This is a genomic window from Bacteroides luti, from assembly GCF_900128905.1.
In the GTDB taxonomy this organism is placed as follows: Bacteria; Bacteroidota; Bacteroidia; order Bacteroidales; family Bacteroidaceae; genus Bacteroides; species Bacteroides luti.
Window position 1 is genome coordinate 115,343 of the sequence record NZ_FQTV01000009.1, and the last position, 57,671, is coordinate 173,013.

Consider the following 57,671-nt stretch of genomic DNA (forward strand, 5'->3'; position numbering starts at 1 on the left):
AACACCTTTGGATCTCCTCCGTTATGGAAGTACCATACCCGGGCATGTTCAAGGAAACTATCCACGATTCGGGTTATGCGAATGTTTTTGCTGTATGGTTGACCGGGAATGAGACAGCAAATTCCGCGTATTATGAGTTCTATTTCCACACCATGTTCCGATGCACGGTAAAGTTCATCAATCATAATCTGATCTTGTAAGGCATTCATCTTAAGAATTATTTTGCCTCCTCTGCCTTGCTCAGCCAATTCTATTTCATGGTTTATTAGTTTAGTGAGCTCCGGAATAAGGTTAAACCGCGCAACCAAAAGCTGCTTAAATTGTGGATGTTCCACCTTTTTTTCCAGAATAAGAAATAAAGTATGCAAGTCTTCCACAATCTCACTATTAGATGTAAAAATGCCGATATCAGAATAAACTTTTGCTGTTTTTTCATTAAAGTTACCGGTACTTACATAAGCATAACTAGGTACATTCTCTTGTTTATCACTATGCCTCAGTACAAGTGCCACCTTGGCGTGTACCTTTAATCCCGGAATGCTGTAAATAATATTAATACCTGCATTTTGCATCATTTCAGCTGTTTCCAGATTATTCTCTTCATCAAAACGAGCTTTCAGTTCCACAAATACAGTTACCTTCTTTCCGTTCTGGGCAGCACTGATCAATGTGTTTATCACTGCAGAGTTCTCGGCTACTCTATATTGAGTAACCATTATTTCTTTAGTCAGCGGATCATGTGTAGCCTCATAAAGAAAATGGATAAAATGCTCAAAAGAGTGATATGGAAAATTAACCAGCAGATCTTTCTTCTTCACGTATTGAAAGATGGAAGAATGCCTGTTCAGACAATTAAGTCTCATTGGCTGAGGCTTCTCATTTATTTGCAAGAGTTTGTTGGGATTGGGTAGCTTAATTAAATCCTCAAGATTTAAATGGCTATCTCCTAAAACCAATTCGTTTCTGTTTATATGGAAGGCATCTATCAGAAATTCAAGAAAGTCATCAGGCATAGAGCGATCGTAAACAAAACGGCATACTGCTCCAATTTTACGCTTCTTCACCTTCTTTTTTACTTGCTCCACAATGCTTCCGCTTATAGTATCGTCAATAAGAATATCAGCGTCTCGTGATATCTTGATGCAGTAACAGTTGTCTACTTCATATCCTGGGAAAATACTTCCTATATTGGCTTTGATAATATCTTCAATATACATTAAGTAATAGTTTCCATCATGCTGAGGCAGTTCAATAAAGCGGGAAACCTTACTATAAGGCATTTTAAGAACAAAGTATTGCTCGCGTGAAGGATTATCAATTGAGCTGTTTTTCTTATATAAACGAACGGCAAGGTATAATCTATTGTCTCTCAGAAAAGATATTATTTCGCCTTTTGATATTAAAACCGGTTGTAAGAATGGGAACACTTCTTCGTTAAAGAAATTACGAACAAACTCCTGGTGGAAAGGTTCCACATCTTTACTTTGATAGAAGATAACATTGTTTCTTCGAAGCTCAGGAAGTATTTTTTGTTCATAAATACGTACTCTTTCTTCCAGCTGCTTATTTACCTCTATGTTTATATCTTCTAATATTTGCTGAGAAACCTGTATAGATTCTTCATCTGTCCTGGCTCCTGAAACATTCGCTTTATGGTCTGCCACACGTATTTTATAGAATTCTTCCAGGTTAGAAGAATAAATAGCAATGAAATTAATACGTTCATAGAGTGGAAGCTTGTCGTCATTAGCCTCCAGCAGCACACGATAATTAAACGATAGCCAACTAATATCGCGTTTAAAGTATTGATATGAATGTTCCATAGCAGCTATTTTGCCGTAAATATAGTATATTTGCAGACATAAATAGCAAAAAAATGGTAAGAATTGGTTTATTGTCAGACACTCACGGTTACTGGGATGAAAAATACCTGAAATATTTTGAGAATTGTGATGAAATTTGGCATGTAGGAGATATAGGATCAATGGAAGTTGCAGAGAAACTGGCAGCTTTTCGCCCCTTAAGGGCTGTGTATGGGAACATTGACGGACAGGATATTCGCAAGACTTATCCTCAGATAAACCGATTTACCATTGAAGGCGCCGAAGTTTTAATGAAGCACATTGGTGGTTATCCCGGGAATTATGATCCTTCTATTCGTGGAAGTATTCTGGTTCGTCCTCCAAAATTATTTATCAGCGGGCATTCACATATATTGAAAGTAAAGTATGACAAAACTCTTGGTATGCTTCACATTAATCCGGGTGCAGCCGGTATCTATGGCTTTCACAAAGTGCGTACCATGGTTCGTTTTGTCATAGATAATGGGGAGTTTAAAGATCTGGAGGTTATTGAACTGGCTGGATAATTAATAGCAAAAACTGACTCCTAAACCAATCTCAAGATTACCGGAAAGACTTTTGGGAGCGAACTTTCTTTTCTCAATAACTTCTTGAGTGTAAGCGTCAGTAAGTACATAAGTGTAACTGGTTTTTTGTATGAATTGGGTGTAATCAATATCCACATTGAAAAGAAGATTATCATACTTATAACTCAGGCTAATGCCTGGATTTATGAAAGGAAGGTCATCGATTTCCAGATAACTGTCGCCTGCGGTATATCTTATATAATAAAGATTGTTACTTCCTTTTTCTTTTATATTGAAGCATGGATTCTTGACGAGTATTTCTCCTATACCTACCCCCAATCTGGTACGGATAGACCAATTTTTATTTTCAATGCGGTATGTCCCTCCAATGCTCCCATCATGGAGAGTTGTACTTTTATTTTCATTGAAATCATCTCCCAGATTATAATAAAGGTTTGGTATCATGTTTGAATAATCTTTTCCCGAATGGGTTGCCGATGCTAATTTTAAATCGACGAATGCTCCCCATTGAGAACTAAAGAAATAACTAAACCTACCTTTAATGAAAGGGGATATTGTTTTGGTACTTAACAGACAATCTGAAGCATTGCCAAACTTTGGATCAAACAAATTCACATTGATACCGGTTGTCATATCTATTATCATGCGTTTGGGACTTTCTGTTTGTGCTTGCAGTATAGCCGGCAAAAAGAAAAGAATCAATATAATTATTTTTCTCATGATGATTAAATTAGTGTAAAGCAATTGGAGTTGTTTCTTTTTCTATCTTTTTTCCGCTAGCCAAGGTCAGTGTAACCTTAAAGGAGTGTAAACCGGCTTGAGGAATGGTTCGTAAAGCCAGATAAATTTTAGAACCTGTCATTATATTGATAGTGTCTCCTTTTTGAGTATAATCCCAAATATCTTGTTCTATCGTTCTTGGGTAATTTGTAAAGCAAGGTCTTATATCTGCTCCGGCAGGATAATCTTGATTAAAAGTATTTATAGTGTTAATGTCTAGTTTGATAATTCCATCTTCTAACTTATAATAGTAATAATTATTAGCTCTGATTAAAGAGTCCGTAATTAAGTCTATTCGCAATATATATGCCTCTTTTTTTATTCCGGCTGAGGTGGCCTCAACTGGTTGTTTGCCCTCATTATTCATATGATGAAGCTCGAAATCGGTCAGCTTGCAACTTCTGTATTCGGGCTCTTCATCCCAATAACCTTCGCAATCACATCCCATGCCAAGGAAGATAGCTAAGACAATCATTGTACGTAATAAATATTTCATAGCTTAAGATTTTGTTATGTGCAAATGTATTATTTTATTTCTAAAAACGTTAGATTCTACTAGAAACTGCTTTATCTATCGTTAAATTATTTTGCAATATCAAATATCTTTCCGTAATTTGCGTTTAATAATAAACAAAGTAATCTATGAAAGGAATAATTCTTGCCGGAGGAAGTGCAACTCGTCTTTATCCGCTTTCCAAAGCCATATCAAAACAAATCATGCCGGTGTATGATAAGCCGATGATTTATTACCCGTTGTCTACATTGATGCTGGCTGGAATTCGTGAAGTTTTGGTTATTTCTACTCCTCGCGATCTTCCTATGTTTAGAGACTTGCTGGGAACAGGCGAAGAACTTGGTATGAAATTTGAATATAAAATTCAGGAAAAACCAAACGGATTGGCACAGGCTTTTGTTTTGGGTGCTGAATTCCTGAATGGCGAACCGGGATGTTTGATTCTGGGTGATAATATGTTCTACGGACAAGGTTTTTCATCTATGCTTCATCGTGCGGCAAGCATTAATAAAGGTGCATGTATCTTTGGTTATTATGTAAAAGATCCTCGTGCTTATGGGGTGGCAGAGTTTGATGAAACCGGAAAAGTTATCTCTCTGGAAGAGAAACCCGAAAACCCAAAGAGCAATTATGCGGTTCCCGGTCTTTATTTTTACGACTCAACCGTTACAGAGAAAGCTGCAGGTCTGCAACCTTCTGCCCGTGGTGAATATGAAATTACTGATCTGAATAAATTATATCTGGAAGAGGGAACTTTAAAAGTAGAACTTTTTGGCCGTGGATTTGCATGGCTAGATACAGGAAACTGTGACAGTTTGCTCGAAGCTTCAAACTTTGTGGCAACCATTCAGAACCGTCAGGGATTTTATGTGAGCTGCATTGAAGAAATTGCATGGCGTAATGGCTGGATTTCAACTGAGCAGTTGAATAAGCTTGGACAGCAATTATCAAAAACTGAGTATGGTAAATACCTCCTTGAATTAGCAAAAACAAAATAATTATATATGAAAACTTATTTGGTGACAGGGGCTGCCGGATTTATCGGTGCTAACTATCTGAAATATATTCTTGCCAAACATAATGATGTTAAAGTTGTAGTGCTCGACTTGCTTACTTATGCAGGTAACCTGGGTACTATTGCCGGAGATATAGATAACACTCGTTGCGAATTTGTAAAGGGTGATATCTGTGACCGCGAACTTGCTGATAAGCTATTTGCTCAATATCAGTTCGACTATGTGGTAAACTTTGCTGCAGAAAGTCACGTGGACAGAAGTATTGAAAACCCTCAGTTGTTCCTGATGACTAATATCCTTGGAACGCAGAATCTACTGGATGCTGCTCGCCGTTGTTGGGTGACTGGTAAAGACGAACAAGGTTATCCAACATGGAGAGAAGGTGTACGTTTTCATCAGGTTTCTACTGATGAAGTTTATGGTAGCCTTGGAGCTGAAGGATTTTTCCACGAAACTACTCCTCTTTGTCCTCATAGCCCTTACAGCGCTTCAAAGACTAGTGCCGATATGTTTGTAATGGCTTACTTTGATACTTATAAAATGCCGGTAAGTATTACCCGTTGTTCAAATAACTATGGTCCTTACCATTTCCCTGAAAAGCTAATTCCACTTATTATAAAGAATATTCTCGAAGGAAAGAATCTTCCTGTTTATGGAGATGGCAAGAATGTGCGCGACTGGTTGTATGTGGAAGACCATTGCAAAGCAATCGATTTAGTTGTTCGCAAAGGCAGAGTGGGAGAGGTTTATAATGTAGGCGGACACAATGAAAAACAAAATATTGAAATTGTGAAGCTGACTATTGCTACTATTCACCAGATGATGACTGAGAATGCGGCTTATCGCGATGTGCTTAAGAAAAAGGAATATAACGAAAAAGGTGAACTCTCTATTGATTGGATTAATGAATCACTGATTACATTTGTGAAAGACCGTCTTGGTCACGATCAGCGATATGCCATTGACCCTACTAAGATAACCAATGAACTTGGCTGGTATCCCGAGACTAAGTTCGAAGTTGGAATTGTTAAAACAATAAAGTGGTATCTGGAGAATCAAGGCTGGGTAGAAGAAGTTACCAGCGGAGATTATCAGAAGTACTACGAAAAAATGTACGGAAACAAATGATAGACCCCGACTCGCAAATCCCCATGGTAGACCTTAAAGGTCAGTATCTGAGAATTAAGCCGGAAATTGATAATGCTATACAGAGTGTGATTGATTCCAGCGCATTTATAAATGGTCTGCAGGTTGGGGAATTTGCAACTGATTTAGAAAGTTATACGGGAGTACGCCATGTTATTCCCGTGGCCAATGGTACCGATGCTCTTCAGATAGCATTAATGGCACTTGGGCTCCAACCCGGAGACGAAGTTATTGTTCCTGCCTTTACTTATATTGCATCAGCCGAGGTGGTTGCTTTGCTGGGACTGGTTCCGGTGATGGTGGATGTGGACTATGACTCGTTTAATGTAACGGCTGCTCATATTCAAAAGGCGATTACTCCAAAAACAAAAGCTATAATCCCGGTCCACTTGTTTGGACAAAGTTGTCCGATGGAAGAGATTCTTCTATTGGCTGAGGCTAATGATTTGTTTGTTATTGAAGACAATGCTCAGTCCCTTGGTTCTGTTTATTCTTTCTCCGAAGGAAAAGAACAGCAAGCCGGAACAATGGGCCACTTCGGATGCACATCTTTTTTCCCGACCAAGAATTTGGGTTGTATGGGAGACGGTGGTGCACTGATGACGAATGATGACGATTTGGCTTTCCGTGCTAAAATGATTGCCAGTCATGGTCAGTCCAAAAAATATGTTCACGATGTAATAGGTTGCAATTCCCGTCTTGATACCATTCAGGCTGCAATTCTGAGTGTGAAACTTCATCATCTGAACGACTATATAGAGGAAAGACAATTGGTAGCGAAACGCTATTATGAAGGACTTTCAGATCTGAATTCAATTCTCCTTCCTCGGAAGATGCCTTATACATCTCATACTTTTCATCAGTTTACCATTAAAGTTACCAATGGCAAACGAGATGAACTGAAGAAATTCCTTGCCGCCCATGGAATTCCAAGTATGGTGTATTATCCGCTTCCACTACAGGAGCAGGAAGCTTTCACTGATATTGTGCGAGAGGGTGAACAACTGCCAAACTCTGAGTTGCTTTGCCAGCAAGTACTTTCTCTACCCATTCATACGGAAATGACCGAAGAAGTGCAAAACTTTATTATAGAAAAGATACGCGAATATGCAGAGCAAGGAGAATAACTATTTTGTTCACGAAACTGCAGTGATAGACCCCGGTTGCCAGATAGGTGAGGGGACAAAGATCTGGCATTTCTCACATCTGATGACTGGGTGCGAGCTGGGCAATAACTGCAATATAGGGCAGAACGTAGTTATTTCACCGGAAGTTATTCTTGGAAACAATGTGAAGGTTCAGAATAATGTATCTGTTTATACCGGTGTAATTTGCGAGGACGATGTATTTCTTGGACCATCGTGTGTATTTACTAATGTAATTAATCCCCGTAGCTTTATTGAAAGGAAAGAGGAGTTCCGCACCACACTTGTAAAACACGGAGCAACTATTGGTGCCAATGCTACTATTGTCTGCGGAAATACAATCGGCGAATATGCCATGATTGGGGCCGGTGCAGTAGTAACCAAAGATGTTTTGCCTTATGCATTGGTAACAGGAAATCCGGCACATCAAACTGGTTGGGTGAGTGAATACGGACACAGGCTTTTGTTTGATGAAAACGGTGAAGCAACTTGTCCGGAAACAGGTCAGCATTACCAGTTAAAAGAGGGAAAATTATTTCCGGCTTTCATCTAAATACAGGTTTCATGATATTATAATGATGGGGTGCTTTAAGGTATCCCATTTCTTTTATAAAATAACCCGATGAGTCTTTATTAAAATTCAAAGTCATGTTTTTGTTTTGATGTATATCAAATCACCCTTTTGATGTATATCATCGCTATCGTTTGATGTACATCATAATATGTGTTAGATGTATATCAAACGCAAAAAAGTAAACGGCTAATTTATAATTATTCCTTTTGATTATTATTTTTATCCCAGTGATAATCCGATAAATAAAAGCATAGCAAGAATAAGCATATTCCTGGATGTTTCTCCCAAAATAACATTTAGCTCTTTCCCTTTGTGTATTTTTACCAATCGCTGCCAAGTCTTGAAGTGAGAAGCCAAGTAAAACTGAGGAAGTAAGGCTGCCCATAAGTGACCTTCAAATACAAAATAAAGGCAAAGCCAGCAGGCAATCATGCCTAAAAATAGATAAAGATAGCGTCCGAAAGGTTCTCCGAAACGAACCACGACTGTCTTTTTTCCGCTCAAGGCATCAGCTTCCCGGTCTCTATAGTTATTAACCACAAGCAAAGTGTCAATGGCTAGTCCGCTGATGAGTGAACCAACAATCACTGAGGGAGTAATGGTCAAAGCCTGTACATAATAAGTTCCGCATACAGGAACAAAACCAAAAAACAACAAGACCAAAATATCTCCCCATCCGTGATAAGAGAGAGGGTACGGCCCTGTGGTATATAGAAAAGCAAAGATAACGCAGACCATGCCTACCATGATCAGCCACCATCCGCCATAGAGTAGAAGTGTGCTGCCTAATGCACATGCCAGAGATACCACAATAATAATTCCTATCTTCATAGCAGAAGGAGAAATCCATCCCTGAGCGCAAGCCCGTTCAGGACCAAGGCGGTCTTCACGGTCGGTTCCTTTCAGGAAGTCGAACAAGTCATTGATTAGGTTGGATGCAATTTGCATAAGGAAAGCAAACAAGCAACATATCAGTGCCGGAAGCCAATTAAACTTCCCATCGGCAATGGCAAGTCCTGTTCCTATTAATATTGGCACCACTGCCCCGGTCAATGTTTTAGGGCGGGCAGCAAGCAGCCATGCTTTGGCAGAATTCTTTTTTACTGTATCTTTTATATCTTTCATCTTTCTCGTTTTTAACAGAACAAAGATACAATCATTCTGAAAAAAACGAGGGACGATACATTGAAAAATAAGATTTGTGATCTTTGTTTGGCGGAAAGTAAATATAAGATGTAATTTATTCGGATAAATAAGTATCTTTGCCAAGTCCTTAAATTAAGTATAATAACAGTTCTTTTTAATAAACTTATTCTGAAATTTAAATAACTACTATGAAACATTCGTCAATGAAAACAATTCTGTTTGCTGTTTTTGCATTTATCTCAGTTACTACAATGGCACAATCTGTAGATTCTTATTCACAGGTTATGAAGAAATATCTGATAGCTACTAATACTCTGAAAAATATGCAGACTATGGTTCCTCAAATGCTTAAGCCATTTCAAACCCAATCACCGAATATTCCTAAAGAATTCTGGGATTCTGTTAATGAGGAATTGCTAAATGACGTGGTAAACCAAATGACGGAAATGCTGACTCCTATCTATCAGAAGTATTTAACACAAAAGGAACTGGAGGATGTTTTGGCTTTTTATGAATCTCCTGCCGGGAAAAAGATTAGTGATGTAACTCCTAAAATAACTTCCGAGGCAATTCAAGTAGGACAGAATTGGGGTGCCTCTATCGTTACTAAGATTCAAGCAAGGATGAAAGAAAAGGGATACACAAAATAACGACCTGGAATTTTAAAAATCTTTATATCTTTAGAATCATCATTCTCTTTCTGCTTTACTATAAAAACCTTTAGAGATGAGACTCACATTATGTGAATAAGTATAACCTTTACCATAAAAAACATTCCGGGAACCGTTAAATGTTTCCGGAATATTTTTATTTCAGATTTTATTATGAAGAACACACTTTTGCAAGGCTGATAAAATTTGTCCATCAAAATCAATTATCAACCTTGACTTTTGCCTAAGGTGCCTTACTTAACCCAAACATTAATTATTTCACCGATATACATTTTATGCATTTGCTTGCCGGTCCAGTTTTCTTTTAAGCTTTTATCAGAAATAGATTCTGCTTGTAAAGACTGTGCAACCATTTTTCTACATTCAATGATAAGCCATGCCTGAGAGAAAGCTTTGCTACCACCAGGAGTAGTGATTGGAGTTAGTCCCGAACCTTTTACTTTGTCTGTGTCTTTACCAGACTTGCTACCGCAATATTTCAGTGCATCACGGTAAGCCTCCGTATAGAATGTCAGAGTATAAGTATCTTTATTTTCCATTAACTGATAAGTGTAGCGGGTTGGGTTGATAAAGCAGAAAGCTACAGGCTTTTCGTACAGAAAGCCTAATCCGCCCCAACTGGCAGTCATCATATTGAATTTATCTTTGTCGCCGGCTGTTATCAACATCCAGTCTTCAGAAAGCATCTTGACAATATTCCCCGGAATCTTATCCGGTGCTATCTTTTTATATCCGGCCATTTCATTGGTAGCAGAAGGTGTTTCGTTACTTGTAGAGATGGCAGGGATAGAACTTACATCGGGTTTCGCTGCAACAGAAGGAGCTGCTTCTGCTACTTGAGTTGCAATAGGTTTTGCTCCAATTGCTGTTTGTAAATGAGCAAATGTGTCATCGACAAAATCAACTGTCTTTATACGAAACTTGGCATAGCCTCGTAATATTTTAGTTTTGTCTTTATTCAATACTTCTTTATCGCTTATTTGAAGCTCAGCCGGTATCTTTTTATCATTTTCATAATCGTAGAATATCCTTTCAATGTTCATAATACATTTCCCCGGCATGCATGTAGCAGTCATCTGATATTTAATCACTGCGCGGTCTAATGATAGAGAACTTGATTTAAAAACCAGATATTCTTCGCCGGATCCTACTATTATACCTTTTTCTTTATCAGAATAAACCACTCTGCTTGTGTTGTTGTTCTTTTTTAGTCGTTTTTCCATCCAGCTCATTACCTTGTCGAAAGCCTGATCTTTAGTATAGCCAGGCAAGTTAAATTCTTTGGAAAACACTACTTTTCCGTCTATTTCCGGAACTGCGCCTACCAGATAATTCTTAGTATTCTCACTTTCGTCCTCCTGAGCCTGTATCATTACAGGTAAACAGAAAATAAACAAGACTAAAAGGAATGTTGATTTTTTCATAATGGTTTTATCTTTTAGAAAACAAAGTACTATAATTTACAATATTTTATATCCTGCAAACTTATAAATTTTTAATTGTTAGTTAATCAATTTGATAGAAAATATTTATCAATTGTTTTATGTAGATAAATGATTAACGATGGATTCTTTCCTCAAATAAACAAAGACTCTATCCTAAAAAAGTTTTTCAACCTGATGATTCTTGATTTATATGGTGTATTTTTGTAGCAGATCGTTTCTGTTATTGAATAAATGAACCATAAAATGAGAATTAAACACCTCTTATTTTGCCTTCTTGTTTGTGAGATATTCCTTGTATCTTGTTCCACCACTAAAAACCTTTCCAGACGGGGTGCGCAGCATGTGAATAAGTACGACTTTTATCACAAAGATATTCCAGAAGCATTTGATGGATTTCGGATTGCCTTCATTTCCGATTTGCATTACAAAAGCGCTCTTCAGGAAAAGGGATTAATACAATTGGTTCGACAACTGCAAACAATCAATCCCGACTTGATGCTTATGGGAGGGGATTATCAGGAAGGTTGCCAATATGTAACAGAACTCTTTGATCGGTTAGCGGAAGTTCAGCCAAAATATGGTATTGTCGGAGTAATGGGAAACAATGATTACGAGCGTTGTCATGAAGAAATTGTTGCAGAAATGCAGAAACACGGGATGCGTGTACTTGAACATACTTGTGATACAATATCAAAAGAGAATCAGCGGATTATTGTAGCAGGAGTGCGCAATCCTTTTGACTTGAAACACAATGGTATTTCGCCGACTCTTGCTCTGAAACCCGAAGACTTTGTTATTTTGTTAACCCATACTCCCGATTATGTGGAAGATGTGGACGTGTCGAATACCGATCTTGCCTTAGCCGGACATACGCATGGCGGACAAGTTACGCTTATGGGACTTTATGCACCGGTAGTTCCTTCTCATTATGGGCGGAGATTTTTGAAAGGGGAGAAGAAATCATCGGCCGGAATTCCGGTAATTATTACCAATGGGATAGGTACTTCATCAAAGAAACTACGAATGTTTGCACCGAGTGAGATTGTAGTGATTGAATTGCATTGCAAATGACGTGTAATGCAATTGTTAATCCATACTAGATTTATTCCTCTATAAATAAAATTCATACTCCAATAAATAAAAATTATTGGAGTATAGTCTAACAAGAAATGCCGAATAATTTTTGAAAAAACGTAACTATACGGATATTCTCAAATAAAATATTGGTTTCAGCATAATATTTTAGTGGTAGATAACTTAAACTTAGTGGCAGATGGAAAATCATCTTCCACTACCTGAAAGGCTTTATAGCAAGCACTTTTAGGGATTTAGTGGCAGATAGGGTAGATGATTTTGCATTTTTTTATTTCTGAAGTGCAAAAGGGAACAATTGCAATGATAAAAGAGGATAATTGGCGAAATAGAGTACTTACAAGAAATAACCTTCTTCCTTAATCTTATTATAAACAGCAGGATGCATAAAGTATCTAACATCCTTTCCTTTTTTTATTCCGTCTCTGATAAAAGTAGAACAAATATCAATTTCCGGCACATTAGTAAGCTTTACTGATGGAGGAAGAGTTGATTTATCTACAAAAGATCCCGGACGAGGGTATATCCAAATTTCATTCTCATCGATTATTCGTTGATAATCTTTCCATTTATCGAAAATAAGCCAGTTATCTGCGCCAATAATAAGTACAAATTCCCTGTCAGGATAAGCTTTCTTTAGTTCGTCGAGCGTATTGCATGTATAAGATGGCTTGGGCAAATGTAGTTCAAAGTCGGAAGCAACGAATTTGGAATAACCTTCTGTCGCAAGTTTTACAAGCTCTAACCGCTTGTTGTCATCAAGAAAATCAGCTCCCTTGCGCAAAGGGTTCTGTGGAGTGACCAAAAACCAAAGTTCATCAAGTTCCTCGAACTCGCAAATATAGTTTGCCAGTGCCAGGTGCCCAATATGAATTGGGTTAAAGGTTCCCCCGAAAATACCAGTTTTAATTTTCATTATAAAATATTCAGCTCAGAAGAAATAGAAGAATTATTTATCCAGAAACTCTTTAATTACTTTCAGAGCTTTGGCACGTGCCTCTTCAATTACATCGTTAATAATCACAACGTCGAACTTGTTTGCAAATCCCAATTCGAACTCAGCTTTTGCAAGTCGGCTTTCAATAACTGCAGGTTCGTCCGTGCCCCTTCCTTCCAGTCGCTTGCGAAGTTCTTCCATAGAAGGTGGCTGAATAAATACAGAGAGTGCTCGGTCGCCGTAGAATTTCTTAATATTGCATCCGCCTACAACATCAACATCGAAAATTACATTTTCACCTGCTGCCAGTTGTTTTTCAACTTGTGCTTTTAAAGTTCCGTAGAATCTGTCCGTATATACTTCTTCGTATTCCAGGAACTCATCATTTTCTATACGTTTACGAAACTCTTCCGGAGAAAGGAAAAAGTATTCTACTCCATGTTGTTCGGTCCCTCTTGGTGGACGGCTGGTAGCTGAAATAGAAAAAGCAAGGCGAAGGCCCTGCTTTAACAAATAATTTATCATTGTTGACTTACCAGAGCCTGATGGTGCTGAGAATATAATTAATTTTCCGCTCATAATTACATTACGTTTAAAACTTGCTCTTTTATTTGTTCCAATTCATCTTTCATCTGAACCACAATTTTTTGTAGTTCTGCATTATTCGATTTACTTCCCAATGTGTTGATTTCACGTCCCATTTCCTGAGCTATGAATCCAAGTTTCTTTCCCTGACCACTGCCATCTTGCATAGTGTTTATAAAATATGTAAGATGATTAGCCAAACGTTGTTTCTCTTCGTTTATGTCAAGTTTCTCAATATAATAAATGAGTTCCTGCTCTAAACGGTTTTTGTCATAATCAACACTGGCTGTTTTTTCTAGCGCATCAGTAATACGTGTTTTAATCTTTTCAATTCGTTCGGCTTCGTGAGGCGCTACAGAGTCAAGTAGAGCTCGGATATTTGCTATCTTTTCGCTGAATTTTTTCGCTAAAGCTTCCCCTTCCTGTTTACGAAAAGCAACAAGGTGTTCAATTGCTTCCTCGATAGCCTGATGTGCTTCTGCCCATTCTTCTTCAGAAAGTTCCTGAACATCATTCTTGGTCATTACATCCGGCATGCGAAGCAATACCTTAAACCAGTCGGAAGGCATAGGAATATCAAGCGAATCAGACAGTTGTTTGATTTGTTTGTAGTATCCTTCAACAACTGCTGCGTTTATTGGAGTTACAATATCTGCCTCTCCTTTATCTATCCAAAGGCTGAAATCGACTTTACCACGTTCAAGAACTTTTGCAAGTTCATTACGAATTTCCATTTCCTTCTCACGATAAGCAGGAGCAATGCGGGTAGATAAGTCTAAGGCTTTGCTATTTAGTGATTTTATTTCAACGTTAATCTTCTTGTCAGACAGGGTTAAAGTGGCTTTCCCATATCCGGTCATTGATTGTATCATATGAGTATGTTTTTTGCAAAAATAATGTTTTCTCTTTAAATATGTTTCAAAATTATTCATATTTGTTATCTTTGTCCCCGAATTGGTTTGCAATTGTTCAACTATGATTGCGATTAAAAGGGAATCAGGTGTAAATCCTGGACAGTCCCGCTGCTGTGAAACTCTGTTTTAAGAATCTTGAAAACACTTTTGCCACTGGCTTTTTGTCGGGAAGGCATTCAAGATGAGAGTGAGTCAGAAGACTTGCCATTCGTTAAAAGTTTATATCCTCGTGGGTTAGGAATAAAACAGACGTTATTAAATCTAATTTTTGAAAACTATACTGGAATTGTTCCATTCTTTTGGGTGGAGCAAATTGTTGTACCAAATATGGAAAATATGATTAAAAGAATCTTAGTTGCTAACCGTGGTGAAATTGCAGTAAGAGTAATGCGCTCTTGCAGAGAAATGGAAATTGAATCCATTGCTATATTTTCGGAAGCGGATAGAACGGCTAAACATGTCTTATATGCTGACGAAGCTTACTGTGTAGGTGGGGCTGCATCAAAAGACAGTTATCTTAATATCGAAAAAATAATCGAAGTGGCCAAGGCTCATCAAGTGGATGCTATCCATCCGGGTTATGGCTTTTTATCTGAAAATTCTTCGTTTGCCAGTCGATGTAAAGAAGAAGGCATCATCTTTATTGGTCCAAATGCTGAGACTATGGATTTGATGGGAGACAAAATCTCTGCACGTAAACAGATGATTAAGGCAAATGTTCCTGTAGTACCGGGAACAGAACAAAGTCTGAAAGATGTAAACGAAGCAATCGACGTTTGCAACAAAATTGGTTATCCTGTTATGTTGAAGGCTTCTATGGGAGGCGGTGGTAAAGGTATGCGTCTTATTCACAGTGAAAGTGAAGTGGAAGAAGCATATACAACTGCTAAATCGGAAGCTCTTTCTTCTTTTGGAGACGATACTGTTTATCTGGAAAAGTTTGTTGAAGAACCTCATCACATAGAATTCCAGATTCTAGGTGATAATTACGGTAACGTAATTCATTTATGTGAAAGAGAATGTTCTGTTCAACGACGCAATCAAAAGATTGTTGAAGAGAGTCCATCTCCTTTTGTTACTCCCGAATTGAGAGAAAAAATGGGAAATGCAGCTGTTGCTGCCGCTAAAGCTGTGAATTATATCGGAGCAGGAACTATTGAATTCCTGGTAGATAAGAATCGCAACTTCTATTTCCTTGAAATGAATACCCGCCTGCAGGTAGAACACCCTATTACTGAAGAGGTTCTGGGTGTAGATTTGGTAAAAGAGCAGATTCATGTTGCTAACGGTGTTCCGTTAAGACTTAAACAAGAAGATATACAGCAAAGAGGACATGCTATTGAATGTCGTATCTGTGCCGAGGATGCTGAATTTAACTTCATGCCTTGTCCGGGTGTGATTCGTCAGATTACAGAACCTAACGGAATAGGTGTTCGTATTGATAGCTATGTTTATGAGGGATATGAGATTCCTATCCATTATGACCCAATGATTGGTAAGCTGATTGTGTGGGCTGTTAATCGTACTTATGCAATAGAACGTATGCGTCGTGTGCTTCACGAATATAAAATAACCGGTGTTAAAACTAATATCAGTTATTTAAGAAGCATTATGGATACTCCCGATTTTGTAAACGGGAAGTATGATACTGGTTTTATCCAGAAGAATGCTGAAAGACTTCAGAAAGGTCTTTCTACTGATGACGGAACAGAAACAGAAAATGTGGCAATGATTGCTGCATATATCGATTATCTGATGAATCTTGAAGAAAATAGTTCAAGTCAAGGAACGGATAATCGTCCTATCAGCCGCTGGAGAGAATTTGGTTTGCATAAAGGAGTATTGAGAATTTAAAACAAGCACACATGGAAGTACGTATTGGAAACAGAATAGCAGAGATTGAACTTATTGAAAAAGATGGCAATATTGTTCGTCTGACAATTGACGGAATTGAATATGAAGTTGATGTTACCATGGCCGAGAACGGAGCTTGCTCTATTCTTCACGATGGCAAATCATATAATGCAGAATTAATCCGTTCTGATAACGGTAAGAATTACAAAGTAAATACTCTTTTTTCTTCATATAATGTGGATATAGTTGACACTAAGGCTAAATATCTTCGTTTGAGAAAGAAAGAAGATGAAAGACAAGAAGATAAAATTGTATCTCCAATGCCTGGTAAAATCGTGAAAATACCAGTAAAAGTAGGTGATTTCGTTGCTGCCGGAGATACTGTTGCTGTAATTGAAGCAATGAAAATGCAAAGTAATTACAAGGTAACATCTGATTGTTATATTAAAGATATTCTGGTAAATGAAGGTGACTCAGTGAATAGTGACCAACAACTTATCTTACTGGATTTAAACGTTGTAAATGCATAATTTATGGAAAAAGAAGATTTATATAGCCGCTTTGTTGAAAGAAACAAAAATGCCGAGTTAGGCGGCGGAGTAAGCAAGATAGAAAAACAGCACGAATCAGGTAAGATGACTGCACGCGAACGTATTGATACGCTTCTTGATAAAGGTACATTTGTAGAACTAGATAAATTAATGGTTCACCGTTGTTCAAACTTCGGAATGGACAAGAATAAAATTCCTGGTGATGGAGTTGTTTCCGGTTATGGAAAGATAGACGGACGTCTTGTATTTGTTTATGCTTATGATTTCACGGTTTATGGTGGAACTCTTAGTGCAACAAACTCAAAGAAGATTGTAAAGGTGCAGGAACTGGCACTTAAAAACGGTGCTCCGGTTATTGCTTTGAACGATTCGGGTGGTGCACGTATTCAGGAAGGTGTAGAAAGCCTTACAGGTTATGCTTCTATTTTCTACCAGAATACAATTGCTTCGGGTGTAATTCCTCAGATTTCGGCAATTCTTGGTCCATGTGCCGGAGGTGCTTGCTATTCTCCTGCTTTGACCGACTTTATCTTCATGGTAAAGGAAAAAAGTCACATGTTTGTAACCGGTCCTGATGTAGTAAAGACTGTTACTCACGAAGATGTGAGCAAAGAAGAACTGGGTGGAGCTTATACTCACAGTAGTAAGAGTGGTGTAACTCATTTCCTCAGCAATTCAGAAGAAGAAGTTTTGATGGGAATCCGTGAGCTATTGAGTTTCCTTCCTTCAAACAATATGGAAGATGCTCCTGCTACTATAAGTACAGATGATATTCATCGTGAAGAAGAATCATTAAATACTGTTGTTCCTGCAGATCCTAATATTCCTTATGATATCAAGGATATTATTGAACCGGTGGTAGATGATCACTACTTCTTTGAAGTAATGCCTCATTTTGCTAAGAATGCGGTTATTGGTTTTGCTCGTTTGGGTGGAAAGTCAGTGGGTATCGTTGCCAATCAACCAGCTTACCTTGCAGGTGTGCTTGATATTGATGCTTCCGATAAGATTTCACGCTTTATCCGTTTCTGCGACTGCTTCAATATTCCATTGATTACATTCGAAGATGTTCCGGGATTCCTTCCGGGATGCACACAAGAACACAATGGTATTATCCGTCACGGAGCAAAGATTGTTTATGCTTACGCTGAGGCTACAGTGCCAAAGATTACTTTGATTACTCGTAAGGCTTACGGTGGTGCATATATTGTTATGGCCAGCAAACAAACTGGCTCTGATGTGAATCTTGCTTATCCAAATGCAGAAATTGCAGTGATGGGAGCAGAAGGTGCTGTTAATATTCTGTATCGCAAGGCCGACGAAGAAACTAAGAAACAAGCAATTGAGGACTACAAAGAAAACTTTGCCAATCCTTATCAGGCAGCTGAATTGGGATATATTGACGAAATTATTCTTCCAAAGCAGACACGTTTCAAGTTAATTCAGGCATTGGATATGGCGCATAACAAAATGCAAACCAATCCGCCAAAGAAACACGGAAACATGCCGTTATAATTTATTTTCCATAAAATAGGGGTTTTTATATGTAAAAAGTGTATTTTTGCATCATTAAAGAAGAAAAATTATGCCTTGTATTTTACATATTGAAACCTCTACAACCGTTTGTTCGGTTGCTATCAGCGAGGACGGCCTGGCAATCTTCAATAAAGAAGATTTTAACGGCCCGTCTCATGCTGTATCTTTAGGCGTTTTTGTTGATGAAGCACTTTCATTTGCAGATAGTCGGGCACTTGTGCTTGATGCTGTGGCTGTAAGCTGCGGCCCCGGATCATATACCGGACTACGAATAGGTGTTTCAATGGCAAAAGGCGTTTGTTACGGACGAAATATTCCGCTAATAGGCATTCCAACCCTGGAAGTGCTTACTGTTCCAGTTCTGTTATATCATGATTTACCCGAAGACGCTTTACTGTGTCCGATGATTGATGCACGACGAATGGAAGTTTATGCAGCTGTTTACGATCGTGCATTGAATGTGAAGCGTGGGATTTCCGCTGATATTGTGGATGAAAATTCTTATCTTGACTTCCTTAATGAACACCCTGTTTATTTCTTTGGAAACGGAGCCGCTAAGTGCAGAGAAAAGATTACTCATCCTAATGCACACTTCATTGATGAAATCTCTCCGGTAGCCAAGCTGATGTTCCCATTGGCGGAGAAAGCTTTCGCTAAGGCTGATTTCAAAGATGTTGCCTACTTCGAACCTTTCTACCTGAAAGAATTTGTGGCTACCATGCCTAAGAATTTGCTCTAATAAACGATAAAAACAAATTTCAATAAATGGAATATAACACTCAACAACGAGTATTACCGCTTCCCGAATACGGACGAAGCATTCAGAACATGGTTGATCATTGCCTGACTATAGAGGACAGAGCTGAAAGACAACGTTGTGCAAATACTATTATCAATATAATGGGAAATATGTTCCCTCATTTGCGTGATGTGCCCGACTTTAAGCATAAGCTTTGGGATCACCTGGCAATTATGTCCGATTTTAAATTGGATATTGATTTTCCATATGAAATTATTAAGAAAGATAATCTGATTACTAAACCAGATGTGATTCCTTATCCAAGCTCAAAGATTCGTTATCGTCATTACGGCCGTACATTGGAAAAAATGATTAAGCTTGCTGCCGATTATCCTGAAGGAGAAGAAAAAAGACAATTGGTTACTTTAGTAGCTAACCATATGAAAAAGAGCTTTATGAACTGGAATAAGGACAATGTTGACGACCGTAAAATATTTGATGATTTAAGCGAATATACTAACGGTAAGATATCTCTGGATGCAGAATCAATTAAGCTTATGGAAACAAAAGCTATTCTTTTCCGTAAGACTAAGCCAACCAATAACACACGCCGCTACTCTAAATAATAATTAAAACACCAAACTATGGCTTCATTTGTAATAGAAGGAGGACACAAGCTTTGTGGAGAGATTATCCCACAAGGAGCAAAGAACGAAGTACTGCAGATTATTTGTGCAACATTACTAACTTCTGAAGAGGTTATTGTGAGTAACATTCCCGATATATTGGATGTGAATAATCTTATCCAGTTGATGAGAAACATGGGTGTAACAGTCGCCAAGACAGGAGTTGATACCTATTCGTTCAAAGCAGAGAATGTGGATCTTGCTTATCTGGAAAGTGATGAGTTCCTGAAAAAGTGTTCCAGCCTTCGTGGATCGGTAATGCTTATTGGCCCAATGATTGCCCGTTTTGGTAAGGCACTGATCTCAAAACCCGGAGGAGACAAGATTGGTCGCCGTCGTTTGGATACTCATTTCCTGGGTATACAGAAACTAGGTGCCGAATTTAATTATATTGATGATAGAGGTGTTTTCGAAATAAAAGCCGATCAACTGAAAGGAGCAAACCTGCTGCTTGATGAGGCTTCCGTAACCGGTACCGCAAATATTGTGATGGCTGCTGTATTGGCTAAAGGAACTACCACTATTTATAACGCTGCCTGCGAACCTTACTTGCAACAACTTTGTAAGATGTTGAACAGAATGGGGGCGAAGATTAGTGGAATTGCTTCAAACTTGCTCATTATTGAAGGTGTTGAAAGTCTTGGAGGAACGTCTCATACCGTTCTTCCGGATATGATTGAAGTAGGAAGCTTTATTGGTATGGCTGCAATGACACGCAGTGAACTAACCATAAAGAACGTATCTTACGATAATCTGGGTATTATTCCTGAAAGTTTCCGCCGCTTGGGCATTAAACTGGAACAACGCGGTGATGATATCTATATTCCTGCACAGGAAAGTTATCAGATAGACTCATTCATGGATGGCTCTATTATGACAATTGCCGATGCTCCATGGCCGGGACTTACTCCAGATCTTTTAAGTGTGATGCTTGTGGTGGCTACTCAGGCAAAGGGTAGTGTACTTATTCACCAGAAAATGTTTGAAAGTCGCCTGTTCTTCGTGGATAAACTGATAGACATGGGCGCACAGATTATTTTATGCGACCCTCACCGTGCAGTTGTCATCGGTCATGACCACCTGTTCACATTGCGTGGCGGAAATATGACTTCTCCTGATATCCGTGCCGGAATTGCTTTGCTTATTGCAGCTATGAGCGCATCGGGTATAAGCCGAATTAATAACATTGAACAGATTGACCGTGGTTACCAGGATATCGAAAGACGACTAAATGCTCTTGGTGCACGCATTACACGTATACAAGAATGATAAAACGGGAAGAAGTATATAAGATAGGTCTTTTTAATAAGCCTCACGGCATTCATGGTGAGTTGTCGTTCTCCTTTACAGACGATGTGTTTGATAGGGTAGACTGCGACTATTTCATCTGCTTGCTAGATGGTATCTTTGTTCCGTTTTTTATTGAAGAATACCGCTTTCGGTCGGATTCTACCGCTTTGGTTAAGCTCGAAGGGATAGATACTGCCGAAAAAGGACGCATGTTTACCAACGTTGAAGTCTATTTCCCTGTGAAGTTTGCCGAAGAATCTTCGGTAGATGAGCTTGTTTGGGATTACTTTGTAGGTTTCAGGGTTATAGATAAACGTCACGGCGATATAGGTACGGTGGTTGAAGTGGATGAATCAACCATAAATACGCTCTTCGTACTAGATAAAGACGGTGAAGAACTCCTTATCCCTGCTCAGGAAGAGTTTATTCTGGATATGGATCACAAGAAAAAACAAATGACTGTTGATCTTCCCGAAGGATTATTATCGCTGGAAGATGTGGAAACACTCGACTGACGAATCTTTCTCATAGAATCATGCCCGATGCAATTATACAAACCCACGATTTAACTATCGGATATGTAACCCGGAAGGCCACCTATCCGGTGCAGATACGTCTTTCTCTCGAGGTTTTTCAGGGAGAAATGGTTTGCCTGATTGGTCCAAACGGGTGTGGAAAATCAACTCTTTTGCGTACAATAGCCGGACTTCAGCCTCCATTGCGTGGAGAAGTCCGTATTGACAACCTTCCTTTAGGAAAACAATCTATTTCAGATAAAGCACGTTTACTTTCGCTTGTACTTACCGATAGGGTGGAAGTGAGCAACCTCACAGTTTTCAACCTGGTGGCAATGGGCAGGAATCCTTATACCGACTGGTTGGGAAAATTAACCGATCACGACAAGCAACTGATAAATACAGCTCTTTCTCAAGTACACCTCGAAGGATATGCCGATCACTTTATCAATGAACTCTCTGATGGAGAGCGTCAGCGAGCGATGATAGCTAAAGCCCTGGTACAGGATACTCCGGTGATTTTGCTGGATGAGCCCACCGCTCACCTGGATATTAACAACAGGGTAGAAGTGATGATGCTTCTTCATGAACTTGCACGGCAGACAAATAAGGCAATTGTGCTTTCTACTCACGAACTCGATCTTGCTTTGCAAACAGCGGACAAGCTTTGGCTTATGACTCCAAAACATGGCATTGCCGTAGGTACGCCCGAAGATTTGATTCTTACCAATCGTTTTCAGAAAGTATTTGCCAACAACTCTTATCGCTTCGACCCATCAACCGGTAACTTTATGGTGAAGCATGCAGAAACTCCTCGCGTGGTATCCCTGAAAGCAATAGGAACAGGCTATCGTGCATATTGGACAGAACGTGCGTTGGTGAGAAATGGTTATAAAATTTCTCCTGATGCAACAGATTTTGTAACGGTAGATGAAACTACCGATTCCTGGCTCTTTTCTAAAGATGGCAAAGAATATGTATGCTCTTCCCTTCAGGAACTTCTGGCTCAAATGGAATTAAATTAAGAGCGAAACGTCTATAATAGAAATATGAAATAAAAATGAATGTATTTGTGGTATATGCACACCCAAGCACGAAATCCTTTACACATCAGATTCTTGAGGGATTGTTAAGAGGCTTGCAAATAGGTGGGCACAATATTAAAGTTTCCGATCTATATAAGATGAACTTCCGTTCAGACATGACTGAACATGAATATGAACGTGAGGGCTTTGTACAAACAGATTTACCTTTACCGGAAGATGTTGTGACAGAACACCAAAAGATTGAGTGGGCAGATTGTGTTATATTTCTCTATCCGCTTTGGTGGAGTGATTGTCCTGCAAAGTTAAAAGGGTGGTTTGACAGGGTTTATTCCGTCGGGTATGCTTATGGGTATAATAAAGAAGGGCAAAAGATTAGGAAAATGAAAATGGTAAAATATGGAGTAGCCATATGTACCGCAGGACATCCAAATGATTTTCTCAAAGAAACAGGTATTGCGGAAAGCATGAGTAAAATAATGCTAGATGACCGTTTAGGTGTCAGGTTTGAAAACAAGAAAATGATGATATTAGGAGGAACGTTGGATATTGAAAAGGTGAAAAATCTACATCTAAATAATGTTATGGCATTAGGCCAACATATCGAGACTTTTTTTTTGAAAAAATAAATAAGTAAAAAATAATAATAAAACTATATTTTGTCTGCTATACATTCTATCTTAAGTTGTTTTTCTTCCATAGTTTAATTCATTATTCATCAATAATTTGAATAAAGACCTACTCTTTTATTAAAAATAGCCTAGACTTAAAATATAAAAGGTCTAGATCTTTTTATTTTTATATCTACTGCTATTTAAGAACTATTGGTGGGAAGTTTCCTAATCTTTGACCGGTAGATTCTTTTTATTTCTTGTTTTTTCGTTAAAATGAATAAAGAAAGCTATGTAACATTGGGTTAATTGCTTACATTTGTGTCTTTTAAAACAATAATGTGGCGTAGGAGAAATTGAGCATAGCCTTTTTGAAAAATAGTTAGTAAATTGTTGGTGGATTGTGCATGGTGAATGCCTTCTTAAGCAAACGAAACTAACATTCAGGAAACGGGCTGACAATACCTTCTTTTTTATCAGTAATATGCTGATAATGAATGTAAATAATCGCTGCCAACCTTTTATTCAGGTGAAAAACAGATTGTCTTTTAACAACAATAATGAAAAAACAAATAGCAATATTAGGATCAACAGGAAGTATAGGCACACAGGCTTTGCAGGTGATAGCCGAACATTCTGATTTATATGAAGTATATGCACTGACAGCCAATAATCAGGTGGAGCTGCTTATTGAACAGGCCCGGAAATTTATGCCCGAGGTTGTTGTCATAGCAAACGAAGCAAAATATATTCAATTAAAAGAAGCATTGAACGATTTACCGATTAAGGTTTATGCCGGTGATGATGCTTTAGCACAAGTGGTGGAAGCTGCTCCGATTGATATCGTTCTTACAGCAATGGTTGGTTTTGCCGGACTTAAGCCCACTATTAATGCAATTCGTGCAAAGAAGAAAATAGCTCTTGCAAATAAGGAAACACTTGTTGTGGCGGGTGAACTGATCAATGACCTTACCCAACAGTTTGGCTCAGCAATATTGCCGGTGGATTCAGAACATTCGGCTATTTTTCAGTGTCTGGTAGGAGAGGTAGGAAATAACGTAGAGAAAATTATACTTACCGCTTCCGGTGGACCATTCCGTACTTGCAACTTATCTCAGCTAAAGACTGTAACCAAAGTTCAGGCGCTGAAACATCCTAACTGGGATATGGGTGCCAAAATAACCATCGACTCTGCTTCCATGATGAACAAAGGTTTCGAGGTTATTGAAGCTAAATGGTTATTCGGATTGAAACCGGAACAAATTGATGTGGTGGTTCATCCACAGTCAATTATTCACTCAATGGTTCAGTTTGAAGACGGAGCTGTAAAAGCTCAACTGGGTGTACCGGATATGCGTGTGCCAATACAGTATGCTTTTTCATATCCCGATCGTCTTCATTCTTCGTTCGACCGCCTGGACTTCTCAACTTGTGGCAATCTTACTTTCGAGAAACCGGATACCACCCGTTTTCGGAATCTGGCTTTGGCTTACGAAGCATTGCACCAGGCAGGAAACATGCCTTGTATTGTGAACGCTGCCAATGAAGTTGCCGTAGCTGCTTTCCTACGTAACAGGGTTAGCTTCCTGGGAATGAGTGATGTTATAGAAAAAGTTATGCAGACAGTGAGCTATATAAAGACACCAACGTATGATGATTATGTGGCAACCGATGCGGAAGCACGCAGAGTTGCAAAAGAAATAATGAATTTTAATATTTAATAGATAATTATTGATGGAAACATTTTTGATCCGTGCCCTGCAATTAATAATGAGTTTATCATTATTAATACTGATACATGAAGGTGGGCATTTCCTTTTTGCTCGTCTTTTTAAGGTTAGGGTAGAGAAATTCTATATGTTTTTCGACTGGGGATTCTCACTTTTTAAATTTAAACCAAAGAATAGCGATACAGAATATGGTATAGGTTGGTTGCCTTTGGGCGGCTATTGCAAAATATCCGGAATGATTGACGAATCAATGGATAAAGAGCAAATGAAAGAACCTGCAAAACCTTGGGAGTTTCGCTCTAAACCAGCCGGACAACGATTTCTGATTATTGTTGCCGGAGTAATATTTAACTTCTTGCTTGCTCTGTTTATTTATTCCATGATTCTTTTCACCTGGGGCGAATCTTATATGCTTCCAAAAGATATGAAGATGGGTATGCAATTCAGCGAAGTAGCTCAGAAGGTTGGTTTCCAGAACGGAGATATTCTTCTTAAGGCTGATGGCGAAGAATTCGTTCGTTTCCCTAAAGCGCATCGCCAGATCTATAACGCTAAAGAAGTTACTGTACTACGTCATGGAAAAGAAGCAAAAGTGCAGATACCAAAAGATTTTATGAATCAACTGATGGCTGCCAATACATATCTGTCCGATTGCCGTTACCCGTATGTTATTGATAGCATAATTCCAAATTATGGATATGCAAAAGCGGGTATGCAAAGAGGAGATAGTATTATTGCTATTAACGGAATTTCTACTCCTGCATTTAACGACTATATGGAAGTGGTTGATAAGCTTAAAGCTGCTGCTCCAAAAGATAGTGTTAAGGGCGCATCAAGAAATGTAACCATTGCATACGTCAGAGCCGGTGTAACAGATACAGTGAAGGTGCAGTTGGATTCTCTTTATAAAGGAGGAGCTTTTGCCTATCGTCCGGATCACTTCTTTAAGGTTGTGAATAAGGAATATGGATTCTTCGAATCTTTCCCTGCAGGTATTACTCTTGGAGTAAATACACTTAAAGGATATATCAGCGATATGAAGTATGTATTCACCAAAGAGGGAGCAAACAGCTTAGGTGGATTTGGAACTATCGGTAGTATTTTCCCTGCTCAATGGGATTGGCAACGTTTCTGGGAAATGACAGCTTTCCTTTCTATCATTCTTGCCTTTATGAATATTCTGCCTATTCCGGCATTGGATGGCGGACATGCTATATTTATTGTTTATGAAATAATAGCGCGCCGCAAACCGAGCGAGAAATTCATGGAATACGCACAGATGGTCGGTATGTTCCTGTTGTTTGGCTTACTGATATGGGCAAACTTTAATGATATAATCAGGTATTTCTTTAAGTAGAACTACCTGCTGAACAATACAAAAAGAAGCCTCGCAAAGAAAATAGATTATTCTTTGCGAGGCTTTTTTTATTTTAATTGTGTAGATGGCTTTACCTTATACTGTTTGATATAGCATTCCCGGCATAAGAACCTTATGAACAGGCTTGCTTCTGTTCATCTTCTTCAGATGAATAATCCTCTGATTGGCACTTCCCCGGAATTCCAGGTAAGGAGAATATTCAGCCTGCACGAATCGTCCGTCAACCAACGTGTCAATATAAGGAAGAACGGCATTTAATTTAGGATCAGCCTGCAACTCTTCATAAGTATAGCCGGTGTAGCACCATACGTTTTGTTTTGTTTCCTCCTTTATTCTTTTTATAAATGGAAGGAAAGCTTCCGGATTATAAAAAGGATCACCACCCGAGAAAGTTACGCCATCCAATAATGGATTGGCATTAATCTCCCGAATTATATTGCTGATTACCTCCTCGGTTAGAAGCGTACCTTGCACCGGATTCCATGTGCTGGGATTCTGACATCCCGGACAATGATGTCGGCAGCCTGCCAGATAAATGGAATAACGTATACCATCACCGTCAACAATTGTTTCTGGATAGGTGAAAAGCATATAAAGAGGTTTCGCCATTTTTATTTCTTGTTTTCATAAATGGAGAGAAGCAAAAAGTCAGACCCCCTCCATTTATTTATATTTTATTGGAAACTTAAATTCAAAAATTGAATTTGCAAGAACAGATTATAAGCAGTTTTTTGCTGTTTGTTCTTTTTAATAAAAAAGAGATTAGTGATGTTTCACCCTGTCTTTCTCTTCTGCACGTTTAGATGAATTCCATGTGCTAAGATCTCCGGTAAGATATCCGGTGATTCTTCTCATTCTCATGATGTTCTCGCTTCCACATACCGGGCATTTATCATAAACAACTCCCTTGTATCCGCAAGAGTTGCAGGTATCTACCGGGTGATTGATAGAACCGTAACCTATACCTTCATCGTGCATTACTTTCACAATCTTGGTAATTGCCTTTACATTCTTTTGTGCTTCACCATCCAGCTCCACATAAGTAATGTGTCCGCCGCGGGTGATGGCATGGAAAGGAGCCTCGCACTTAATCTTATCAACAATGCTGATTTGTTCCTTCACATCTACATGGAAGGAGTTTACATAATAATCATTGTCGGTTACTCCGGCAATTTTACCATATTTCTTACGGTCCATCTTTGTAAATCGTCCCGATAACCCTTCGGCCGGAGTGGCAAGGATAGAGTAATTCAGGTTATACTTGGCTTTATATTCTTCCACCACCTTATTCATTTCTTCAATGGTTTCATATAATGTATTCCAGGCTTTCTCGCTGTGACCGTGTCCCTCTCCGTAAAGAGCCATCATTGCATTATGACCGCCAATAAAGCCAATACCCAGCGTTCCGCTGCGAAGCACATCGCCCACTTCCTGATTCGGATCAAGATTACCGCCGCCTTTCCAAACATCATTACCCATCATAAATGGAAACTGACGCGCAAGTGCTGTGCGCTGATACTCATAACGAGCATAAAGCTGCTCGGCTACCAGTTCGGCCATACTGCGTACTGAGTTAAGGAAAAGTTCTTTTTCCTTCGTTTCAAAAGCTTCCTTATCAGATGTTCCCACTAATTTCTCCGCTTTTCTGTGAGCTTCAATAGCAAGGCGAGGCATATTTATTGTAGTGAAAGAAAGGTTTCCTCGTCCAAGAGAACTTTTTTCTCCGGCTACATTCTCGAATACACGTGTACGGCATCCCATAGTAGCCAGTTCATATTTGTAACGTTTCGGATCATCAGCTCTCCAAAGTTCGTTTGTATTATAAGGAGTATCCAAAAACATAAAGTTTGGGAAGAGTGCCTTAGCTGTAGTGCGGCACGCTTTTAGGAAAAGATCAAAGTTAGGAGTGCTGAATTTTACTTTTCCATCCATGGCAGCATCAAAATCTTCCATTGCTTTCTGATAATCTTCCTCGGAATAAGAAACACCGTTCTTTATTTTAAATATCTGGATAGGGAATACCGGAACCTCTCCACGGCCTCCCAAGCCTTCCATAGTAGTAGTCAGCAATTCCTCAATCACCAGTCTTCCTTCTGCCGAAGTATCAGTTCCATAATTAATAGAGCTGAAGACCACCTGGTTACCTCCTCTGGAATGCATTGTATTCAGATTGTGGATAAATCCTTCCATTGCCTGATGAGTATCTTTCCTTGTAGAAGCATAAGCTTTCTCTATAATCTTGTTTACTACCTCTTTTTCGATGTTAATGCCAATGGCAGTCAGAGCCATTCGTAAAGACTCTTTTTCCTGTTCGCTTGTTTTTACTGAAGAAACTTGCTCGTTTACAATGGCTTTTATTGATTTTTCGTCAGCACTTGCTCCTTCAATAGATGTATAGAATCCAAGAAGAGAAGTCAGGTGTTTTCTGAACGATTTCAAAACACCCTTTGCCATAAAGAAATCAAACGCCGGTATTGATTGTCCCCCATGTTGCTCATTCTGGTTTGTCTGGAAGATAATAGTTGCCAGCGTAGCATAGCTCTGTATGGATTGAGGAGTGCGGATACTACCATTCTTGGTGCGGAATCCACGCTCGAAGAGATCATCCATATCATACTGGATACAGGTGGTAGTTTTAGTCGGGTAATAATCAAGGTCATGAATATGAATATCTCCCAACTGGTGAGCTACAGCAAATTTCTTAGGAAGCAGATATCTATAAGTATAGTTTTTTGTGACTTCCGATGCGAAAGTCATCATCTGTCCTGCCGGAGTATGGCTCGACATATTTGCATTGCTGAGATTTACATCGTTCTTATCAATAGCAACAATACCGTCCATGATCTGCTTAATCTGACTTTTCTTTTCACGTTCGGTATTTCTCCACTCGCGGTAGATGATATATTTCTTAGCCACCTCAGGTTGAACTTTCATTATTTCCTTTTCAACCAGGTCCTGAATTTGTTCCACCGAGATAGTAGGGGTGGTAAAGTTACTGATTACACGCATTGTAATATCAGCTACCAACTTATCTTCGTTCGTGATACCTGTTGCATCAAATGCTTTTGTTACAGCATTCTTTATTTTACTGATAGAGAAATCTTCCTTTTTCCCATCTCTTTTGATAATACAAATCTCAGCGTAGTTCATATTCTTATTCTTTTTGTGAAACTTTTAATCTAAATAAGTTGTCACATTTAGAATACTTTGCATAAGGAAGAGGAAAGAGAATAGGTCGGTAAGAGATTAGCGCCGAAAGATATCTCTATCCTGGCGAATTCCTATTTTCTCTTGCTTTAACTCCCGAAAGCATAAGATAATCTATAATGTGTAGTTCTGGCAGGTCTTCTGACTTATCTCTCTCTTAAAGTGCCTTCCCACAAATAAATGCAGTGGCTTGTTACTCAAGTTCTTCGAGAATCACAGCAGCGGGTACTGTTACCGGATTTCACGGTATTCCCTTTTCTCCTAAAGCATAAGCTTTGTTACCAAAACCGAAACAAAGATAGTAGATATAACAATATGTTGTTTCGCTTAACTATGTTAATTTAGAAAGTTTTGGAAAACTTTTTTTGATCTTGAAATCTAAAAGTTTTCCATTTTGGATAACTTATTATTCATAATGAACTAGTTAAGTATATAAAACAGGGCTATCTCTGAATTAGTTCAGAAATAGCCCTGTTATAGAGATGTAATATTCTATTTTATTCTCAATCTTCTTTGTTCTCCTGTTCTTTTATAAAAGAGTTTTTATTGACTACTCTCAGACAGGCAAATTTTATTCTACCAATTGCCGGTATGGAAGATTGATTTATTAATCGCATTCCGAAAATAAAGATATGGAATACAGAAAGAACCAGAGCGGTTATTAATAAAATCTTGTTGCTTTCCCATCCAGCTGTTATCTGATGAGCGAAAGCTACAAAGATAAGAATAACGGATAGTGAAACTCCGGTGATATTTAATACTGATTGCCCGGATCTTTCTTTTCCATCCCAAACTGCTATCTTACTGTTTTTCATTCCGTATGCAGCATAAATATCAAGACCAATTAACATCCATACTAATAATCGGATCCAGGTATCAGCAGGAAGAAAAATCATCAACGACAAACAAGTTAGTACTCCGCAAATAGGAACAAAGGGAACAAAAGGTGTTTTAAATGCTCTTGGAGCATTTGGCATTTTTTTCCTTAAAACAATGATTCCAATACATACCAGTATGAAGGCAAGAAGAGTTCCGATACTGGTCATTTCACCTGCAATATTCGAAGGTACGAAAGCAGCAAATACGCTGACAAGCAGTAAGAAAAGTAAATTACTCTTTGCCGGAGTACGGAACTTTGGATGAATTTCGGAGAATAGCTTGGGTAATAGACCATCTTTACTCATACTATAGAACACCCGACTCTGTCCTAAGAGCATAACCATTATTACAGAAGAGTATCCGGCTAGGATAGCCAATATAATTGCACGGTTAAGCCATGGATAATCAGGGTGAATCAGTCCGCTTGCGTCAGCATGTCCCATATGTTCAATTGCTATTGCTACAGGAGCAATACCATCATGACCTTTAAATTCAGTGTAATTTGCAACACCTGTCATTACATGAGCGAACAGGAAATACAAAACAGTACAGATTAATAGTGAGGCAAGAATACCAATAGGCATATTCCGTTTTGGATTTTTTGCTTCCTGAGCAGCTGTACTTACTGCATCAAATCCAATAAACGCAAAGAAAACTACAGCTGCTGCACGGAGAATCCCCGTCCATCCGTATGCACCAAACTTTCCTGTATTCTCAGGAATATAGGGAGTGTAATTATCCAGATTAATATATTGCCATCCAAGGAAAATGAAGATAAGAACTACTCCAATTTTTAATGCTACAATAAAGCTATTAAATCTTGTACTACCTTCTGTTCCTCTCATTAAAAGTAAACTCATCAGAATTACAATAAATACGGCAGGCAAATTGACTGCTCCTCCTTCCCATGGACATGCTGTAAGGCTAGAAGGCAGATGTACTCCAAATCCATCGAGGAATTTTATTAAATACCGGCTCCAGCTGATACTTACTGTTGCAGCAGCAACTGCATATTCCAGCACTAGATCCCAACCAATAATCCAGGCAATAAATTCGCCCATGGTTGCATACGAATAGGTATATGCACTTCCTGCAACAGGGATCATTGAAGCAAATTCTGCATAACATAATCCTGCAAAGCAACATCCAATTGCTGCGATTAAAAAAGATATGGTAATTGCTGGGCCGGCCAATTCTGCAGCGGCACCACCGGTTATGGAAAATAATCCGGCTCCAATGATTGCTCCAACTCCCAATGCAACTAGCTTACCAGGTCCTAAGGTTTTTTTCAATGAATGGCTACTAGTCTCATTTGACTCCTTTAGCAGACCTTCTATTGATTTTTTAGCAAATAAATCCATTCGTATATATCCTCTTATAATTATTTTGCAAAGATATAATATATTCGTATTAATATGTCAATATAATATTTAATTATACTTTATAGTAACAAATAACTCAATATATTGAGGATATTATTTCAGAATGAAAAAATGTTAGAGTTGTATTTTTAGATTGAGTTCTCTTATTGGATAGTCTATGCATGGTTGGTTTTCTCAATCTTTACCTTCTCAAAAAGATGGTAATTGATATTATGCGAGTTTATAAATTGAATTAACTAGGGGGTAACCTGTTGTCAATTAACAGATAGTTAAAGCGGATACTTTTCTTGATGTTGGTTTCAAGTATCTTAATCAAATGGACGATTTTAGTCAGCTTGTATTGTTGATACTAACTAATAAGAGTATCAGTTTTCAATAAGTATAAAGACATCTTGTTTGTGAACCTGATATAAGTGCGCTCAAAAGGGAAAGAGGTTAGATTCGTAAATTCCGGATTTTATAAAGTTGGTTTACCCGAAAAGGGAAAATTATCATTGCTGCTGCACGCCAGAATTAGCGTGCAGAGCAATGATAAGAAATAAATGTTCAAATACAAAAAATCTATTTACCAGTTAATAAAATACTGAATATAAATATTACTCTGCTGTGGCAGAAGTAAGTTCCCATCCAGGATTTTGCTTCAATAGCGGTGCTTTCTTCACTTCTGAATCCGGTATTGGGAATCGGTAATTCTTCGGACTATTGAATGCTCTGGAAGGATGCGTTCCATCCGCTTCATAATTATAAACAGAAGATGCTCCGGGAGTAACTACCACACTATAAATATTATAAACCTGTTGATAGCGAGGCAAATTTTTCTCGCTAGCAGCACTCTTTCCTTCAAACAGTTTCCAGCGGCGTTCATCAAAGAAACGATGATCTTCAAAACAAAGTTCAATACGACGTTCGTTACGGATACGCTCACGAAGCTGTTCCTTCGTCATCCCACTATAGGCAGGCATACCTACGCGTGCACGTACTTGATTTACATACTGGTAAGCATTGGTTGGTCCTTCAGATTCATTGATTGCTTCTGCTGCATTCAATAGAATCTCCGCATAACGGAAAATAGGACAAGCATGAACGTATGTAGTAGGACTCTTGAAAGACATGTTATTCAAGAATTTTTTGGTATAATAACCAGTTGTTGTTCCACCATGCAAATCTTGGTAATCCTTTCCGTCTGGATATGAAACATCAACAGCGCGTTCCTCTTCTTGTACTTTATCTCCCCAAATTGAGCCATGATGCAGAATAGTTTGCTCCAAACGTGGGTCGCGGTTTGCATAAGGATTCTGATCATTGTAGCCAGAAGCTGGATCATCAATAGGCTTGCCATTTTTCATTTCATAAGCATCCACCAGATTTTGTGTAGGGTTAGTACGTCCTGTTGAGTTTACATTACCAGAAAATCCGCAAGGCGCTAAGAATAATTCAATTTCACGAGTATTCCATTCGGAACGACTCAGGATATATTCATTGTTCAAGTGAGGCGTAGAAACAAAACATTGATAATAGTTCTGGCTTGGGTCATTATCCTCAGTTGTAAAAAGTTTGTATGGATGTGCCTGTTGATTATTCTTTGCGATAAAGTCCTTTGCAGCTTGTGCGGCTTCCTGCCACCATGAAGCATTACCATCAGGATTGTTCAATACAGAAGCTCTGTAAAGAAGTGCTCTTGATTTAAGTGCATAGGCAGCGGCACCGTTCATACGTCCCCAATTTTCATTTTCATTACTGTAGCGGAAAGGAAGTACATCTTTCACCGCGTCACATTCATCAGCAATCCATTTCAATGCTTCGCTACAAGCAGTACGTGACATGTTCATAGCAGAAGCATTTCCTGGTTCAAAGACGATTGGAATACCATTTTCATCATTACCGATCACCGGTATATCTCCGAACCAGCCTGCAAGATCAAAGTGGAAGATTGCACGTAGTAATCGGGCCTCTGCTATATTGCGATCATATAAGTGATTATCGTCACCCGCTTTCTCGGCATTACCAATAATACTTTCGCGTGAATTCTTCATAAATTGGTTAGCAGCCCTAATCCCCTTAAAATCGTTAGACCAAAACCTTTCAGCAAAAGGGTGATTCGTGGCAGAGTAAGCATCAGTCAGCACACTGTGATAATAGTGCACATTCCAAAATGAAAGTGAATTATCCGTCATACAGTCGCGCGATGCAGCAAGAAACTGTCCGTCACTATATCCTGCAAATGCATCAGGAAGGTACGTGTAAACATTGGCCAGGAAGCCACGAGTATTCTCGTACTTACTAAAAATCTGTTCTTCGGATAAGGTCAGGTCTACTTCCTTATCTAAATAATCGCTACAAGAGCTGGGAACTATGGCCAGCAATCCGACAGTGATGTATATCAATATCTTTTTCATCATTTCAAAGTTTAAAGTACAACATTAAAATCCGATATTTACACCGAATGTAAACGAACGGGTCTTTGGATACCACCAGCAATAACTCATCGGTTTTTCAGGGTCTACGTTATTGGGGAGATCACTCCAGTTATATAGGTTGTATCCGCTAAAATAAAATCGGCATTTTGTCATGTTAATTTTGGCAACAAGCTCTTTTGGAAGCGAATAACCAATTTCGACATTTCGTAGTGATATGTAATTACCGTTTTTCACCCAGATGTCATTCTTGTATGTACCTGTAGAGCGATCAGAGTCGATGGCATTAAAACCTCCGTAAAGCGGACGTGGATAGGCCGCATTAATATTGCGTGGATCACTAGGGTTGTCATTATAGTATCCCCATGCCTTCGTAACTTCGTGTGTTCCCATGTTGCTCCAACCACTAAAACTGATGGCAGGAGAAAGAAATACACTACGATTGAGATAGGCATTAAATACAGCGCGTACATCAAAACCGTTCCATTCCAAACCAATATTTAATGCTGGTATCAATTCAGGGATAATTGTATAGGTATCAGGCGTCATGTCGTTAGAATCAATTTGTCGGTCACCATTCAAATCTTTGAATACAGCTGTACCTAAAGATTGTTTGCCATTTGATGCTGAGTGATACGGATATTTTTCAGGATGATCAATTGCATCTTGCTGGCTACTAGCAACTTTGTCTGGATCATTCGCCCACTGTTCGAATTTGTAAATATTCCATCCACCCACAGTGTTATTAAATGAACTTTCATACAAGGCTGCAACTTCAGTACCATCATAAATTCTACGACCCGTTTTACGTTGCCATTCCACGTTGGGCTCCGTTTCATCCATCTCTGTAATCTTATTAGTATTCCAGGTTAGCAAACCTTCCAGATAATAATTAACTTTACCTATTTTGCCGCGATGGCCTAAAGTTACTTCAAGTCCTTTACTTTCTGCTTTTCCGTAAGAATCCGAACTTACAGATACTCCGATCATCGAAGGAATGGTAGAACGTGTTACCAAAATACCCGAACGCCATTCTTTGAACACATCCACTGCACCATACAGTTTCTTTCCCCAGAAATCAAAATCAAGACCGATATTTAACATGTCGGATACTTCCCACTTGTTGTTACTATTACCAGCTTTGCTCTCGTAGTATCCTCCGATATTACTCTGCGAATAGCCAAAACTATAACCTGTTCCACTAGAGTAAGTTCCCTGATACGGATATCGTCCGGCACCGGTGTTCGACTGTCCGGCACGTCCATAAGAAGCACGTAGTTTTAATAAATCAATGTTTTTGTTTTTCAACCATGATTCTTCTGATGCTACCCATCCAAGTGATGTACCGTAAAAATTACCCCAACGTTCTTCGGGGGCAAAGTTATCACTTGCCATTCGGCTAAAATTTCCTGATAAAATGTAACGATTATCATAAGCATATGTAGCTTGACCGTTGAATGACAACGTACGTTCTGACGATGTGCTACCGCTTACTACGTTCTGGTAGGTACGGACAAAAGCACGTGCATCTACAGCATGTTTACCAAAATTATTGCTATAATTCAGTCCTGCGTTGAAGTTAAGGTGATAATAATATTCACGTTGATTGGCAGATGGGTTAGTCAGTGCAGAGTACGACGTATATTTAGTATAAGTAAATTCTGACGGATCATTAACAGCCGCGTTAGTGTAGTCATAGTTATACGTATTAATGGCATTTCGCTGAGTAGATTCAAATGTCTCATAGGAATCGAAGCTTACAGTGGTGTTCACTTTTAAACCTTTCAACAAACTGCTCAGATCACCATTAACACTTAATGTACTATACAGATTACGGCGACGGTTCTTTTCCTGACCACTGGCAGCCAGATAACGTAAAGGATTGTTGGCTGTACTGCTGGCATAAAGATCACCGTTTGGACAGTATACTGGTTCCATAGGATTAGCCTCTACCGCACCAAATGTAGTTAGAGCAAACACACCTTCAGTAGGCTGATTAATGTTATCGATACGACCACCAAGATCTAATGATACGTTTAAAAACTTAGTTACATCAATATCGATATTAGATCGGAGGTTCCATCGATTTAGTATGTGTTGTGTATCGAAGTTCTCGTTCCAGCTGGTTCCTTTCTTGTTCCACATACCCTCCTGACGAAGATAAGAGAAAGATACATAGTAACGGGCGCGATTATTTCCACCGCTTATCTGCATGTTGGTTTTGTACATGGGGGCTGCATCCCGATACAATTGTTCAAACCAATTAGTGTCGAAATATTTATATCGATCAATACCCTCTAATGTTTCACCATTGCTAACACGACGATATTTTTCAACCTGCTCGTCTGTATACATAGGATCACTTCCACTCAAATAACGAACTTGGTTACGGGTCAATGCCATATTATAGGAATTTTGCAGTTCCATTTTGTTGCTCAGCATCTGATAACCTACTTCCTGAGTAAAATTAATGTTGGTTTTACCTGCTTGTCCACGCTTTGTTGTTACAAGTATTGCACCATTGGCACCTCTCATTCCATAGATAGCAGTAGCTGCAGCATCCTTCAGTACTGTGATGTTTTCTATAGGAAAAGCATCAAGAAAAGAAAGATCTCGCTCCACATTATCTACAATAACAAGTGGAGCACGTGCATTCTGATTCATGGTACGTATACCGCGAATGTACATAGCAGTTTCACTCCATCCCGGTTCACTACTCCATTCGTAAGTTTCCATACCATTAACGGTAGCAGTAAAAGCATTTTGCAAGATAGTTATCGGGTGTTTCTGTAACTCTTCTCCTGTTACCACGGAAGTAGCTTCTGTCATTAGTTTCTTTGCTTTGCGTCCGAAGGGAACCGGCATTGTGTGAAGATATTCATCCAAGTCTTCCGATAATACAATCTGAAAACCTTCCTTGAAGTTGACCTGCGAGGTAGCGTTTAAATAACCGACGCTACTCACACAAAGCTCATCCTGAGGTTTCACATTCTTGAGACTAAAGTATCCATCTTTGTCCGACAGAGCAATGCTGCTTTGTTCGGCTATATTGATTACAGCTCCAGCCACTGGATTACCTTTACTGTCCACAATCCGGCCTTTCAATATTTGCTCGTTCTGTGCAAGGACGTTTGTTTGCATCCAGAGAAAGCTTAGCAGCAACAGATATCTGCCCGTCGCTGTGCATTTTCTTATAATATATTTTATGTTACTCATATTTATTCAATTTAAGAATTATTTCCAATCCGGGTTGTTCTCAATATTGGTCTTCCAGACTTCACCTTCAGGTATTGGATAGAGGTACATCTTTTTCTCGAATATACGTTTCTGTGCTGTTTTGCGGCTGATAGTTCCATTAGTTGCGACATCAATTCCATAAATTGGGCGAGAGAGTGCTTCAACTGCCACATTCCAGCGACGTACATCCCAAGCTCTATGTTCCTCGAAAGCCAACTCTATCGTACGTTCCTTGTGAATGAAGTTTCGCATGGCTTCTTTTGAACTTGTAAGGTCGCTACGATTGGCAACTGAACCGGTAATACCTGAGCGATGGCGAATCTGATCGAGCATATTGTAAACCTCTGTACAAGGACCTTTTACTTCGTTAAGCGCTTCTGCATAGTTCAGCATAATTTCTGCATAACGAATAAATGTCCATAAACGACGTGAGGTGCCTGTATGTACCGAACTTAAAATAGCTTCTGGAATATATTTGCGCACGTAATATCCTGTAGGAGTGGCATTTGCATTACCCACCGGATTGTCTCGTTGTCCTTTGATAACATTAATAGTTCCGTTTCCCCACTTAGTACCTTGATAAAGTACGGTAGCTTCCAATCGCTTGTCACGTCCTTTCCACATAGTAGCGTCACTATAACCACTAGCTGCATTGACAGTAGGCTGTCCGTTACTATTGTAAACCGGTGCACCCGTTGCATCATAAGTACTGAAAGGTGAAGAGCCATCGATCATGTCATACATATCTACCAGGTTCTGCGAAGGACAAAGACCTCCTTTACCTCCTTCACCAACAGGTGTGTCATTTTGTATTGCACTCCAACCCACCGCTACATCGTTTCGGAAAAAGATTATTTCTTTGTTTTTGTCCAGATAAGTAGTACGAAGCAAAGCATTGTTGTATGGCAATATACCATCTGTCGTTTCCTCTGTAAAGAGTGCAAACTTAGAACCATAGGTATCTATAAAGCTCTTTGCTGCATCGGAAGCTTCCTGCCAGGTAACTCCACTTTCTGCACTGTATCGGGGACTGGCCATGTACAGTTTTATGCGAGAAGCAAGTGCGCGAGCCATTGGTTGTCCGATACGGCCGGCATACGTTGAGTTCCAGGCATCTTCATAGGTGAGCAAGCCGCTTTCACATTCATTCAACTCTTTTAGTAAGAAGTCTACTACAAACTCTTTTACTGTTGGTCTATCTGTATATTTACTAAGCAAGTCTCCATCAGGATCAAGTACTTCTGTCACAATAGGCACCGGTCCATAACGCAAAAACAATTCCCAGTAAAACCATACACGCAAGAAGCGAGCTTCGGAAGTATAGTTTGTTTTGTCCTGCAAATACTTCTCATTGCTAAGATCAGGACTTTTGGGTACACTATCAATGCGATTAATGATCATATTGCATTTGCGGATGCCACGATAATAATGTTCCCAAGTGTCGGAAAGTTCTGCAGCTCCGTCAGATCCATAATAATTACCGATATTAAAAGTAGTACGTACACCGCCTGTTGCATAACTGGTTTCCGCCAGATCAGTGGCAGCATCCAGCCAGGAATTATTAATGCGACATGCTCCGTGTCGTAGGAAGTTATAAGTATCAAAGTGGAATTGCTCCATCAAGCTCCAGTCTCCAAACACCTGTTTCTCTGTTAATTCGTTGCTGGGTTGCTTGTCCAAAAAACTACCGAATGAATCTTCGCACGAAGTGAGAACACTTGCAGATATCGATAGCGCTAGCAAACTGTATATTATTGTTTTCTTCATGTGTCTCAGAATTTAATGTTTACACCAAAGTTCACTGTTTTCATAATAGGGTAGCGGTTAGATCCGTTACTTTCAGGATCTGTCAGGCCGTCCAAATGATCCCAGGTAATCAAGTTATTGGCATTCACGTAAAGGCGACAGTCACTCATACCTGCAAACTTAGACCAGTTTTGAGGTAGTGTATAACTCAACTCAATGTTTTTCAGACGAACAAACGATCCGTTTTTCAAGAAGAAAGAGTTGGTGCGCTGATTGTGGTCACCGTAATTGTCGTAGTGCAATAGAGGATAAGTGGCATGTTGCAGATTGTAGGCTTCGCTCTGTTCTGGATTCCAGCGTCCCAAATGATGCTCTTTCACCTTACCACCGTTAACGAAAGCATACATCGCTTCAGCATCGTAGTAACGACTCACGTGATCTACTCCTTGGAACATAACGTTAAATCCCCATCCCTTGTAATTAAGACCCAGAGATAATGCGTAAGTGTTTTCTGGAATATCACTATAACCAATACGAGTTTCGTCGCGATCGTCAATGAAACCGTCACCGTTCATATCCTTATATTTTAGGTCACCTACTTTCACTGTACCAAACGTAGATACCGGTAAATCAGGATTATTAAGATCTGCCTGTGTAATAAAGCCATCAGCAATCAAACCAAAATACTGACTGATAGGATTACCCTCGCGTTTGCGGTAAGCTGTCTTCTGTTCCGGTTCATCCATGCTTATAATTTCGTTACGTGCATGAGAATAAGTTAGTCCTACGTTGTAGCTTAGATCCTTATTGATGCGTTTGTTGTGCTTCAACTCAAGTTCGTAACCGCTGTTTTTAGTTTCACCTAAGTTACCAGCTGCCAGAGCCACACCCACCCACTGTGGACGAGTAAGATATGCAGTCAGGATATCATTGCGTTTTTCGTAAAAGACATCAATATTACCATTCAATAAACCATTCCATAAACCAAATTCAAGACCGAGGTTATACTTGTGGGCACGTTCCCAGGTTACTCCGAGGTTAGGATATTGTGTTTCATAAATACCTGTTTTACCGGAACTGCCAAAATAATAGTCATTACCGATTTGAGACCATTTTTCTTGATACAAAAACCGTTGACTGGTTCCGTTTACCGTATAAATGTCATTTCCCACTTCACCGTAACTAGCACGAACTTTTAGGTTGTTCAGCCATTCTTGTGTGTTGGCCATAAATTCTTCTTTGCTTATGCGCCATCCTACTGAGACTGCAGGGAAAAAACCGAAGCGTTTGCCTTTGAGGAAGTTTTCAGAACCGTTATAACCTGCATTGAACTCAGCCAGATATCGGTCATCGTAACCATAAGTTACACGGCCTACCAAACCTTGATAACGTTTGGCCAGCTCAGAATTATAGCGGTAATCATTCTGATTATAAAGCACCATAGCTGTTACATCATGCTTTCCAAACTGACGTGCGTAGTTAATCTGGGCTTCCATGTAAAGCTTGTAAGTGGTACTGTTATCCTTACTATAGCCTAGTTCTCCATCCGAATTAAACTGGTTGTAAGCATCAATTGATTCGTAATTATTGCGGTCATTTAGTTCATACGTAGCAAAGTCGGCCTTGAACATCTTTTTATAATAAGAGTCATAATCGAATGAAGCCATACCTTTGGCACTCAATCCTTTGGTTAACCAATCCATTTTATAATCCAAAATAAAGTTGGTTTCATTTATGGTATTGGTAGCACGATAGTAACCACCTTTGGCTAAGGCTGCAACAATATTGCTTTGATACTGTGAACTACCTCCGTACAAGGTCTTGGTGCTTTCTCCATTCTGTACCTGATATGATACAGGGAAGAGCCAACCAGGAGTATGGTTCAGTTCGTAGAAAGTTTGACTGTATGTACTGCTTTCGTTAGTATTAGATCCGCGACGTTCCTCGAAACGAGTTCCGAAGTTTACGGAGAATGTCAGGTCTTTGGTTAGGAACAAGTCCATGTTAGCACGGAAAGCATACCGACGATAACTTGGGCTGGAAGAGTTTCCATACGTATCCTGGCTCAGCTCCCTGATTAAACTTTTCTGGTCATATAGTTCTGCAGAAGCATAGTATCGCATACGTTTAGTTCCTCCGCGAACGCTAGCATTGTAGCGTTGTGCTGGAGCTGAACTTTTCAAAACTTCGTTGTACCAATCCACATTGGGATAAAGCATGGCATCCAAACCACTTAACTGTCCGGCAGACGACTTACGATACATCTCAATATCGTTAGCCGAGAATTGAGAAGGCAATCCATCGTTTTTCAACGCCTCTTCTAACAGCATTACCGACTGATAAGAATTAAGGTATGTGTCGCTACGTGTGGGACTTTGAATTTGCATGTTTGCTGTCAAACTCACTTCTGGTTTCTGATCACGACCACGTTTGGTAGTAATAAGCATTACACCGTTGGCACCACGTACACCATAAACAGCAGTGGCAGAAGCATCTTTCAAAACAGAAATAGTTTCTATATCATCAGGAGCAATCTGTGAAAACTCACGTTCTACACCATCAACAAGAATAAGTGGTGAACCATCGCCTGCAAAGGTAGCCCGTCCGCGGATGTTAATCTTCGTGTCGTCCTGTCCTGGAGCACCGGAAGTCTGCGTAGTAATTACACCTGGGATCTTTCCGGCAATAGCCTGGGAAATATTTGCGGCAGGAGAGGCAAGCAGTTCCTTACTGGAAACTTGTGAAATAGCTCCAACCACACTTTCTTTCTTTTGGGCACCGTAACCAACAACCACTACTTCATCTAATAATTTTGTATTTTCTTTCAGGATTACATTCAATAATGTCTTCCCGTTTACAGGTATTTGTTGTGTTTGATAGCCAACATAAGAGATTTGCAGAACAGCCTTCTCAACGTTGCTTACTGTCAGTTTGAAGTTTCCGTCCAAGTCAGTAATCACACCGTTTGTTGTGCCTTTTTCTAATACACTGGCACCAATTATTGGTTCACCAGTCAGATCTTTCACTATACCCGTAACTTGTCGCTGTTGTGCCGACAAAGTTTGCCCGATCAGCAGCATCAGGAATACCGACAACCATCTCAGGAACAGAAATGTGTTCCTGGATGATTTGGGTTTCATTTGTTTATCTTTCATATTTTCTTTATTTTATGGAAATAACAAGGCTATTTTTTCGTCGCATTATATAAAGCTGCAGCTTGTAAAGCTGACAGCGGACTGGCGCAGAAATACACATCGTCAATCAATGCTGGGGCAGCTTTCCACCAGGTTTCGTAACCGAAGTAGAAGTTATTGGCTGTTTTAAACATGTTCAGGATATTGTTGTATCCGGTAAAGTCGCCCGAAGCGAATGCTGCATTCTTTTCATTGCTAAACTTAAGTGCACCATTATAATAAACTTCAAATTTATCTGGCATAAAGTTGATGGTAACTAATGTCCATACACCTGCTGTTAGTGCATTGTCCGCATTATTATTCTGACAGTCGAACCATCCGCCTGCTCCATTGTAGCCCAGATAACCAATGGCATTAAACCAAAGTTTACTTGTGCCGTCGTTTAGAACGAAGATTTGATCCCACCAGTTTAATTTTGGAGGATTTAGCCACATACTAACACTTAGACCTTCCGTAATATTCTTACCTTTCAACGGATTATCGAAACGTGTATATGCCCAGCCATTGGCATTTCCGGTCCATCCTTCTTGTTGATGCCAGATAGTACCTCTGGTTGCATCTTGTTCGAAAGCTGATGGAGTAGCCTGAGTCTCTACTGTAATAAGTTCGCCTCCTTGTGCTGCATTGACTGCATTTGCAAAAGAGTTATTTAACGGGTAATAGCCTACCAATGAGGGTGCATATGCTGGGCTAACCGGAGCTCCTCCCGATACTTTCTTGGTGTCAGCATAAAGATTCACTATTTCCTTTTCCGTCAAAGGTCTTGTTACAAGGAATATATCGTCTATCAATGCAGGTGCAGATTTCCACCATGTTTCGTAACCCAGATAGAAGTTATTAGCGGAAGTAAACATGTTCAATACGTTGGTGTAGCCTTTAAAGTCGCCCGAAGCAAACGCTCCGTTATTGTCTTTGTCAAACTTCAGTTTTCCGTCGTAGTAAACAGCAAACCCGTCCGTAGTTATGTTTATGGTAACAAAAGTCCATTTACCTGGTGTTAGTGCGTTATCAGCATTGTTATTCTGACAATCAAACCAGCCTCCTGCTCCATTATAGCCAAGGTAACCAATGGCATTGAACCAGAATTTACTTGTTCCGTCGTTCATTACAAAAATCTGATCCCACCAGTTCAGTGTTGGCGGATTAATCCACATACAAACACTAAGACCATCTTCTAAAGTCTTACCCTTCAAAGGGTTGTCGAAGCGAGAATAAGCCCAACCATTGGCATTGCCTGTCCAACCTTCTTGCTGGTGCCATACCATACCTCTGTCGGCATCTTGTTCGAAGGCTGATGGAGTAGCTTGAGTTTCAACTGTGATCAATTCACCGCTTTGTGATGAATTAAGACTATTTGCGAATGTCTTGTCAAGTGTGAAATACCCAACAGTTCCTCTTGGCGGGAAGCGATATTCTTCTCCTCCGGTTACTGTCGGTACAGCAATCTCCTTAGAGGTAATCACGTTCCGATATATTTTCACGTCATCAATACGCATTGCCTTAGGCTGTACGGGTGAGCCGTAACCAAAATACAGGTACGGCAGACGTGGAAATGCCTGCACAAGATTCGGATAGTCAAAAGATCCCGCTTGGGTAGAAGTAAGTTCTTCACTGCTCTTTTCACCATCTATATACAATGTGTAGCCTTTAGTGGTGATAACAAGTGCCATGTAGTGCCATTTATCGGCAGTGAATGGTGCAGCTGAAACATTCGTAGGCTTGTTAACCTCACTGGCAACGCTCAAACTGTCGCGGTGCAACCAGGCGTTAGGTGTAAAAAAGATACGCTCCGAGTTATCCTCATTGGCAAATGAGAATATGGCGCCTTGCAAATTGTCCGCCGCTGTTTTTACCCACATGGTGATAGATACTCCTGTCTGCACCTTTACATTATACAAAGGATTTTTCACGCGAGCATACCCTCCATTAAGATTGAGCACTTTCCCCTTGAACTCGTCGGTAGCAATTCTGGGAACTTCTCCTCCGTTATAGGCAGTGAGAGTAAATTCTTCAGGAGAAAGTTCTTCTTCAAACTTGTATTCTCCTTTTAGTTCTAGTTTAGGATAAATTTGATTTCCTGCCGGAGGATCCATTTGTCCCCATTCATCACAGGCGCCTAATGAAAGAACTGCAAATACCGCCAACAGAAATGACGGCCATTTTCTTTTCTTCATAATATTAATTTTAAAGGTTAATTTGGTCTTTATTACATGGCGAATATAAATGATCGCCAATTGTACAAGGTGGACAAATGTATTTTCTTAGTGGATAAAAGTGTATTTTGTACATTTAATAAATCCAACAATAAAACTACCATTGCATTCTGCTTAAGTTATGTTTTTTTCTTACTCAAACCCCCTTGTTTTATTATTTACTTGGCTTTAGGAGATAAAAGGGGGAAAAATAATTTAGTTCCCCCGTTATAGTTCACCCTATTGAAAAGTAATATATAATTTACCTATATCTGTTATCCACTGAATAGAGTTCAGCTCTGGAATAATTATTTTACTTTTTTACCCCAAAGTGAAATACCTTTGTCTGTAAGTCCCGAGTAAATGATAGTTGTTGTACGAGGAGTAGCTTCCCAATCCAGTCCTCTTTGAACTTTTACTTTATATGTACCTATTGTTAGAATCTTCTTGGTTGCATCATAAGACCAGTTCCCAGTAATAGCACCGCTTACAGTTTTATTTGCTGAAAGGACTATACTTTTTGATGCTTGCTGTGTTTGATATTGATAAGATAAAGTAATGTGTTCCCAATTTCCTATTAAATCACTTTCAGATATTGTACTTTGTGGAACTGCAGCATATCTCTCAGGCATTACAACCGGCCATCCATCTTCAGTCCATTCTACAGATCTAATTTGCCCCATCATAATGGCATTGCTGTAGGCATTTCCATTTGTATTGGCCGGAAGACGTCCTTGCGATCCGTAATACCATTCTTTGGTATCAGGATTCTGGAAAATACAACAGTGAGATATACCTACCCAACCAGAGTGATTGCTAAATTTATAAGGATGTGTAAGCATAGGCCAACATTCTCCTCCCTGAGTAATATCTTTGCCATCAATACCCACAAAAGGACCAGTTATGCTTTTTGAACGGCACACACGGGTGTTGTAAGCAACAGATAATTCATCGTATGCTAAGAACAGATAATAATAACCGGTACTTTCATTATAGATAATTTCCGGAGCTTCTGACCCTTGCCATCTGCTTCCCGTAGTTCGGGTTGCAATGCAGGTTCCATAATCGGCCAGTGAATTTAGCTGATAAGGCTTTCCTGTGTTCGGATCTAGCTTAACGGCAACTATACCGGAATGCCAGGAACCGTAAATAAGCCATTGCTCATTGTTTGGAGTTGCAATAAATGAAGGATCAATGGCATTCCATTTAAAATATCCGCTCCAGTCACTTAAACTAGACCTATACCAGTTGTTTCCTCTATCTGTTGAGGAACAAACAACCATACCTTTGTCTAACCAAACATTAGAAGCCAGATCGTCAGTTTCCATTAAACCAATAAAAGCATGTTCTGTCCATGAATTATCAAAGTTGGCTGCGGTGTTTTTTGCTCCGGTCTTAATATAATTATCAACAACAATGCTGTAATACATTCTATATTTGCTTCCCACTTTGCGCACAACCGGAGCCCAGCAACCATAAGAAGGAGAGGCAATTGCTGGCAGTCCTTCTCTTTGGCGCATATTGTTGAGTGTATCTTTTACCCATGCAGGGGTTTCATTCATGGCCATTCCTTTGAACTCCCAGTTTACTAAGTCTTTTGATCGTCTGTAAAGGAAGTGTCCGTGTCCGTCGTGAGCATTTCCATAAGAAGCGTCGGTTGAATACATATAATAGTAATCGCCACATTTGGCTACTGTGGGGTCGTGCACATTGGCCAGATTCCAGTTACTACGGTTTTCCCATGAGGCAATGCTACTGTAATCGTCTTTATAAGTAGGTGCAGTGTAAGTCTCCGTGCTTGGTGGAACAACAGGGTCTTCTGAAGCAGGATTATCATCCGATCCGCATGCTGAAATAAGGAAAAAGAATCCAATAGGCCATATGTTTTTGAATCTAATCATATCTTTAGTTTTAATTTTTCGCAGTTTTAAATTCATAAAATTAGGATTGTAAATTAATAGTGAATCTGAAGATTAATGTAAGAGTTATACAAAAGGAGAGAGATAAATATGTTTATTATTTCATAGGCAACTTTTTATTTATGAGAATAGTCAATTCTCATTCTTAATGTTTATTATTCAGTTAAAAAGGTCTTCAAACTATTATTATCATGTACCCAAATCTGAGCGTTGGATAGGAACATGACTCCTGTTTTGTTTGCTCACAAATGTATTAGTGAATTGGTTCATGAAGGTGGACAAAAGATTTTTAGGGGTGGATAAATGTTTCTTTTAATGTGAAAACGGTTATTATGCCATTTTTCTACTATAAAATCCATTGGTGAATAGATTTTATTTATTGGGCAATGGATATCTGTTTATTGAGGAATAAACTAAAATTATTGGCGAATAAAAATTGTATACATAGTTGAACCTTATTAATTCTACAAAAGAAGAATAGAATATATGTCTTTTATGATTAAGGGGTTTATAGTCAGCTTGTTATATGTTAACTAATTTTTGCACAGTTTTATTCCGAAAAAACAAATTTATAAAGGTTGTTTTCGAGGGGGTAACAAGGTTCCTCCTTCTGAAACCCCGTGGTGATGGGGGTGCTAAATTTTATCCCAAGACATATAAAAGATGTTTTATTTAAAGTTTAGCACCACTTTGTAAAGTATCTATACATTAAATTATTTATCAGACTCCATTAAAGAACTAGGTGTAACTGCAAAATGTTTGGTAAAGCACCGGGTAAAGTATTTAGGATCATTGAATCCTACTTCATAAGCTATCTCTGATATATTCATATTTCTGGTAGTACGGTTCTTTAAAATTAGTTCCCTGGCAATGTTCAGCCTGTAGTTCCTGATAAACTGCCCGGCAGATTGTCCGGCAAGATTCTGCATCTTTCTGTTAAGTATACTTTTACTTACCCCCATTGATTCAATAAAGTCACTTACCTCGAAATAAGAATTCTTATAGTTTTCCTTAATAACGCTAATTGCTTTATCCAGGAACTTTTTATCACAAGATTCCTCTTCTACATTAAGAATATCAACGTCCATTTTAAAACTGAATTGCTTCTGATAGCGTTTACGATTTTCCAGAATGTTGTTTATACGAGCCAATAGCAAATCTTCATCAAACGGTTTGAGTAAATATTCGTCTACTCCAATTTTATAGCTTTCAATACGGGTTTCAATTGAGGTCTTTGCAGTAAGCATCAGGAATGGAATATGAGATATTGAAAAGTTTTCTTTTACTTTTCTGGATAATTCCAGTCCGTCCATTACAGGCATCATCAGGTCACTAATAATAAAATCAATGCTCTGATTATTTAATATAGCCAGTGCTTGTTCTCCGTTTTCAGCTTCTGTAACATTAAACTTATCTATTAATATTGAACGGATATAACTACGCATATCTTTATTATCTTCAACAATTAACATGTTAAGACGTCCTCCTGAAATAAGCAGTTTATTATCCTTAATCTCATTTGCTGCTTGAAGCTGATTGACTACATTAGTCTCTTTCTTAGGATGCTCTTCACGTAGCAAAGGAAGAACAACTCTGAAAGCAGCACCTCCGGTACGGTTATTCTTTGCCTGAATAGTTCCTCCCTGAAGATGCACAATCTGTTTACACAGATACAAACCTATACCTGTGCTACTTTGCCCGTATACTGGATACTTCACACTTCCTTTGGATTGATAGAACCTGTTGAATATCTTGGAAATATCCTCTTCAACAATACCGGCACCGCTATCTTTTATTGAAATATACAGTTTCTCCTTCAATGTCTCCCTGTCTATTAAAGAAGAAATGTAAATAGAAACGGTTCCGTTATTGGGAGTATATTTTATTGCATTCGACAAAAGATTGGTTATTACTTTATCCATTGCATCTTCATCAAACAGAATAACCGGAGAACTAAGACGGAATACCTTTTCGATACTGATGTTTCTTTCGCGGGCGAAGACCTCAAAAGGTTCCAGTATATCGTCAATAAACTTCTTGAAATTGCCCGGAATCTTTACAATCTCTATTTTACCAGATTCAACTTTGCGGAAATCCATCAATTGATTTACGAGTGAAAGTAAATGTCTGGAGTTTCTTTCAACGAAATGTAATTGCTCTATAACCTGAGGATTGTAGCTTAACTTAAGAGCTCTCTCAATAGGCCCCATAATCAGTGTAATGGGAGTTCTGAATTCATGAGTAATATTGGTAAAGAAAGTCAGCTTGTCAATTGTTAGTTCCTGAACCTTCTTCGACATCTTGATTAACTGCCCTTTCTGACGGGTAATCTTTTCGTTTTGCTGTGTAAGAATTTCGTTCTGGCGCGAAAGCTCTTTAGTTTGTTCCTCAAGTATATGCTTTTGTTTTTCCAGTTCATGAGTACGTTCTTCTACTTTTATGCGAAGCTGTTCTTTCTGATTCTTCAATGAATCAATACGCCATTTATACAGTCTGTAAATTGTGAAAGAAAGAATAATCAGTATCAGACAAATAAACCATGTTGTTTTATAAAAGAATGGAGAAACAACAATTTTTAGTTCAGTTATGTTACCCGACTGTATCTCTGATTCAGCATCACATTTCACTTGCAATGTATAAGTCCCTGGACGCAAGTTGGTATAACTTGCTATACGCCTGCTCGAAGGAACCTTTACCCAGTTATCGTCAAATCCAAGTAATCTGTATGAATAGGTTGCTGTATTTGATACCTCATAATCCATTGCAGAGAATTCTATAGAGAAAGATTTGTCTTTTTCATGCAATCTTAAACATTTAGCCTGTGATATATCTACATCAATATAGTTCCCCTTGTCAGGATAGATAATCTCATTTAAAACACTAAGTCTGGTGAAGATAACCTTTTCATTTAATGGCTTTGGCTGTATTTTATTCCCCTCAATCGCAATTAATCCTCCCATATTACCAAAATAAAGATTCTGATTAATGCGTGATTTGCAATATGCATTCCAGTAAAATTGGTTACTTATTAATCCATCTTCTTTGGTGTAGTTAATAAATTTATTTGTGCTGGGATTATAGCAGGAAACTCCATTGCACGTACTTAACCAAAGACGACCTCTCTGATCTTCCAGAATACCCAAAACACAATTATTGGCCAGTCCTTGTGCTGTTGTGAACGATTGGAACTGATAGTTCTCATTATCTCTTGATAGTAGTTTGTATAAACCATATCCGTTACTTCCCAGCCAGATTGTTCCGTTGGATGATTCGTAAAGGCAGTTTATTTTGTCAACACAATGAGAATCGGGCTTGTTACTTTTATATTTTAAATACTTATATGAAAAGTGTGAATGACTTCTGGCAAATGATTTTAAGTCGATGATCATTGCTCCGTCCGAAGTTCCTATCCACAACTTGTTTTTCTTATCGATAAGTGAGCCTATTGTACCCAGAATATTCTTTGTTACACTGAAAGGAAAAGGAGAAATGAGTTTTTTTATTTTTATATCATAGAAATAAATACCTCTGTTCGATCCAATCCAAACACCCTTATTAATAGGATCATAGCATAGAGCTCCAACGAAATCGATAGTGAATTCGGGGTGAGTGCCGGAAGTTATGTGTTCAAATGCAGGATGAGAAATATTACTCATGTCCAGTATATTTATGCCTCCTCCCCAGGTCCCTATCCAAAGATGGTTATATTCATCAGCAGTTATAGCACTTACAGAATTATGACTAAGAGAACTGTTACCAGATGTAATATGAATAAACTTATCACTATCTTTTCTTTTCAGATTGAGTCCACCCTCTACTGTTCCTATCCATAGATTTCCTGTTTTATCTTCATAAATAGCATTGACTGGATTTCTGGAAATGGACCCCGGATCGTTTTCATTATATATATAATTGTGTATTGAAAGCTTTTTTGGGGCAATCTTGTTCAAACCTCCTGCTTCGGTACCCACCCAGATAAGATTCTTATCAACAAGCAAGCAATTAATGAAATCGCAGTTTATGCTATAACAGTCGTCCTTCTCATCACGATTGATATGCATAAAATTGTCGTTTATAGGATCATAGAAGTTGAGTCCTTTTAAAGTTGCTACAATTAATTGCTTATCATTTGTTTCAGCGAGGTCAGTAATCTGGTTCTGTGAAATAGAACCTTGCACACTTTCATTATGCATATAGTGTTTTATAGATTCATTTGTTTTGTTGTATCTGAATAGTCCGCGATCACTTCCAATCCACACTTCATTTTCTTTTTCAAAGATTACGTTTATGTAGCTGCCTTTTACTAATTTCAGCTTATCAGAAATAGTTGAAAATACAAGCTTTCCGGATTTATTGGTCAACACCTTAAATATAGTGCTGTTATGCCCAACCCATATTTCTCCGTTTATTTCATTTATTGCAACGATTTGGTTGTTTGAAGATGGCAATTTCAGTATCAGAGAATAGATATGAGCAATATCACCGTCTGGAGTAAATTCTATTTTATATAATGCATCTTTCACAGATAACCAGATATTTCCTCTGCTATCTTTCAATATTGTATTTGCCGATTTGTTCAGTATCTGATCTAAGGTTTTATCCTTATAAGTCAGTTGATTAATTTTCAGTGATGAGAGATTTAATATGTCTGTTCCTTTTTCCGTTATTATCCATAAACGCTTGAAGTTATCCTCGCAAACTTTGCGGATAAAATTACTTTTCAGGGAAATAGGCCATGTGTTTATATTGTAATGGGTAAACTCATAACCATCATATCTGGACAGTCCTCCTCCGGCAGTAGAAATCCAAAGAAAACCTTGTTTGTCTTTATATATATCGTCTATAAAGTTATGCAACAGCCCGTCATTCATAGTGATGCAGCTGAAATTATATCTGGTTGTCAGGCTCTTTGGTAATGCGAATGCTTTGAAAGAAGATAAAAAGACAACAAGTGAAAATAAGATGCAGAGTGAAATTCTATTTCTCATATTTAACTGATTAACGAGGCAAATATAATTAAACTCTTTTTCTTTCATGTGATGATATCTTTGTTTTTATCCCGTGGTTCATGTTTTGTCCACTTAAAAGAGACAGATGTCCACCTTAAGGTAATCGCTTGTCGTCTATTTTTGCAGATAGTTTTAATAAAAGGATTTAATACTGCTATATGAAAAAACATCCGGAGTTACTTCTCAGAGTATTCATTGTATTTACTGTACTGATGATTGTAATGCTTTCCTGCAAATCATCGTCAGACATGAAAATTATTCCAGCTTCAAATCCCTGGCCTGATAATTATGTTTTTTTGTCGGGCATGGAGAACTACAAGAAATGGGGAACTTATAATGTTCACGATCCTGCTTGTAAGAAGTTTGGTGATACTTATTATATGTATTCAACAGATGCAATTTATGGTGAAGATAAGGATGAAGCAAAAAAACATAATGTTCCGTTAGGATATATACAGATGCGTAAATCGAAAGACTTGGTTCATTGGGAATTTGAAGGATGGGCTTTTCCCGAAATTCCTCGTGAAGCGGTGGAGTGGGTGAGAAGTAATTCTGAAGGAAAAGGGGCTACTAATATTTGGGCACCTTATATCATTAAACATGAAAAGACTTACAGACTCTATTATTGTGTATCTGCTTTCGGACAGAAGAATTCATATATAGGTCTGGCTGAGTCATCTTCACCAGAAGGCCCTTGGATTCAGAAAGGATATGTAGTCCGCACAAATAAAGAAACGCCAATGAACGCCATTGACCCAACTGTTATAGTTGATCCCTCTAATGGAAAAATGTGGATGCATTACGGTTCATTCTTTGGAGGCATTTATTGTGTTCAGCTAAATCCGGAAACGGGATTAACAATGAAAACCGCAGATTTAGGACATTTGGTTGCGCGCAGAGCCAATTACAAAGTTGATAATATGGAAGCTCCAGAGATTGTATATAATCCGCAGTTTAAAAAGTATTATCTTTTTGTTTCCTATGATCCATTGATGACCACTTATAATGTCAGGGTAGGAAGAGCTGATAAGCCGGAAGGACCGTTTACCGATTTCTTTGGCAAGGCAATGTCTGATACAACAGATATTTTCCCAATACTTACTGCTCCATATTGTTTTAATAATCATGTGGGGTGGGCTGGAACAGCTCATTGCGGAGTAACTACCGATGAAAAAGGTAAATATTTCATGTTTCATCAAGGTCGCCTTTCACCGGATAATATGTTAATGGTGCTACATACTAGAGAGATGTTCTTTACTCACGATGGATGGCCGGTTGTTTCTCCTGAAAGATATGCTGGAAGTCGTTCGGTAAAGATTAAAGATAAAGATCTGCATGGTGAATGGGAAGTGATTCGCATAAATGAGCCAAAACATGACAGAAAGTTAGAAGCCGGACAGATTCTTTGGGGAGAAGGACGACTTAATAAAACAGAGCAGAATTATTCTTCTCATATAGTGTTGCAAGAAAACAATAGTATAAAAGATCGTACTAATAGTTCCTGGTCTTTTGATTCATCTAAATCATTAACTAAACTGGTTTTGAATGGTGAGGAAATAAATAATTTGGTTACTTTTGCCGGACACGATTGGGAAAACCAGACAGAGACAATTCTCTTTACAGGATTGGATAGTCATGGTCGATCAGTCTGGGGAAAACGTATAAAATGAATACTAACTAAAAACTAATATATTAATTATGAGAATGCACAGATCATTATTATCTGCTTTAGCCCTTTGCATGGGGATGTCATTAAATGCACAAACCGAGCATGAGATGGTTGTAAAAACTACTAAGCCCGGTGCGGAAATACAATCAACAATGTATGGACTCTTCTTTGAAGATATCAATTTTGGAGCTGATGGTGGCTTATATGCTGAACTGATAAAGAACCGTTCCTTTGAGTTTACTCAGAATTTGCTAGGTTGGAAATCATTCGGTAATGTTGAAGTTCGTACTGATAATCCAGCTTTTGATAAGAATCCACACTATGTGCGCCTTTCAAATCCAGGACATCCTGATAAGCAAACAGGTCTTGAAAACGAAGGTTTCTTTGGTGTAGGCATTAAGAAAGATGCTCAATATCGTTTTAGTGTATGGGCTCGCCTTCCTCAGGGTGGTGAATCTCAAAGTTTTAGAGTGGAACTTGTAAACTCAAATAATAATCCGGTTGCAAAACAAACATTGAATGTAACTTCTGCCGACTGGAAGAAATACGAAGTAGTACTTACTTCACCGGAAACCGATGCAAAAGCTTTGGTCAGAATCTTCCTTACTTCAAAAGGAGATATTGATATGGATCACGTTTCTCTTTTCCCGGTTGATACCTGGAAAGGTCGTGAAGGTGGTTTGCGTAAAGACTTGGTGCAGGCTCTTGCCGATTTGAAACCGGGTGTATTCCGTTTCCCTGGTGGATGTATTGTTGAAGGTACTGATATTGATACTCGTTATAATTGGAAAAACTCGGTAGGTCCTGTTGAGAACCGTCCGCTTAATACTAATCGTTGGCAATATACCTTTACCAATCGTTTTTATCCGGATTATTTCCAGACTTATGGATTGGGATTCTATGAGTATTTCTTATTGTCAGAAGAAATAGGAGCAGAGCCTCTTCCTGTGCTTAATTGTGGACTTGCTTGTCAGTTCCAGAATAAAGACCCAAAAGCTCATGTGCCTGTTGATAAGTTGGATTGTTATATTCAGGATGCCCTCGATTTAATTGAGTTTGCTAATGGTGATGTTACTACAAAGTGGGGTAAATTACGTGCAGATATGGGCCATCCGGCTCCGTTTAACCTAAAACTTCTTGCCGTAGGTAACGAACAATGGGGAAAAGAATATCCGGAACATCTGGAACCATTTATCAAAGCTATCCGTAAAGCTTATCCAAAAATTCGTATAATCGGATCTTCTGGTCCTGATTCTGAAGGAGACAAGTTTGAATATTTGTGGCCGGAAATGAAACGTCTGAAGGTTGACCTGGTTGACGAACATTTCTATCGTTCTCAGAAATGGTTCTTAACTCAGGCTGCCCGCTATGATAATTACGACAGAAAAGGTCCAAAGGTTTTTGCCGGTGAATATGCCTGCCATGCTCAGAATAAAAAGAATAATTTTGATGCAGCTCTTTGTGAAGCAGCATTTATGACCGGACTGGAACGCAATGCAGATGTGGTTCATATGGCTACTTATGCTCCGCTTTTTGCTCACGTTAAAGGATGGCAGTGGCGTCCGGACTTAATCTGGTTTGATAATATGAGCAGTGTATGTTCTGTGAATTACTATGTTCAGCAGCTTTATGCTTACAATAAAGGAACTAATGTTCTTTCTTTGACAATGGATAAAAAACCGGTAACTGGTCAGGATGAACTTTATGCAAGTGCTGTATGGGATAAAAACGAAAAAGCATATATCGTGAAAATAGCTAATACAGCAGATAAAGAACAAAATATCCGTGTTGTATTAGATGGAACAAAGAAAGGGCAGCTCACTTCAGGTACTGCAACACTTCTTCATTCATCCGATTTGGATGCTGAAAACACATTGGCAAACCCAAACACTGTTCTTCCGCAGAAAGAAGATATTCAGATTGAAGGCAATGTTCTGAACGTAAAATTAGGAGCTAAAACATTTGCCGTATATAAGTTTTTGAAAAAATAAGAGGACTTGAATGATGTTAAGAAATAGAATTTCAGGACTGATACTTTTATGTGCTGCTTTGCTAAGTAGTAGCGGAATATTGGCAGATACTCAGGATACAACATTTGTTGCAAATGGAAATCCTTTGATTAAGCATAAATTTACAGCCGATCCTGCCGGATTGGTTTATAACGGAAAAGTTTATCTTTATGCAGGACATGACCAGTGTCCTGCACCAAAAGAGCGTTATGAAATGAACGAGTGGCTGGTGTTCTCTTCTTCGGATATGAAAACGTGGACAGAGCATCCGATTCCTTTGAAACCATCTGATTTCTCATGGGCAAAGGGTGATGCCTGGGCTAGCCAGGTTATAGAACGGGATGGGAAATTTTATTGGTATGTTGCCGTTGAACATGGCTCTATTCATGGAAAAGCAATAGGTGTAGCTGTTTCCGACAGTCCTACCGGACCTTTTAAAGATGCACGTGGATCGGCACTTATTACCAATGACATGACTACCCAATTCACTAAAATAAGCTGGGACGACATTGACCCTACTGTTATTATAGATGATGATGGACAAGCTTATTTGTTTTGGGGAAATACTCAATGTTACTATGCCAAATTAAAGAAGAATATGGTTGAGCTTGACGGACCGATAATGCCGGTTAAAAATCTTCCACGCTTTACCGAGGCACCATGGATCCATAAATATAAAGGATGGTATTACCTTTCGTATGCATCCGAATTTCCAGAAAAGATTTGTTACGCTATGAGTCGTAATATCAACGGTCCATGGGAATATAAAGGCATATTAAATGAAATTGCCGGAAATAGTAACACCAATCATCAGTCAATCATAGAGTTTAAGAATAACTGGTATTTTATTTATCACAATGGCGGCATTAATACACAAGGGAGTAGTTTCCGCCGGTCTGTATGTATAGATCGTTTGTTCTATAATAACGATGGAACAATTAAACGTATTAATATGACAACAGAAGGTATAAAGTAAAATAGCAACTGCTTAAAACAAAAAAAGATGTCCGTAAAAGACATCTTTTTTTGTTATCTATATTTTGATCTTAATTATAAGATATTGAAAATAGCAATAATGTGGCAAACACTTCCTCCCAGAACAAAGAGATGAAAAACAGAATGCATGTAGCGCAACTTTGTTAGTGAGTAGAATATAGCTCCGATAATATATGATACACCACCGCCAATAAGCCAATAGAGAGTACTGATAGATCCTGTTGGATAGAGGCAATCAATTAACGGTTTAATGGCAATAATGATAACCCCACCCATAATTACATAGCATACGGTTTCAAGATTGCTATGCTCTTTTAGTTTTTTAAAACTCAGGATAAATCCTGCTATTGCAGCAAGCCATACAAAAGAAAACAGTGCCCATCCCCATGCTCCGGAATCTCTAAGAACAACCAATGTAAAAGGAGTATACGTTCCGGCAATATGCAGATAGATTGCTCCGTGGTCGAACTTACGAAGCAAAGCTTTTCTTTTTTCATTCCGGCAAGCATGATACCAGGTAGAGGTGACGTAAGAAGATAACATTCCCAGCAGATAGATAGCAAAACTAACCATAATCCACCTGTTGTTTGTCTCAAAAGCACTACGCATCAGGAAAATCCCGACAGTGATTCCCAACAGTATGCCCAATCCGTGAGAACTGGCATTGGCAATTTCCTCGCCTTTGGTATATCTCTTCTGGCTCATTAGTTTGTTATTTTACAGGTTTAAGTTTCATCTTCGCAGCTTTTTCAAGCATATAGTTGTAAGCAGCCTCATATTCGTTTGGAATAACACCATCCAGAATGGCATCCTTAATAGAACTTTTAAGAGTACCAATCTCTCTGCATGGGCGCAGATCGAAAGCTTCCATAATTTCTTCGCCCGAAATAGGTGGCTGGAAGTTACGGATCCGGTCTTTCTCTTCCAGATCTCTCAGCTTCTGACGTACCAGTTGGAAATTTTCCAGAAACTTCTGCTTACGAACCTCGTTCTTTGAGGTGATATCAGCTTCGCACAGAGCCATCAAATCATCTATGTCATCACCGGCGTCGAATAGTAACCTGCGAACAGCCGAGTCTGTTACAATATCTTCAGAAAGAACAATCGGTCGCATGTGCAGACCAACTAGCTTCTGAACATATTTCATCTTCTCATTCATCGGTAATTTCATTCTTCGGAAGATGTTTGGTACCATCTTTTCACCAACAAAATTATGATTATGAAAAGTCCAGCCCGCCTTAGGCTCCCATCGCTTACAACTTGGCTTGGCTATATCGTGAAGTAGAGTCGCCCAACGAAACCAAAGATTATCTGAACGTTTAGCAGCATTATCAACAACCTCTAACGTGTGATAGAAGTTATCTTTATGTGCCCTGCCATTTCTGCTGTCAACTCCTTGCAATGCTGCCAGTTCCGGGAAAATAAGTTTTAATAATCCACACTCATCCAACAATACAAAGCCAATGGAAGGAACAGGCGATCCCAGTATTTTATTTAATTCGTCAGCAATACGCTCTTTCGATATAATTTC

The 57,671-nt window shown here is 38.8% G+C and carries 40 protein-coding genes, 1 pseudogene and 2 riboswitches (2 of these 43 running past the window's edge); of the genes and pseudogenes, 21 read left to right on the top strand and 20 right to left on the bottom strand.

What is annotated here, in order from left to right; translation table 11 throughout:
• Positions 1-1,823, bottom strand: partial view of an RNA degradosome polyphosphate kinase gene (locus BUC21_RS09800; RefSeq protein WP_073401722.1) — the 5' portion only. The gene continues 259 nt to the left of window position 1, outside the view; only the first 1,823 of its 2,082 coding nucleotides appear in the window; it begins with the start codon at positions 1,821-1,823; its stop codon lies beyond the left edge, outside the window.
• A gap of 53 nt (positions 1,824-1,876) precedes the next feature.
• On the opposite strand from BUC21_RS09800, the gene BUC21_RS09805 reads away from it, so the two are divergent.
• Positions 1,877-2,368: a metallophosphoesterase family protein gene (locus tag BUC21_RS09805; RefSeq protein ID WP_073401724.1), complete on the top strand. Its 492-nt coding sequence runs from the start codon at positions 1,877-1,879 to the stop codon at positions 2,366-2,368.
• Here the strand turns inward: BUC21_RS09805 and BUC21_RS09810 are convergent, their stop codons facing one another.
• On the bottom strand, positions 2,369-3,109 hold the full coding sequence (locus BUC21_RS09810) for a hypothetical protein (protein WP_073401726.1): 741 nt from the start codon (positions 3,107-3,109) through the stop codon (positions 2,369-2,371).
• Between the two features lie 10 nt (positions 3,110-3,119).
• On the bottom strand, positions 3,120-3,665 hold the full coding sequence (locus BUC21_RS09815) for a DUF5034 domain-containing protein (protein ID WP_073401728.1): 546 nt from the start codon (positions 3,663-3,665) through the stop codon (positions 3,120-3,122).
• Positions 3,666-3,811: 146 nt separating this feature from the next.
• On the opposite strand from BUC21_RS09815, the gene rfbA reads away from it, so the two are divergent.
• Genes rfbA through BUC21_RS09835 form a run of 4 tightly spaced genes read left to right on the top strand, consistent with a single transcriptional unit; the run spans position 3,812 to position 7,543 of the window.
• Positions 3,812-4,681, top strand: a complete 870-nt coding sequence (gene rfbA, locus BUC21_RS09820; protein WP_073401730.1) for a glucose-1-phosphate thymidylyltransferase RfbA — start codon at positions 3,812-3,814, stop codon at positions 4,679-4,681.
• Between the two features lie 6 nt (positions 4,682-4,687).
• Positions 4,688-5,827, top strand: coding sequence for a dTDP-glucose 4,6-dehydratase (rfbB, locus tag BUC21_RS09825; protein WP_073401732.1), 1,140 nt, complete (start codon positions 4,688-4,690; stop codon positions 5,825-5,827).
• On the top strand, positions 5,824-6,972 hold the full coding sequence (locus BUC21_RS09830; RefSeq protein ID WP_073401733.1) for a DegT/DnrJ/EryC1/StrS family aminotransferase: 1,149 nt from the start codon (positions 5,824-5,826) through the stop codon (positions 6,970-6,972). The genes rfbB and BUC21_RS09830 overlap by 4 nt, the downstream gene beginning before the upstream one ends.
• The gene (locus BUC21_RS09835) at positions 6,953-7,543 is read left to right on the top strand and encodes an acyltransferase (protein ID WP_073401735.1); all 591 of its coding nucleotides are present in this window, start codon (positions 6,953-6,955) and stop codon (positions 7,541-7,543) included. Before BUC21_RS09830 ends, BUC21_RS09835 begins: the two co-directional genes overlap by 20 nt.
• A 240-nt stretch (positions 7,544-7,783) precedes the next feature.
• On the opposite strand, the gene BUC21_RS09840 is transcribed toward BUC21_RS09835, so the two are convergent.
• Positions 7,784-8,689: a 1,4-dihydroxy-2-naphthoate polyprenyltransferase gene (locus BUC21_RS09840; protein ID WP_073401737.1), complete on the bottom strand. Its 906-nt coding sequence runs from the start codon at positions 8,687-8,689 to the stop codon at positions 7,784-7,786.
• 224 nt (positions 8,690-8,913) lie between these two features.
• Between BUC21_RS09840 and BUC21_RS09845 the strand changes: the two genes are divergently transcribed.
• Entirely contained in the window at positions 8,914-9,360 is a 447-nt protein-coding gene (locus BUC21_RS09845; RefSeq protein WP_073401739.1) for a DUF2059 domain-containing protein, read from the top strand.
• A gap of 254 nt (positions 9,361-9,614) precedes the next feature.
• Here the strand turns inward: BUC21_RS09845 and BUC21_RS09850 are convergent, their stop codons facing one another.
• Positions 9,615-10,805 (bottom strand): DUF4468 domain-containing protein, encoded by a 1,191-nt coding sequence (locus BUC21_RS09850; RefSeq protein WP_073401741.1) that lies wholly within the window; start codon positions 10,803-10,805, stop codon positions 9,615-9,617.
• A 264-nt stretch (positions 10,806-11,069) separates the two neighbouring features.
• Between BUC21_RS09850 and BUC21_RS09855 the strand changes: the two genes are divergently transcribed.
• Positions 11,070-11,897 (top strand): metallophosphoesterase, encoded by an 828-nt coding sequence (locus BUC21_RS09855; RefSeq protein ID WP_317043356.1) that lies wholly within the window; start codon positions 11,070-11,072, stop codon positions 11,895-11,897.
• A 358-nt stretch (positions 11,898-12,255) separates the two neighbouring features.
• Here the strand turns inward: BUC21_RS09855 and nadD are convergent, their stop codons facing one another.
• Genes nadD through BUC21_RS09870 form a run of 3 tightly spaced genes read right to left on the bottom strand, consistent with a single transcriptional unit; the run spans position 12,256 to position 14,312 of the window.
• The gene (gene nadD, locus BUC21_RS09860; RefSeq protein ID WP_175550514.1) at positions 12,256-12,834 is read right to left on the bottom strand and encodes a nicotinate (nicotinamide) nucleotide adenylyltransferase; all 579 of its coding nucleotides are present in this window, start codon (positions 12,832-12,834) and stop codon (positions 12,256-12,258) included.
• Between the two features lie 33 nt (positions 12,835-12,867).
• Positions 12,868-13,434 carry a guanylate kinase gene (gmk, locus tag BUC21_RS09865; protein WP_073401747.1) on the bottom strand — a complete coding sequence of 189 codons (567 nt, stop codon included), beginning with the start codon at positions 13,432-13,434 and terminating at the stop codon, positions 12,868-12,870.
• Between the two features lie 2 nt (positions 13,435-13,436).
• Complete coding sequence (locus BUC21_RS09870) at positions 13,437-14,312, bottom strand: YicC/YloC family endoribonuclease (protein WP_073401748.1); 876 nt, start codon at positions 14,310-14,312, stop codon at positions 13,437-13,439.
• Positions 14,313-14,377: 65 nt separating this feature from the next.
• Positions 14,378-14,577: riboswitch (cobalamin riboswitch) on the top strand.
• A gap of 113 nt (positions 14,578-14,690) precedes the next feature.
• Here BUC21_RS09870 and accC point away from each other — a divergent pair.
• From accC to rseP, 11 genes are all read left to right on the top strand, one after another.
• On the top strand, positions 14,691-16,208 hold the full coding sequence (gene accC, locus BUC21_RS09875) for an acetyl-CoA carboxylase biotin carboxylase subunit (protein ID WP_073401806.1): 1,518 nt from the start codon (positions 14,691-14,693) through the stop codon (positions 16,206-16,208).
• A gap of 11 nt (positions 16,209-16,219) precedes the next feature.
• Positions 16,220-16,738 (top strand): acyl-CoA carboxylase biotin carboxyl carrier protein subunit, encoded by a 519-nt coding sequence (locus BUC21_RS09880; RefSeq protein ID WP_073401750.1) that lies wholly within the window; start codon positions 16,220-16,222, stop codon positions 16,736-16,738.
• A 3-nt stretch (positions 16,739-16,741) separates the two neighbouring features.
• Positions 16,742-18,274, top strand: coding sequence for an acyl-CoA carboxylase subunit beta (locus BUC21_RS09885; protein WP_073401752.1), 1,533 nt, complete (start codon positions 16,742-16,744; stop codon positions 18,272-18,274).
• 70 nt (positions 18,275-18,344) lie between these two features.
• Entirely contained in the window at positions 18,345-19,034 is a 690-nt protein-coding gene (tsaB, locus tag BUC21_RS09890; RefSeq protein ID WP_073401754.1) for a tRNA (adenosine(37)-N6)-threonylcarbamoyltransferase complex dimerization subunit type 1 TsaB, read from the top strand.
• A gap of 26 nt (positions 19,035-19,060) precedes the next feature.
• Positions 19,061-19,660, top strand: coding sequence for a DUF4290 domain-containing protein (locus BUC21_RS09895; RefSeq protein ID WP_073401756.1), 600 nt, complete (start codon positions 19,061-19,063; stop codon positions 19,658-19,660).
• Between the two features lie 18 nt (positions 19,661-19,678).
• Complete coding sequence (gene murA, locus BUC21_RS09900; protein ID WP_073401758.1) at positions 19,679-20,989, top strand: UDP-N-acetylglucosamine 1-carboxyvinyltransferase; 1,311 nt, start codon at positions 19,679-19,681, stop codon at positions 20,987-20,989.
• Positions 20,986-21,525, top strand: coding sequence for a ribosome maturation factor RimM (rimM, locus tag BUC21_RS09905; RefSeq protein WP_073401760.1), 540 nt, complete (start codon positions 20,986-20,988; stop codon positions 21,523-21,525). The genes murA and rimM overlap by 4 nt, the downstream gene beginning before the upstream one ends.
• A 20-nt stretch (positions 21,526-21,545) precedes the next feature.
• Positions 21,546-22,550, top strand: coding sequence for an ABC transporter ATP-binding protein (locus BUC21_RS09910; protein ID WP_073401762.1), 1,005 nt, complete (start codon positions 21,546-21,548; stop codon positions 22,548-22,550).
• Positions 22,551-22,585: 35 nt separating this feature from the next.
• On the top strand, positions 22,586-23,197 hold the full coding sequence (locus tag BUC21_RS09915) for an NAD(P)H-dependent oxidoreductase (protein WP_073401764.1): 612 nt from the start codon (positions 22,586-22,588) through the stop codon (positions 23,195-23,197).
• A 542-nt stretch (positions 23,198-23,739) separates the two neighbouring features.
• Positions 23,740-24,900: a 1-deoxy-D-xylulose-5-phosphate reductoisomerase gene (locus BUC21_RS09920; RefSeq protein WP_073401766.1), complete on the top strand. Its 1,161-nt coding sequence runs from the start codon at positions 23,740-23,742 to the stop codon at positions 24,898-24,900.
• A gap of 13 nt (positions 24,901-24,913) precedes the next feature.
• Positions 24,914-26,266, top strand: a complete 1,353-nt coding sequence (gene rseP / locus BUC21_RS09925) for an RIP metalloprotease RseP (protein WP_073401768.1) — start codon at positions 24,914-24,916, stop codon at positions 26,264-26,266.
• A 96-nt stretch (positions 26,267-26,362) separates the two neighbouring features.
• Here the strand turns inward: rseP and nrdG are convergent, their stop codons facing one another.
• From nrdG to BUC21_RS09975, 10 genes and pseudogenes are all read right to left on the bottom strand, one after another.
• On the bottom strand, positions 26,363-26,896 hold the full coding sequence (nrdG, locus tag BUC21_RS09930) for an anaerobic ribonucleoside-triphosphate reductase activating protein (RefSeq protein WP_073401770.1): 534 nt from the start codon (positions 26,894-26,896) through the stop codon (positions 26,363-26,365).
• A gap of 153 nt (positions 26,897-27,049) precedes the next feature.
• Positions 27,050-29,437, bottom strand: coding sequence for an anaerobic ribonucleoside triphosphate reductase (locus BUC21_RS09935; protein WP_073401772.1), 2,388 nt, complete (start codon positions 29,435-29,437; stop codon positions 27,050-27,052).
• Between the two features lie 171 nt (positions 29,438-29,608).
• A riboswitch (cobalamin riboswitch) is annotated at positions 29,609-29,795 on the bottom strand.
• A 298-nt stretch (positions 29,796-30,093) separates the two neighbouring features.
• A pseudogene (locus tag BUC21_RS09940) lies at positions 30,094-31,734 on the bottom strand (amino acid permease); the annotation flags it as partial.
• 617 nt (positions 31,735-32,351) lie between these two features.
• On the bottom strand, positions 32,352-34,151 hold the full coding sequence (locus tag BUC21_RS09945) for a RagB/SusD family nutrient uptake outer membrane protein (protein WP_073401808.1): 1,800 nt from the start codon (positions 34,149-34,151) through the stop codon (positions 32,352-32,354).
• A 24-nt stretch (positions 34,152-34,175) separates the two neighbouring features.
• A complete protein-coding gene (locus BUC21_RS09950; RefSeq protein ID WP_073401774.1) occupies positions 34,176-37,385 on the bottom strand; it encodes a SusC/RagA family TonB-linked outer membrane protein in 3,210 nt (1,069 codons plus the stop codon).
• Positions 37,386-37,403: 18 nt separating this feature from the next.
• On the bottom strand, positions 37,404-39,173 hold the full coding sequence (locus tag BUC21_RS09955; RefSeq protein WP_073401775.1) for a RagB/SusD family nutrient uptake outer membrane protein: 1,770 nt from the start codon (positions 39,171-39,173) through the stop codon (positions 37,404-37,406).
• A gap of 5 nt (positions 39,174-39,178) precedes the next feature.
• Positions 39,179-42,232, bottom strand: a complete 3,054-nt coding sequence (locus BUC21_RS09960; RefSeq protein ID WP_139261388.1) for a SusC/RagA family TonB-linked outer membrane protein — start codon at positions 42,230-42,232, stop codon at positions 39,179-39,181.
• A gap of 104 nt (positions 42,233-42,336) precedes the next feature.
• Positions 42,337-44,520 carry a LamG-like jellyroll fold domain-containing protein gene (locus tag BUC21_RS09965; RefSeq protein WP_073401776.1) on the bottom strand — a complete coding sequence of 728 codons (2,184 nt, stop codon included), beginning with the start codon at positions 44,518-44,520 and terminating at the stop codon, positions 42,337-42,339.
• Positions 44,521-44,846: 326 nt separating this feature from the next.
• Positions 44,847-46,439, bottom strand: coding sequence for an arabinan endo-1,5-alpha-L-arabinosidase (locus BUC21_RS09970; RefSeq protein WP_083547673.1), 1,593 nt, complete (start codon positions 46,437-46,439; stop codon positions 44,847-44,849).
• 731 nt (positions 46,440-47,170) lie between these two features.
• The gene (locus BUC21_RS09975; protein WP_073401778.1) at positions 47,171-51,445 is read right to left on the bottom strand and encodes a hybrid sensor histidine kinase/response regulator transcription factor; all 4,275 of its coding nucleotides are present in this window, start codon (positions 51,443-51,445) and stop codon (positions 47,171-47,173) included.
• Between the two features lie 179 nt (positions 51,446-51,624).
• Between BUC21_RS09975 and BUC21_RS09980 the strand changes: the two genes are divergently transcribed.
• Genes BUC21_RS09980 through BUC21_RS09990 form a run of 3 tightly spaced genes read left to right on the top strand, consistent with a single transcriptional unit; the run spans position 51,625 to position 56,120 of the window.
• Complete coding sequence (locus BUC21_RS09980; protein WP_073401779.1) at positions 51,625-53,136, top strand: arabinan endo-1,5-alpha-L-arabinosidase; 1,512 nt, start codon at positions 51,625-51,627, stop codon at positions 53,134-53,136.
• A gap of 28 nt (positions 53,137-53,164) precedes the next feature.
• On the top strand, positions 53,165-55,126 hold the full coding sequence (locus BUC21_RS09985; protein ID WP_073401780.1) for an alpha-L-arabinofuranosidase C-terminal domain-containing protein: 1,962 nt from the start codon (positions 53,165-53,167) through the stop codon (positions 55,124-55,126).
• Between the two features lie 10 nt (positions 55,127-55,136).
• A complete protein-coding gene (locus tag BUC21_RS09990; protein WP_394332755.1) occupies positions 55,137-56,120 on the top strand; it encodes a glycoside hydrolase family 43 protein in 984 nt (327 codons plus the stop codon).
• Between the two features lie 74 nt (positions 56,121-56,194).
• On the opposite strand, the gene trhA is transcribed toward BUC21_RS09990, so the two are convergent.
• Both trhA and BUC21_RS10000 read right to left on the bottom strand, forming a co-directional pair.
• Positions 56,195-56,845: a PAQR family membrane homeostasis protein TrhA gene (trhA, locus tag BUC21_RS09995; protein WP_073401781.1), complete on the bottom strand. Its 651-nt coding sequence runs from the start codon at positions 56,843-56,845 to the stop codon at positions 56,195-56,197.
• A gap of 7 nt (positions 56,846-56,852) precedes the next feature.
• Positions 56,853-57,671 carry the 3' portion of a CCA tRNA nucleotidyltransferase gene (locus tag BUC21_RS10000; RefSeq protein ID WP_073401783.1) on the bottom strand. 612 nt of this gene lie beyond the right edge of the window, so only the last 819 of its 1,431 coding nucleotides appear in the window; the start codon falls outside the window, past its right edge; the stop codon is at positions 56,853-56,855.

Coding starts and splice junctions, on each gene's coding strand:
- BUC21_RS09915 (WP_073401764.1), top strand. CDS start 22,586: ATGAATGTATTTGTGGTATATGCACACCCAAGCACGAAATCCTTTACA.
- tsaB (WP_073401754.1), top strand. CDS start 18,345: ATGCCTTGTATTTTACATATTGAAACCTCTACAACCGTTTGTTCGGTT.
- BUC21_RS09980 (WP_073401779.1), top strand. CDS start 51,625: ATGAAAAAACATCCGGAGTTACTTCTCAGAGTATTCATTGTATTTACT.
- BUC21_RS09870 (WP_073401748.1), bottom strand. CDS start 14,312: ATGATACAATCAATGACCGGATATGGGAAAGCCACTTTAACCCTGTCT.
- BUC21_RS09975 (WP_073401778.1), bottom strand. CDS start 51,445: ATGAGAAATAGAATTTCACTCTGCATCTTATTTTCACTTGTTGTCTTT.
- BUC21_RS09920 (WP_073401766.1), top strand. CDS start 23,740: ATGAAAAAACAAATAGCAATATTAGGATCAACAGGAAGTATAGGCACA.
- murA (WP_073401758.1), top strand. CDS start 19,679: ATGGCTTCATTTGTAATAGAAGGAGGACACAAGCTTTGTGGAGAGATT.
- accC (WP_073401806.1), top strand. CDS start 14,691: ATGATTAAAAGAATCTTAGTTGCTAACCGTGGTGAAATTGCAGTAAGA.
- BUC21_RS09850 (WP_073401741.1), bottom strand. CDS start 10,805: ATGAAAAAATCAACATTCCTTTTAGTCTTGTTTATTTTCTGTTTACCT.
- BUC21_RS09955 (WP_073401775.1), bottom strand. CDS start 39,173: ATGAAGAAAACAATAATATACAGTTTGCTAGCGCTATCGATATCTGCA.
- rfbB (WP_073401732.1), top strand. CDS start 4,688: ATGAAAACTTATTTGGTGACAGGGGCTGCCGGATTTATCGGTGCTAAC.
- BUC21_RS09935 (WP_073401772.1), bottom strand. CDS start 29,437: ATGAACTACGCTGAGATTTGTATTATCAAAAGAGATGGGAAAAAGGAA.
- BUC21_RS09950 (WP_073401774.1), bottom strand. CDS start 37,385: ATGAGTAACATAAAATATATTATAAGAAAATGCACAGCGACGGGCAGA.
- BUC21_RS09990 (WP_394332755.1), top strand. CDS start 55,137: ATGATGTTAAGAAATAGAATTTCAGGACTGATACTTTTATGTGCTGCT.
- BUC21_RS09885 (WP_073401752.1), top strand. CDS start 16,742: ATGGAAAAAGAAGATTTATATAGCCGCTTTGTTGAAAGAAACAAAAAT.
- BUC21_RS09815 (WP_073401728.1), bottom strand. CDS start 3,665: ATGAAATATTTATTACGTACAATGATTGTCTTAGCTATCTTCCTTGGC.
- BUC21_RS09895 (WP_073401756.1), top strand. CDS start 19,061: ATGGAATATAACACTCAACAACGAGTATTACCGCTTCCCGAATACGGA.
- trhA (WP_073401781.1), bottom strand. CDS start 56,845: ATGAGCCAGAAGAGATATACCAAAGGCGAGGAAATTGCCAATGCCAGT.
- rfbA (WP_073401730.1), top strand. CDS start 3,812: ATGAAAGGAATAATTCTTGCCGGAGGAAGTGCAACTCGTCTTTATCCG.
- BUC21_RS09810 (WP_073401726.1), bottom strand. CDS start 3,109: ATGAGAAAAATAATTATATTGATTCTTTTCTTTTTGCCGGCTATACTG.
- rimM (WP_073401760.1), top strand. CDS start 20,986: ATGATAAAACGGGAAGAAGTATATAAGATAGGTCTTTTTAATAAGCCT.
- nrdG (WP_073401770.1), bottom strand. CDS start 26,896: ATGGCGAAACCTCTTTATATGCTTTTCACCTATCCAGAAACAATTGTT.
- nadD (WP_175550514.1), bottom strand. CDS start 12,834: ATGAAAATTAAAACTGGTATTTTCGGGGGAACCTTTAACCCAATTCAT.
- BUC21_RS09965 (WP_073401776.1), bottom strand. CDS start 44,520: ATGAAGAAAAGAAAATGGCCGTCATTTCTGTTGGCGGTATTTGCAGTT.
- BUC21_RS09970 (WP_083547673.1), bottom strand. CDS start 46,439: ATGATTAGATTCAAAAACATATGGCCTATTGGATTCTTTTTCCTTATT.
- BUC21_RS09840 (WP_073401737.1), bottom strand. CDS start 8,689: ATGAAAGATATAAAAGATACAGTAAAAAAGAATTCTGCCAAAGCATGG.
- rseP (WP_073401768.1), top strand. CDS start 24,914: ATGGAAACATTTTTGATCCGTGCCCTGCAATTAATAATGAGTTTATCA.
- BUC21_RS09945 (WP_073401808.1), bottom strand. CDS start 34,151: ATGAAAAAGATATTGATATACATCACTGTCGGATTGCTGGCCATAGTT.
- BUC21_RS09845 (WP_073401739.1), top strand. CDS start 8,914: ATGAAAACAATTCTGTTTGCTGTTTTTGCATTTATCTCAGTTACTACA.
- gmk (WP_073401747.1), bottom strand. CDS start 13,434: ATGAGCGGAAAATTAATTATATTCTCAGCACCATCAGGCTCTGGTAAG.
- BUC21_RS09835 (WP_073401735.1), top strand. CDS start 6,953: ATGCAGAGCAAGGAGAATAACTATTTTGTTCACGAAACTGCAGTGATA.
- BUC21_RS09855 (WP_317043356.1), top strand. CDS start 11,070: ATGAGAATTAAACACCTCTTATTTTGCCTTCTTGTTTGTGAGATATTC.
- BUC21_RS09805 (WP_073401724.1), top strand. CDS start 1,877: ATGGTAAGAATTGGTTTATTGTCAGACACTCACGGTTACTGGGATGAA.
- BUC21_RS09880 (WP_073401750.1), top strand. CDS start 16,220: ATGGAAGTACGTATTGGAAACAGAATAGCAGAGATTGAACTTATTGAA.
- BUC21_RS09830 (WP_073401733.1), top strand. CDS start 5,824: ATGATAGACCCCGACTCGCAAATCCCCATGGTAGACCTTAAAGGTCAG.
- BUC21_RS09985 (WP_073401780.1), top strand. CDS start 53,165: ATGAGAATGCACAGATCATTATTATCTGCTTTAGCCCTTTGCATGGGG.
- BUC21_RS09910 (WP_073401762.1), top strand. CDS start 21,546: ATGCCCGATGCAATTATACAAACCCACGATTTAACTATCGGATATGTA.
- BUC21_RS09960 (WP_139261388.1), bottom strand. CDS start 42,232: ATGCTGCTGATCGGGCAAACTTTGTCGGCACAACAGCGACAAGTTACG.